We start from the raw sequence: 55,646 nt of genomic DNA, 5'->3' as shown, positions 1-55,646 counted from the left end.
TCCGGTGCGTCCATCGGCGCCACCACGGTCGTGGCGCCGGCATCGACCGCGCGTTCGTACCAGGAGTCGACGTCGTCACACCACAGGACGAGTTCGGTGGACGGGGTCGGCGCCGCGGCCACTCCGAGTCCGACCAGCGCGTTGGCGACCTCGGCCGACGTCAGGCCGATCCGGATGCCGGCGGCTTCGACCTCGACGTGCTGCACCGGCCCGTCGGCGGGAGCACGGAACGCTTCTTGCAGCCCGAGTCCGGTGTAGAAGGCGAGGCACGCCTCCACGTCAGCACAGAAGAGATTCACCTGGAGCTGGGCCAGTTCCGCCATCCGCCGCACCTCGTCCGTCGCGTTTCGATCTTGGTCAGGCTACCTTCTGCTGGATCCTGATCAGGTTCCCGGCGGGGTCCCGGACGGCGAAGTCGCGCACGCCGTACGGCTGGTCGATCGGCTCCTGGACGATCTCGGCACCGCTGGCCTCCAGCCGTTCGAACGTTCCGGCAAGATCGGCGCTGGCCAGGTTGACGCCGAAGTAGCTGCCCTTGGCCATCAGGTCGAGCAGGGTACGGCGCTCGTCGTCGGTCACCCCGGGCAGGGCGGGCGGCTGCAGCACGATCGCGGTGTCCGGCTGATCGGCCGGGCCGACGGTGATCCAGCGCATCCCGTCGTAGCCGACGTCGTCGCGTACCTCGAAACCGAGGGCCTCACGGTAGAAGGCGAGCGAGGCGTCCGCGTCGAGATGCGGCAGGAAGCTCGAATGAATGGTGATCGTCATGCGACCACGCTAGGACGCCGTGTCCGCCGGTGCTTCTCGATTCCTGATCGGCCTGGTGACCTGTTTCGCCACACAGGCCGGCATCCCGGCGGTGGACTCCGCCGCCTCGCGCCGGTACGTGCTCGGCGACACCCCGACCAGCTCGGTGAACCTGGTGCTGAACGTACCCAGGGAGGAACATCCGACCTCGAAACACACGTCGGTCACGCTGAGATCCCCGCGCCGCAGCAGGGCCATCGCCCGCTCGATCCGGCGGGTCATCAGATACGAGTACGGAGACTCGCCGTAGGCCAGCCGGAACTGCCGGCTGAGGTGTCCGGACGACAGGTTCACGCCGCGCGCGAGGGCGTCGACGTCGAGCGGCTGCGCGTACTCGCGGTCGATCCGGTCGCGCACCCGCCGCAGCAGCGCGAGGTCCCGCAGCCGGTCTGCCTCGGCATCCTTCTTGCCCACGCCTGCGATCGTGCCACGTCGCGCCCCGCCAGCCAACCGAACGGCGCGGCTAACCGGTGCGGTCGATCCCGAGGGTCGCGATCAGGTCCTCGTGGAACTCGAACCAGACCCGGTGGCAGGAGTCCCGATCGGTGCCGGCCAGCCAGGCCGGATCGTCGGCCACCCGGAACAGCGACGTCGCGAACCGCCGGTGATAGCCACCGAATCGGTCCAGCGCGGGCACCAGCTCCCGCTCGAATCCGGCCAGCGCCTCGGCCGCCGGCCCGAGCCCGGCCACGGTGGTTTCAAGATCGACTTCGGGGTCGGCCATCCCCAGCGTCGCCAACTGCCAGGCCGTGCACAACTCCCCCACACTTCGGTTGTACGGAAGGAAGTCGCGGTGCACCCGGTCGACCAGCGGCCGCGCACCCGCCTGGTCCAGTTCCGCCGCGAGCCGGCGTTCGCACTCCGTCTTACCGGCCTCGGTCAGGGACCAGCCGCCGTCGCCGCCGAACGCGCTGTGGCTGACCCAGCCGTGGCCGGCCAGTTCGGCGAGCTCTCGTTCCGTCTCCGCCACCGGCCGGGCGTACCGGGCCGCCACCCGTTCCGCCGGCGCGAAGCCGAGCAGCCGGACCGCGTGCAGCGTCAGCACATCGGCGGTCGTCATCGCGCCTGCCCTTCCATGATCATGATCGTTCCGGCCGTCCCGTCCACCCGGACCCGTTGCCCGTCCCGCAAACTCGTCATCGCGCCGCCCGCCCCGACCACCGCCGGGATCCTCAGTTCGCGGGCGACGATCGCCGCATGGGCGAGCCGGCTGCCGACCTCGGTGATCACCGCCGCGGCTCGGCTGAGCAGTGGCGTCCAGGCCGGCGACGTGGTCCGGCAGACCAGAATCTCGCCGGCGCCGAACCGGTGGAAATCGTCCAGGGAACCGATCACCCGGACCGTCCCGACGACCTCGCCCGGACTCGCGGCAACCCCGGTGATGATCATGCCGCGAGCACCTGATCGAGCCGCTTCCGGGCGGACTCGGTGAACTCGGGATTGCCGCCGCTGGCCAGCCCGTTCGCCACCACGTTGACCAGTTCCAGCACCTCGGCCACCCAGACCCTGTCGTCGAACCTGGGTGGGAGTTCCTTCGCGTACGCCCGCAGGAAGGTGTCCGCCATGGCCGGCGGATAGCCGGGCCAGATCTGCCAGCGCGGTTTGACCAGGTCCGCCAGTGGATCCCAGGCCTCGGCGATGTCGAAGTCGATCACCGCCACGACGCTGCCGTCCGGACCGGCCAGAACGTTGTCCAGGTAGAGATCGCGGTGGGTCAACCGCGGCTCCACGTACGGCGACACCTCCTCGGCCAGGGACAGCACCCGGTCGAACAGAGGGCGATGATCATGTCCTGGCAACCCGCCCGCGGCCTCGACCCGGCCGACGATCTGCGGCACCCGGTACGCCACGTACTCGGCCCAGGTGGGAAAGCTCGGCCGGCCGGCGAAGCGGGACGCGAACCCGTCGGCCACGACCGTGTGCAGCGAGGCCACGGTCTCGCCGAAGGTGCCGAAGAAGCGCTCGACCGCCTCGTCCGTGATCATGACCTCGGTCGGGTGCCGGCCCTCGACGTAGCGCTGCACCCGGACCGGCCGGCCATCCAGCGCCGCGCACGCCGGATCGACGTGGAGCAACTCCGGCACCGGCACGCCGGCGGCGGCCGCGGCCCGGTGGGCCCGCGCGGCGGCCACCAGTTTCTCCGGCCCGAGGTGCGGTCGAGCGACCTTGATCAACAAGCGGCCGTCGTCGGTCTCGAAGGTCCAGTTCTCGTTGCCGTACCCACGTTCGGTCTGGATCGGCTCGGCCAGCACTCGTACCGAGAGGGTGTCCTGAAGGTGGTCCCGGAGTCGCTCGCTGGTCAGCACCCGGCCAGCTTAGGTCCTGCCTGCTGGTCGAATTGTTCCGTCAGGCCCCGCCAGAGGTCGGGAGACTGATATAATCATTACCTGCAAAGCCTCTCGGACCGGACGCGTCGGGAGGCTTTTTTCATGCCCTCACCACGTGTCCAGGGAACGCTGTTCCATTCTCACCTGACCCATCCGCGCGGCGACCTCCTGCTCCCGCTGAACGAGCTCCGCGATGCCCATCCCGATCTCTATCGCCAGCATGCCGAGAAGTACGACGGCCGGCCGCACGGCATGATCGAACCGGTACCGCCGCTCGGTTGCACCTGGGCCGACGTCGTGTTCCTCTCCCCCGTCGATCCGGCGCCGCTGTTCGAGGCCCTGGCCCGGTCCGGCCGGCCGGTCGGCGGTCACCGCCCGGCCACCCTCGACGCGTCCCGGCTCGACCCGGACCGGTGTGTGATCAGGCTGATGCGTCACGGCAGCGATGGGCACTACCCGGATCCGCCGGACGAGCACGACTACCTGCCGTTCACCACCGCCGGTCTCCGGGCGGTCGGCCGGGTCACCCAGGTCGCGCTGGAACGGCTGGAACGGCTCGGCCCGAACGATCCGTGGCTGCCCTGGGTCGACGTACCGCACATTCTGCATCGGGGACCGATCCCGATCGCCTGGTTCACCCCGCCGGCACCATGATCATGGGGAGTCCATGATCACAGGACGCCGGGATCGTCCTCGCCCTCGCCGGGGCTGCGCCGTTCGATCAACACGGTGTCGCGCCAACGGCCGTGCTGCTGGGCGATCTTGATCCGGGTCCCGACGACCCGGAAGCCGACCGCCTGGTGCAGAGCGAGACTGGCCTGGTTCTCCGGGAAGATCGACGACTGGATCGTCCACACGCCCGCCGCGTCGGCCAGCTCGATCAGCCGGTTCAGGAGTCGCCGGCCGACGCCGCGGCCCCGGCCGTCCGGGTGTACGTACACGGAGTGCTCGATCACTCCCGCATAGCAGGCTCGGCTGGACACCGCGGTCGCCGCGATCCAGCCGAGCACACTGCCGTCCGGGTCGACCGCGACCTGGCTGAACCCCGGCAGCCTGGACGTGGTGAACTCGGTCCAGGTCGGCGCCGTTGTCTCGAAGGTGGCGTTGCCCTCGTCGATGCCGAGCTGGTAGATCGCCAGCACCGGCCCGGCGTCCTCCGGCGTCATCGCCCGAACGCTGAAACTCATGATCATGAGTGTAGGAGTGCGGCGTCGCCGAGCACCGGGGCGACACCGCCGAACTCCGCGGTGAGCCCGAACCGGTCGCCGCGGACGACGGTGTGCCGCCACTCGACCGCGCGGCCGCGCACCCGGCCCAGCCGGTGGATCGAGAAGACCGCGGTGCCGGGCGGGCAGCGCAACAGGGTGCGTTCGGCCGCCGTGGGGACGACGGCATGCAACTCCTCCCGGCCGCGGTCCGGCCGGACCCCGACTCGGGCGGCGAGCTCGCCGTACAGGCTGGTCTCGGAGAAGTCGGCGACCAGCAGCGGCCCCGCGAAGTCGGCCGGCAGCCAGGCCCGGTCCAGCGCGAGCGGTTCGCCGTCGGCCATTCGGACCCGTTCCAGGTAGACCAGCGGCGTCGACGCCTCGAGCCCGAGCCGTTCGGCCACGACGCCGTCCGCTCGGCGGTCGAGGCAGCGCACGACGCTGCGCTGCGTCAGCCCGGCCGCCCGGACCGCGGCGAACAGGCTGTAGAGCGTGCCCAGCGGCTGGTTGATCTCGGTCGGCGGCGTGACTCGCGGCTGCCGGCCGCGTTCGGCGACCACCCGGCCGTCGCCGCGCAGCTGTCGCAGCGCCTGCCGGACCGTGTGCCGACTGACGCCGTACTCCTCCGCCAGCGCGTGCTCGCCGGGGAAGCCGGCACCGAACTCCTCGGCCTCGATCCGCGTGGTGAGGTCGTCCTGCAGCTGTCGCCACAGGGGTGTCCCGGCCGTCCGATCCAGACGATTCGACGCCACTTCGCCCTCCCCTCGCTCGGCGGTTACCCTACTGGTGTGAAATGTACGCACATTTCCCCGAACAGTCGGCCGGGATGACGAACGGATTCCTGACCCGAGCACGGGCCGTGCTTCCCGGACTTGCGGTGGTCGGCGCCGGTTCGGCCCTGGCGACGCTGTTGGGCCGGCTGGTCCCGCTGGTCGGGGCGCCGGTCTTCGGTCTCGTGATCGGAGCGCTCGCCGCCGCTGCCGTACCGCGGTTCAGGTCGGCCACGCTGACTCCCGGGTACGGCCTCGCCGGGCGCTTCCTGCTCCAGGCGGCGATCGTCGTCCTCGGCACCGGGCTGTCGCTGCGGCAGGTGATCACGGTCGGGCGGGAGTCGTTGCCGGTGATGATCGGGACCTTGATCATCGCGCTGCTGGGCGGCGTCCTCCTCGGCCGGCTGTTCCGGCTGGACTCCGAGACCACCCTGCTGATCACCGTCGGTACGGCGATCTGTGGCGCGTCCGCGATCGCGGCCACCTCGGCCGTGATCAAACCGCGGGAACGGGCGATCGGGTACGCCATCGGGACCATCTTCACCTTCAACGTCGCGGCCGTGATGATCTTCCCGCCGCTCGGTCACCTGCTCCACCTCGATCCGGCCGCCTTCGGCCTGTGGAGCGGGACTGCGGTCAACGACACGTCGTCCGTGGTCGCCACCGCCTACGCCTTCGACCCGGCGGCCGGCCCGCAGGCCCTGGTGGTCAAGCTGGCCCGAAGCCTGATGATCATCCCGGTGGTGCTGGTGGTCGCCGTGATCAACTCGCGCGGCCGGTCGGCTGCTGAGGGGCCGCTCGCCCGCCCGAAGCCGTGGCGGCTGGTGCCGCCGTTCCTGATCGGCTTCCTGATCGCGGCCGGACTGCAGACGCTCGGGCTGATCCCGGCGTCCTGGCAGCCGACGCTGGCCGGGCTCGGGCTGTTCCTGATCACGGCCGCGCTGACCGGAATCGGCCTGTCCCTGCGGCTCGCCGACCTGCGCCGCTCGGGCCCGAAGCCACTGCTGCTCGGCGCGCTGCTCTGGATCGCGGTCGCCGCCACCAGCCTCGGACTGCAGGCGATCACCGGCCTGCTCTGACTCCTGCGCCCAGGCCCGCGACACCTGGCCTGCGATCATGGGCCCGATGATCGGCTGGCACGACACCCGGTATCCGACGGATTTCCGGACCCATCAACGGCAGGCCCTGGCCGCGCTGGCGGAGGCGCACGCCGCCGGCTCGCGGCGCTCCTGGGTGGTCCTGCCGCCCGGTGCCGGAAAGACCGCAGTCGGGCTCGAGGCGGCCCGCCGGCTGGCCCGGCCGATCATCGCGTTCGGACCGAACACGGCGATCCAGGGTCAGTGGCTGCGCGAATGGGGCCGGTTCACGCCCGCGATCGTGGCCGGTTCGACGGACCGCGACCTGAGCAGCCCGGTCACCGCGCTGACGTACCAATCCCTGGCGGTCTTCGATCCCGACGCCGAAGTGGACGAGGACGGCCGCGGCCGACGGTTGCTGGACCGGCTGCATCCGAACGGCCTGGCCCTGATCGAAGCGCTGCGGGATGTCGGCCCGATCACGCTGATCTTGGACGAATGCCACCATCTGGTCGAGGTGTGGGGCCGACTGCTGGCCGAGGTTCTTGATCAACTTCCGGAGGCGACGGTGATCGGTCTGACCGGCACGCCACCGGCCTCGCTGGGCCCGGAGCAGGTGGAGCTGGTCCGGGAACTGTTCGGCACGCCGCTGTTCCAGACCTCGATCCCGGCCGTCGTCCGGGCCGGCCACCTGGCGCCGTACACCGAACTGGCCTGGTTCACCCCACCGGCCGCCGGCGAACGGGACTGGCTGGCCGGGCAGGCCGAACGGTTCGCCGAACTACAGACGGATCTGCTCCATGATCACGGCGGCGAACTCGGCCTGCTGCAGTGGCTCGACCAGCGGTTCGTCACCCGCCGGCTGGACCAGGAACCAGCCCTCGACTGGGCCCGGCTGGAACGCGCCGAGCCCGAGCTCACGACCGCAGCCCTGCGCTTCCACCATGCCGGGCTGCTCGCCCTGCCGACCGGCGCCGTGGTGCGGGAGGAGCACCGCCAGCCGCCCGGTGCCCGCGACTGGGTGCTGCTGCTCGACGACTACGTCGACGGCCGGCTCGAGCGGTCCGGCGACCCGGCCGACGAACGCCTGCTGGCGGCGATCCGGGCCGCACTACCGAGTGTCGGGTACGTGCTCACGGCATCCGGGATCCGGCGCGGCCGATCGCCGGTCGACCGGGTGATCGCCCGCAGCGAGGCCAAGAACGACGCGGCGGTGGAGATCCTGGCCGCCGAGGCCGCCAATCTCGGCGACGGGCTGCGAGCCCTGGTCGTCACCGATCACGAACGTGCCACGGCCACTCTGCCGGCCCGGCTGCACGGCGTGATCTCGGCCCAGGCCGGCTCGGCGCGGCTACTGCTGGCGCGGCTGATCACCGACCCCCGCACCGCTGAGCTGCACCCGATCATGATCACCGGGTCGACGGTCGCCGCCGCGGCGGACACCGCCACCAAGATCATCGAGTACGTCAGCGAGGCCCGGCCGGACCTGACCCTGACCCCCGAACTCGACGAGGACGAGCCGATCACGCTGATCACCGGGAACTGGCGATCCCGGGACTGGGTGGCGTTGCTGACCCGGATGCTCGAGACGGGCCGGACCCGGTTGCTGGTGGGCACCCGCGGCCTCCTCGGCGAGGGTTGGGACGCACGGACGCTGAACACCCTGATCGACCTGACCACGGCGACGACGCCGACCGCGGTGGTGCAGACCCGCGGCCGCGCCCTCCGGCTCGACCCGGACTGGCGGGAGAAGGTGGCCAATCTGTGGACCGTGGTCTGTGTCAGCCATGATCATCCGGGCGGACTGGGCGACTGGGAACGGTTCGTCCGCAAGCACGACGGGTACCTCGGCATCACCGAGACCGGCGACATCACGCTCGGCGTCAGCCACGTCGATCCGCTGTTGTCGCCGTACCACCCGCCCGAGGCCGACCGGCTGAACATGATCAACGCCAGGATGCTGGCCCGGTCCGAGCACCGAGCGACGATCCGGGAGCTGTGGCGGGTCGGCGACGAGGGCGCCGACGAGTTGGTGCACGCGGTCTGGCTGACCGGGCGGCCACGGCCGCGGACCGACCTCGTCCCGGCCCACTCCACCAGCGAGACGCCGCAGGAAGATGTCCAGCCGCCGGTCCGGGTGCCCGGGCCGCGTGGGCCGACCGGCCCGAGACCACCGGACGGTTCCCGGGTTCCCGCCGTCGTCTTCCCCGTCCTCGGAGCTGCCGCCGTGATCGCGTTTCTGGTGGTCGGGGCCAATCTCGCGATCGGGCTGCTGATCGGGATCTCCCTGGCAGGGGTCGGGTTCCTGCTCTCGTGGTTCGCCCGCCGCGACGCCGCCGTGGCCGCCGGCCGACGGCTCGCGGAGCTGGCCGCCGGTCCGGATCCGGTCGACTTGGGGCGTGCCGTGGCCGACGCGCTGTGCGAGGCCGGGCTGGTTCCGAGCGGTGCCGCCTCGGTGCGCAGCACGGTGGATCCGGACGGCACGTACCGGATCCTGTTGGACGACGTGGACGAACGAGGGTCCGCGATCTTCGCCACCGCGCTCGACGAGGTGCTGTCGCCGATCGCCGAGCCGCGCTATCTGATCCCGCGCCGGGTTGTGGCCGAGGTGGGCACCGACCGCTCCTCCCTGCACGCGGCCGGTCGGGCCTGGCTGGACGACGCGTTGATCACTGACCAGGTCGTCTACCACGCAGTGCCGTCCGTCCTGGGCGCGAAGGTTGCGCTGGCGGAGACCTTCGGCCGAGCCTGGAACCGATGGATCAGCCTGGGCGACCCGGTCCGCGCCGCCACCCCCGAAGGCGAAGGGATCATGATCACGCACCGTGGCCGTAGCCCGTTCGACGTCACCACTCGGCTCCGGGTCAGCTGGCGCTGACCAGCCGGCGGTGACAAAAATCAGTTGTACCGGCCCGGTGGTCGGTGTTCTACTGCCGTGAACGATCACCGAGGAGGGCCGAGCCATGCCGGCAGCTGTCATGACCAACAGCTCTGTCAGCACGCACTCAAAGGACTTGAGGCTTGGCTCGCACACTCAATCTGGGGATCGTGGCGCATGTCGACGCCGGTAAGACCAGTCTGACCGAACGGCTGCTCTATGCGGCCGGGGTGATCGATGAACTGGGCCGGGTCGACGACGGCAGCACCCAGACCGACACCCTCGCGCTGGAACGACGGCGCGGCATCACGATCAAGACGGCGGTCGCGTCCTTCCCGGTACGCGACGTGACGGTGAACCTGATCGACACCCCCGGCCACCCGGACTTCATCGCCGAGGTCGAGCGCGCCCTCGCGGTGCTCGACGGCGCGGTCCTCGTGGTCTCCGCCGTGGAAGGGGTTCAGGCGCAGACCCGCGTCCTGTTCCGCGCGCTGCGGCGGCTGGACATCCCGACCGTGATCTTCGTGAACAAGATCGACCGGCGCGGCGCCCGGACCGACGACCTGCTGATCGACCTGACCGAGCGGCTGGAGACCGTCGTCCTGCCGATCACCGCGGCCCGATCACCGGGCAGCCGTCGGGCCTCCGTGCGACGCCTCCGGGACGACGCGCCGGAGGTGCTCGAACGGCGGACCGAACTGCTCGCCGACCACGACGACGCCCTGCTCGCGGCCTACCTCGGCCAGGGTTCCGTTCCGTCTGCAGGGTCCGTGCATCGGGCGCTGCGGCGACAGATCCGGGCCGGCCGGGTCAGCCCGGTCTACTTCGGGTCGGCCGTCACCGGCGACGGCGTGGCCGAACTCACGGACGGCCTGCTCCGATTCCTGCCCTCCGGCCGGCTGCGCACGCCGACCACTTCGGCGCGCGTGTTCAAGATCGACCGCGGCGCCAACGGTGAGAAGAGCGCGTACGTCCGGGTCTTCGGCGGTGCCCTGCGGGTCCGTGATCGACTCCCGCTCGCCTCCGGCGGACGAGGCCGGATCACTGGCCTGGAACTGTTCGAGCGCGGCGCGCCCGCCGAGACCAGCGTGCTCGGCGCCGGCCAGATCGGCCGGGTCCGCGGCCTGGCCAAGATCAGGATCGGCGACGTGATCGGTGCCGCCGACCCGTTGGCCGAGGCGGCCCAGTTCGCGCCGCCGACGCTGGAGACGATCATCGCTCCGCTCGACCCGACGCAGCGCGGTGCCCTGTTCAGCGCGCTGTCGCAGCTGGCCGAGCAGGACCCGTTGATCAATCTGCGCTCCGACGACAGCCGCCAGGAGCTGGCTCTCTCGCTCTACGGCGAGGTGCAGAAGGAAGTGATCGGGGCGACGTTGGCCGACGAGTACGGCATCGACGTCGAGTTCGCCGAGACCTCGGTCATCTGCGTCGAGCGTCCGATCGGCATCGGCACGGCGGTCGAGTTCAACGGCGTGCCGCCGAATCCCTTCCTGGCCACGGTCGGGCTGCGGGTCGAACCGCTGATCGGCGAGGGCAACACGTTCCGGTTGGAGGCCGAGCTCGGTTCGATGCCGCCCGCGTTCTTCAAGGCGGTCGAGGAGACCGTCCAGGTGGCGTTGCGGCAGGGGCTCTACGGCTGGCAGGTGCAGGGCTGCGCGGTGATCATGACCCACACCGGCTATTCGCCGCGGCAGAGCCATGCGCACCAGAAGTTCAACAAGGCCATGTCGAGCACCGCCGGCGACTTCCGCTACCTCACCCCGCTGGTGCTGATGGCAGCGCTGCGCCGGGCCGGCAGCCAGGTTCTCGAGCCGTTGCACCGGATGCGGCTTGAGGTTCCGGCCGATCTGGTCGAGGTTGTGTTGCCGGCCGTCGTCCGCCTGGAGGCCGTACCGCTGGGTTCGCGGCCGCACCGGCGGTCGGTGATCATCGAGGGCGAACTGCCGGCGGCCCGGGTGCACGAACTGCAGCAGCGGCTGCCGGGGTGGACCCGCGGCGAGGGCGTCCTGGAGACGGAGTTCCAGGGTTACCGGCCGGTGCGTGGCGTCGGCCCGCGACGGCATCGGACCGACGGGAATCCGGTCGACCGCAGGGAATACCTGAGCGGTCTGGAGAACACCGGCCGCGACGTCATGGCCGCGATCCGGTGATCCACTGATCTAGTGTCGTGCCCCCTTTGTTCCTTGCCAGTTGGCGACGCCCAGGCACGCACCTCGCGGCGTTCTCCTCAGGCGATATATGACCCGATATGTCTTCCTCGTCGGCCTTGCGATGCACGCACCTGGACGCCGCCACCTGTCAAGGAACAAAGGACGCACGACACTAGGCTGGCGCGGTGGCGACGGACGGTTGGCGGGTCGACTGTTGGTTCGATCCGTCGTGCCCGCTGACCTGGTTGACGGCCCGCTGGCTGCTCCGGCTGGCCGAACGCGAGTTGATCACGGTCGACTGGCAGCTGATGAGCCTTTCGGTGCTCAACGAGGACCGGGACGATGACCCCGAGGGCGATCCGGAGGGCTATCTCTGGGTGCCGGTACGGATCTGTGCGGCGGTGCTGGACGGGCACGGGCCGGCGGCGCTGCTGCGCTTCTACCGGGCGTTGTGGGAGCGCGAGCCCGGCACCGAGAACGACTGGCTGAACGACTTCACCGAGGCCCTCGGCACCGCCGGTCTGCCGGCCGACCTGGTCCGGGCGGGCGAGTCCGACGCCTTCGACGCGGCAATCAGGGCTTCGCACGCTCGCGGTGTCGCGTTGGTCGGTCCGGGACTGGGCACGCCGGTGGTCCGGGTCCATAACGGGAGCGGCGTGGACCGGGCGTTCTTCGGCCCGGTGATCACCGCCGAGGTCGGCGACGACGACGCCCTCCGGCTCTGGCGGGCCGTCACCGAGCTCGCCGCGGTCGCCCCGTTCACCGAACTGAAGACACCGGGATTAGCCTGATCGATCATGATCAACGAACCCGTGCAGCGCGACGGCTGGATCCACCCGTCGTCCGACTTTCCGGCCGAACCGCGGTGGGGTTTCGCCGACGGCCTGCAGCTCGGCATCGCGCCGCTGGGCGGCCCGCGCGGTCTGCTCCGGATCTACGCGCCCTATCTCGATCATCCGCGGGATCGGTTGATCAACTTCATCGCGATCGAGCCGATTCCGGAAGGTGCCGACCGTCGCGGCTACTCCGAGCTCGAGCCGAGCAGCCTGGATCCTGAACGGGGCAAGCGGTTCTGGAGCGCGCCCTCCGTCGACGCCGCCGGGATCGGCCTCGGTGATCATCCCGTGCCGGGAGAGGTGAGCACGGTCGACGGGGTCGAACAGCTCAGTGTCGTGATCGTCTCGGAGCGGTTCGACAACGGCGCCGACGTCGCGGTACGGGTCACCTTCCGCGCCGACCGGCCGCACGAGTTCGGCATCGCGGCCCATCGTCGGCCCGGCTCGGTGCCGCTGCAGGCCTGCGTGCTGACCGCGACGATGGGCAACTTCCCCAGGCTCCGGCTGCTCGACCTGGCCGACCGTACGTTCGCTCCGGCCGAGTTGTGGCCGGGCTTCGACGGGACCGGGTTCGCGCCGCACGCGAAGTTCGGGCTGCCCGAGCTGAACCGGGCCGAGGGCGGCGCCGCCGTCGTCTCGGCCCGGCCGGACGAAGTCGATCATGGTGCCGCGAACTACCGGGACGGGACCGCCGAGCACTGGAAGTACTACGGCCGGCGCGCCGTCCAGACCTGGCGCGCGGCCGACCCGGACCCGGACCTCGTCGTCTGCGTGAACGGCCGCTTCACCTACTGGGCCAGCGAATCCCCGATCCCCGGCGGAGTCTCGTACGAGAACTTCGAGCTGATCGAGCCGTTCCGCGACGGGCGCGAGTTCATCTTCTCGGTCGAGCCGCTCGACTGATCCGGTCAGTCCCGCGGCAGGAAGACCGGCAGTCGGTCCGTGCGTACGTCCGTGTCCGGCCAACGCCGGCGCAGCACCCGGCCGAGGCCGCGGCACCAGGCGGCCAGGGCCGGGTAGGCGCCACGCGACTCCGCCAGGTCCGCCGCCGACTCGATCGAGTTCCGGCGCTCCAGCCGGCTCCGGTCGCCGGCCGGCCGGGCGTCGATCCGGGGCAGGTTGCCGAGCCGGCCGAACGCGTGCTGCAGTCCCGCCGCGGCAAGATCACCGCCGAACCGGTCGTCGTCCGCGATCTCCGGGATCACGCCGCCCAGCGCCGACCGGTAGGCGTGCTCGAAGCCGTACTCGACCGCGTCGGGCACCGTGACCCAGCGCGGGCCGGGCAGGTAGAAGTCGGTCAGATCGGTCAGGCAGTGCCGATAGCCGGCGAACTCGTAGTCGATGATCACCGCGCTGCCGGGCGTCCCGACCAGGACGTTGTTGGTCGCGGAATCCCCGTTGGACAAGGCCGACAGCGGGCCGGGCTGATCAAGCCGGGCGTAGCAGGCGGCGGCCTCGGCAACGGCGTCGTCGTCCGGCGGCCAGCCCAGTTCGGTCGCGTGGCGGCGCAACTGCCGCCAGCCCTCGGCCATGAAGCGGCGCCGCTCGCGGACCGGATCCACCAGGAGCCGACCGGCGAACCGGGTCAGGTGATCGGTCTCCCTGCCGACGGTCCTGGCGTGCCGGTCGGCCAACAGTCCGGCCGCTTCGATCAGTCCGGCTCGGACTGCGTCCGTGAAGCCGTGCTGGCAGATCAGCCGGTCCAGCGCGACGTGGTCCGGGAAGTCCTCCATGATCACGATGCCGTGGCCGGAGGCGATCAGCCGCGGAGCCCGTACACCGTGATCGGCGAGGAACTCGAGGGTGATCGCCTCGGTGACCGCCTGGTCCGGATGGGCCCGCGCGGCCGGATCGTCGGCCGTCCCGTCCCGTACCCATTTCATGATCACCGAGGACACCGGCCCGCCCCGCACGGTCAGCCGGGCGACACTCCACGGCTCGATCCGCTGCACCGCGGCGACCTCGACCGGCGAACCCCAGGCGGTCGCGAGCAGGCCGCGGGCGGCCGAAACGGTGGACATCCGGGTCAGTCTAGGATCGGTCGCCGTGGAGTTCCCCATCGAGGAAGAACCGCTGGCGGGCGGCAACGTGGCCGACAGCGTGGTCCGGGTCGGCGCGACGGTACGCAAGCCGGCCGTCCCGTCCACCCCTGCGGTGCAGGCGCTGCTGCGCCACCTGCGCGGCCGCGGGCTGGACACGGTGCCGGAGCTGTACGGGCTCGATGAGCGGGGCCGCCAGGTCCTGGAGTACGTACCCGGGCGGCTCGCTCATGATCATCCGCCGCTCGACCTGGACGGCCTGCGCCGGGTCGGCCGGATGATCAAGGACCTGCACGACGCGGCCGAGTCCTTCGAGGCACCGGCGGACGCGGCCTGGGACGTGGCGATCCCGCCGGACCGCGAGGAACTGATCTGCCATCACGATCTTGCTCCATGGAACCTGGTCCAGGACGGCGATCGCTGGGTCTTCATCGACTGGGACGGCGCCGGGCCGGGCTCGCGCCTGTGGGATCTGGGCTATGCGGCGCACGGGTTCGTCGTGATCGCCGCGGGCAACGACCCGGTCGTCGACGGCGAACGGCTGGCCGCCCTGGTCGACGGCTACGGGCTGGGCGCCGCGGACCGGGAACGACTGCCGCGCGCCATGATCGATCACACCCGTGGGATGGAGCGGCTGTTGATCGACGGCCACCGCACGGGCACTCAGCCGTGGGCCAGGCTCTATGCGGAGGGGCACGCCGATCACTGGGGACCGGCCGCCGACTACCTCGAACAAAATCATGATCACTGGCTGTCGGTCCTGTCCTAGGATCCGTAGCTATGGAGCCACGGCCGTTCGTCCCGGATGATTTCGACCCGCCGACCTCGCTGACGGCGGAACGGTTCCGGCTCGAGCCGCTCGGCGAGCAGCACAACGCGTCCGACCATGCTGCGTGGACGTCGAGCATCGCGCACATCCGTTCCACGCCCGGCTATCCGGACGGTTCCTGGCCGCCGCCGGACGGGATGTCGTTGGAGGCCAACGCCCGCGACCTGCGCCGGCACGCGGCCGATTTCGCGGCCCGCAAGGGCTTCACCTTCACCGTCCTCGATCCCGGCAGCGGCGACGTGATCGGCTGCGTCTACCTCTACCCGAGCGATCGCGAGGAGTACGACGTCTCGGTCCAGTCCTGGGTCCGGGCCGGCTCGGCCGACCTCGACGTACCGCTGGCCGACGCGGTGGCCGCCTGGATCGAGACCGACTGGCCCTGGCAGAAGCCGGACCGCTACGGGCGCTGATCCGTTGCTACCCTGGAGGTTCCGCCGCGGATCCCGCGGCCCGTCGATGGCCCCGATGCGCCGCGAAGCATCGATGATCATGAACGATTCCCCTGTCCGGAAGGGTCTTCCGGCTCACCCATGACGGCGCGGCGGATCCGCGTCCGCACCCGTACCGATCTTCGCTCGCAGCGCCGTCGCCGCTCGCACCGCTGCTGGGACCACCTGATCGCCGCGCCGCTGTGGCCCAAGCACGGCGTCAACCTCGGCACCCTGCTGCGCACCTGCGACGCCGTCGGCGCCTGCCTCGCCGTACCCCGGCTGCCCTGGGTTCCCGAAGCGCTGGACAAGGGCAACACTCTGCGCCGGCCCAGCTGCATCCACTGGACGCCGCGGGACCCATCGGCCTGGCTGGACCGGCAACGTGACGAAGGCAGCCGGATCATCGGCGTCGAACTGACCGAGGAGTCGATCCGCCTCGGCGACCTCCCCTCCGCCCGGCAGCGCACCGTGATGCTGCTCGGCCACGAGACCGACGGCCTGCCACCCGCCGCCCTGGACCGCCTGGACGAGGCGGTCGAGATCCCCATGATCGGCACCGGCCTCAGCCTCAACGTCGCCGTAGCCGGCTCCCTCGTCCTCTACCGCCTAGCCGGCCTCCTCTAACCCAACCCTCCCCCTCCCCAACCCCCGCCGACCGGGCACAAAAGCAGGCGTTCTGGCGGCGTGTCGCTGCACTTGTGCCCGGTCGATCGTGAGGGGTGAGGGCGTCCCAGTGAGCGCGCGTACGGGCTTCGCACTCATCACCCGGCGGGCTCCGCGAGCGCTCGACCCATCCGGCGGGCTCCGCGGCGCCCGGGCATCCGGCAGGCCCACGGCGCCTGATCACCGGCATGCCCACCCGCGTCCGATCACGCGCGGGCCCGCGAAGCCCGGCCACCCGGCAGGCCCACTGCACCCGACCACACCGCAGGCCCACCCGCGTCCGATCATCCGGCAGGCTCCACCACTGCCCTCCCCCAACATCGACAGGGCAGTTCAGCAGCGACACGCCGCCAAAACGCCTGCTTTTGTGCCCAGTCGGCGGGGTTGGGGAGGGAGGGAAGGAGGGGGTCAGGGGAGGAGTGGAAGTTCGGTGAGGCGGAGGCGGGCGGAGCCGTACGGGACGAGGTGCAGGGGTACGGACTCCTGGTCGTCGGTGTCGCAGACCAGGGGCGGGGCGGCGGCGCTGTTGTGCTTCATGCCCCAGTTGCGGATCAGCCGGCCGCGGGTGCGCAGCCGGACCGGGGCGTCCGCCGCCTGGAACGGCTGGCGGGGTACGTCGGCGAGTTCGACCTGGAAGCCGGCGTCCGCGTCGATCCCGTACTGCCATTGCGCGGCCGGCAGGATCTCCCAGTCGCTGAAGAGCTTCCGGGTCCGCAGCGGGCGCCAGTCCTCGGCGATCGGCAGCGCATAGACGAGCGGACCGCGACGTACGGAGACGGACGGCTCCTGGTGGCGCACCAGCCGGACCTCCATCGGCAGGGTCAGCTCCAGTCGGTCGCCGTCCTGCCATTCCCGTTCCAGCACGGCGAATCCGTGCTCGCGCCGGTCCAGTGCGACCGGCTCCCCGTTGATCGACAACGCCGGTGCCGCGCACCAGCCGGGGATCCGCAGCCGCAGCGCGAACCGGGTCGGCCGGTCCAGCCGCAGAGCGATGCCGACGGTCTCCCGGAACGGGTACTCCCCCGTCACCTCGAGCCCGAGCCGCGCGTCGTCGGCGACCACGGTCTCGACCCGGCACGGTGCGTAGCCGACGGCCACCAGACCACCAGTTTGATCACCGAGCCACAGGTGCGAGACCAGCTTCGGCCAGCCCTGGTGCAGGTTCGCCGTGCAGCAACCGAAGTGCGGTTCCAGCCCGAACAGGTTGGCGTCCGGGCCGTTGCTCCACGGGCGGTCGGCGACGGTGCAGGAGATCTGGTTCGCCTGCTGGTCGTACTGGTGCGACGTCCAGTCGGCCGAGATCGTGGCCGGCAGCGCGTTGAACGCGGCCAGCTCCAGCAGGTCGCCGAACTCCCCCTCGCCGAAGATCGACAGCAGCTGCTCCATGCTGAACAGGTACTCGACCACCGCGCACAGCTCGAGGCCCTGGCTCGGGTGGGTGCCGCTCAGCCACTCGTCGCCGGAGAACAGGCCGTGCGCCTGCCCGTGGTACGTGCTCAGCGCCGCCAGCCCAGCCCGCACCGCGGCCAGCTCGGACCCGTCGCCGGTGATCAGGCTGCGGATCGCCGGAGCGCGCAGGCCCATCGCCACGTTGACGCCGTGCGACCGCGGATCCCAGACGGTCACCTTGCGCCGGAACGGGAAGTCGGACAGCGTCGCCGTCCAGTCCAGCGTCTGCTCCATGATCAATTCGGCCAGCCGTGGCCACCGCTCGTCGGGCGCCTGCCGGTGCAGCCACAGGATGCTCAGGACCAGGTCGGCTCCTCGGGCCCGGGCCCAGGACTGCAGCGGTCGGCCGGGCAGTTCGCGTTCCAGATGCTCGGAGTAGCGCTGCAGGAACGGCACCACGCGCGGATCGCCGGTCGCCTCGGCGTGCTGGGTGAGCACCTTCAGCATGATCATGAACTGCCACCAGTCGTGGCTCTGGTCCCGGCCGCTGCTGGTCTCCCTGCCGTACGGGCCGAAGCTGCCGTCCGGCCGCTGGCTGGCCAGCGTCGCCTCGACCCAGCGGTTGGCCTTGCCGATCAGCCGTTCGTCGTCCAGCAGGTACGCCAGCGGAAGGAGCCCGTCGAGGTAGTACGGACCGCGCTCCCAGCCGTCGCCGTCACCGCCGAGCCAGGCGTTGTCCGGGCCGACGTCGGCCCAGTGCTCGTCCAGGTGACCGGTCAGCCCGTCCGCCTGCAGTCGGAGTTGATCAAGGAGCCAGCCACTCGGCTTGATCGCACCGAGCGGAAGCGGCGCGAAGGAGCGATCCATCGGGCCTTGCCCTTCGACAGGCTCAGGGAGCGTTGTGGTCATGCGGCACGCTCCGCGAAGATGATCACGAAGTTCGGCAGGTCGACGTAGGCCTCGATGCCCTCGGTGCCGGATTCGGCGGCGACCTTCGGGTCGAGACCCGGCTCGATCACCTTGCGCAGCAGGCATCCGGACTCCATGATCGCGTTCAGGTACGCGGACAGCGGCCGATGGAAGTCGGAGGCGTACGGCCCGGGCAGTTCGTACTCGCTCAGGTAGCGGTCCACCCGGTAGGAGCCGCCGTTCTCCCGCCAGGTGGTCCACAGGTTCTCGAACGCGGGATGGACCAAGTTGATCACCAGCCGTCCGCCCGGGCGCAGGGACCGGACACAGGTCTCCAGCGCCGGCCGCCAGTCCGGGATCGCCATCAGCACCATGCTGCAGACCACGACGTCGAAGGCCTGCTCCGGTTCGTACTCCAGCAGCCCGGTCTGGTGGATGGTCAGGCCGAGCGGCGCGGTCCGCTCCCGTTCCCGGATCCGGTCCACCAGGGCCTGGGCCGGCTCCACTGCGGTCACCTTCGCTCCTGCCCCGGCCAGGATCCGGCTCAGGTAGCCGTCGCCGGCCCCGGCGTCGAGCACCGAGACGCCGGACAGGTCGCCCAGTTCGGCCAGCAGGTGCGGGTTGATCAGATTGCGCTTGGCGAAGTCGCCGTCGTTCTCGTGATTACGGATCAGTTCGTCCGGCAGGACCGCCCAGCGGGCGATCGCGGCAACATTGTCGGGAGTCTCGATCACAAGACACCAGTCTGTCAGCCCAGTCGTTGGGTCTCCAGCCGCCCCGGCCGACCCTCCGGTGGGTGAACTCCAGCCAGCCCGCGATGATCACGACCAAGATCACGAAGGCGACGGTGGTGATCATGACGGTTCCAGGCGGACCGCGAGCCCGCGCAGGAAGAACTGCACCAGCGGACCGATCGCCAGGGCGTACGCGACCGTACCCACCCCGACCGTCCCGCCGAGCACGAAGCCGATGATCAACACGACGACCTCGATCCCGGTCCGGATCAGTCGCAGGCTACGGCCGGTCCGTGCGGCCAGGCCGGTCATCAGCCCGTCCCGCGGGCCCGGGCCGAACTGGCTGCCGATGTAGGTCGCCCCGGCCACGCCGTTGAGCACGATTCCGCCGACCAGCAGCGCGATCCGGATCGGCCAGTCGGTCTGCGCCGGGATCAGCCACAGCCCCAGGTCGACCGCGAGTCCGACCACGATCACGTTGGACAGGGTGCCGAGCCCGGGCCGCTGGCGCAGCGGCAGCCAGAGCAGCAGCACCAGGGCGCCGACGAGGATGGTGACGGTGCCGAAACTGACCGGGATCCAGCGGGACAGACCCTGGGCCAGCACGTCCCACGGCGGCAGGCCGAGATCGCCGCGCAGCATCATCGCCAGCGAGATGCCGTAGAGCACCAGGCCGACGTAGAGCTGCGGCAGTCGCCGGCCGAGCTTGCCGGCCCGGAGTTGCTGCAACGGACCGAGGGCGGTGACGGGAGACGTAGCAGACACGCCTCGAAGTCTGATCGTGATTGGTCGGCGAGCACAGGGCCAATCGACAACAAGTGGCACGATTGTGGGACCTTGACCAGGCCGCTTAGGCTCGCTCTATGGCAACCCGATGGATCTCGGCCTCCCGAGTGGCCCGACTGCTCGGCGACACCGGGTGGGCGTCACCGGCCTACCAGGACCTCGCCGAACGGCTCCGACTGTTGATCGTCGACGGCCGGATCGGCCACGGTTCCCGACTGCCCAGCGAACGCGACCTGGCCACCGAACTCGGCCTGAGCCGGTCCACCGTCGCCGCCGGGTACGCCGAACTGCGCGACCGGGGCTATGCCGAGGCCCGCCGCGGCTCCGGCAACTACGCCATCGCCGGGACCGCCCATTCCGCCGGACTCCTCGGCACCGAGGGCCCCACCGACGGCCTGATCGAGTTCAACCGGGCGGCACCGCAGGCCACCCCGGGCCTGCTGCTCGCGTATGAGCGGACCACCGAGCAACTGCCCGGCCTGCTCGGCAGCACCGGGTACGAGCCGCAGGGTGTGACTGCTCTTCGGGAGGCGATCGCGGACCGGTTCGCCCAGCGCGGACTGCCGACCGATCCGGACCAGATCCTGGTCACGTCGGGCGCGCTGTCGGCCCTGGCCGTGCTGGCCCGCTGCCTGCTCTCGCGCGGCGACCGGGTGCTGGTCGACGCTCCCACGTACCCGAACGCGATGGACGCCTTCCGCCAGCACGGCGCCAGGCTGGTGGCCCAGCCGCTCGGCGCGGACGGCTGGGACCCGGAGGCGACCGAGCTGCTGGTCCGGCAGACCTCGCCCCGGCTGGCGTACCTGGTGCCCGAGTTCCACAACCCGACCGCCCGGCTGATGCCCGAGCCGGCCCGGGCCGCGCTCCGGGAGGTGTTCCGGACCCAGCGGGTGACCATGATCATCGACGAGACGATGGTCGAACTGGCGCTCGACGACCCGGCCGCGATGCCGCCGCCGATGGCCGCCGGCGCCGCGGACGCGATCACCGTCGGCTCGGCCAGCAAGGCGTTCTGGGGTGGGCTGCGCGTCGGCTGGATCCGGGCACCGCGCTCGCTGATCAGGCCGCTGGTGCAGAGCCGGGTCGCGCTCGACCTCGGCACCGCACCGCTGGAGCAGCTCGTCACCGCGGGCCTGCTGCGCGATCCGGCGACCTTGCTGGAGCTGCAGCGGGACCGGCTCGCCGAGCAGCGCGACTGGTTGATCTCCGAACTCGCCGAACGGCTGCCCGGCTGGACCTGCGAGCGGCCGGCCGGCGGACTGTCGCTGTGGATCACCCTGCCGCGGGAGGTCTCGTCCCGACTGGCCGGCAACGCCGACCGCTACGGCCTGCAACTCACCCCGGGCGGCCAGTTCTTCCCGGACGGCGGCGGCGAGCGGATGCTCCGGCTGCCGTACACGTTGCCGATCGACACGCTGACCGTCGCCGTCGACCGGCTCACCGAGCTGTGGGCGGACGTCGCCTCGGGTCCGGTCAGCCCCGGCCGGTTGTCGCTGACCGCGTGACGATCACTGCTCGGCCGCCGCCTTCGCGGCGGCCTTCTTCTCCTTCTTGTAGCTGCGCACCTTGAGCAGGGACTCCGGGTCCACGACGTCGGCGACCGAGCGATAGCCGTCCAGGGAGTAGTCGCCGGCCGCCTTCTTCCAGCCCTTCGGCTGCACCCCGGCCTGCTTCGCCAGCAGGGCGACGAAGATCTGCGCCTTCTGCTTGCCGAACCCGGGCAGCCCCTGGACCCGCTTCAGCAGGTCGGCGCCGTCCTTGGCCTCGGTCCAGATCTTCGACGCGTCGCCGTCGTACTCGTCGACGACGATCCGGGCCAGCTCGCGCAGCCGGGCCGACATGGCGCCGTGGAACCGGTGCACCGCCGGCGGCACCGCACAGAGGGCGGCGAACTTCTCCGGATCGGCCTCGGCGATCGCGACCGGGTCGATCGAACCGAACCGGTCCAGCACCTTCCACGGCCCGCGGAACGCGTGCTCCATCGGGTGTTGTTGATCAAGCATCATCCCGGCCAGCAGCGCGAACGGGGACTGATCGAGGACGGCGTCGGCTTCGGCGAGCCCGGTGATCTGGTACGACATGCGCCCATCCTCTCGCATCCCACCGACAGGCCCCCGATGTGAGTTGCATCACAAACGTCGTGCATTCCTTGCGTCGCCCGTGATTGGCTCGCAGAGCGCGCGCAAAACCCCTTGATCGACACCGCCCGGCCCGGGTTATTCTGGGCCCGCCTGAACAAGGCCCGGGCGGAGCGATCCGCCTAGTTCCGTAACGAACGAAGGGTCTTGCCATGCTCAGGCTCCCCCACTCCGTGCTCCGGCTGCAGCGCCATGTCCGTCTCCTGTGGCATGCGGCGCCCGCCCATACGCTGGTCTGCTTCGCGCTGTCGGCGCTCCAGGCATTGGCGGCCGTCGCCGCGATGATCAGCACCGGTCGCCTGATCGGTGCGCTCGCCGATGCCGTGTCCGGGGGCGGCTCACCGGCGGCGGTCTGGACCTGGCTGACCGCGACGGCGGCCGCACTGGTCGCGGGTCCGCTGCTGGCCGCGATCTCGGGCGGGGTCGAGGAGGTCACCGGGGCCCGCTACCTGAGCGCGTACCAGGATCTGCTGCTGGACACCGCCACCCGCCCGTACTCGCTGGCCGGAGTGCGGTCGCCCGCCGGTGCCGAGGCCTTGGACCAGGCCGCGGGAGCACTGCAGCACTGGTTGTTCCTGCGCGGCGTCGGCGGGCTCTGGGGCGTGGTCGCGGCGCGGCTCTCCGGCATCGGTGCCCTGGTGATCGTGGCCGGCTGGCGTTGGTGGGTCGCCCTGATCCTGCTGGTCGGCTGGCTGATCTTGTCCCGCACCACCGCGCGGTGGCGGGCCGTGCTGCTGGACGACGCCGGTGCGATCCCGTTGCGGCACCGGGCGTCCTACCTGCAGCGCGTGGTCGTCGAAAGATCATCGGCGAAGGAGGTACGGCTGTTCGGGCTGGCCGACTGGTTCGTCGACGCGTTCGTGGCCTTGCGGGACCAGATCATGATCGGCGTCGCGGCGAACCGGCGCCGGACCGTGCGCGGCACGCTCGGCTCGCTGATCCTGCTGCTGTTGCTGCATGCCGGTGCGTTCGTCCTGTTGATCATGGACGTCGGCGCCGGCGCGGTCGGGGTGGCGTCGTTGGCCACCCTGGTCCAGGCGCTGCTGGCGATGAGTGTGTTCGGCCGCCAGGACGACGACGAGTCCTCGCTGGAGCGTACGTCCACCGAACTGTCCCGGCTGATCGACTTCCGCACGTCGCTGGGGCTGCCCTTCCCGCAGCCGGCCCCGGACGAGCCGGATCAGGTCGGCGCCGGCCGACCCGGCCCGGCCCGGATCGAGTTCCGTGCCGTCGGGTTCGCCTACCCGGGAACGGATTCCCTGGTGCTCGAGAACCTGGAGTTGATCATCGAGCCCGGCGAGTGCGTCGCGATCGTCGGCCCGAACGGCGCCGGCAAGTCCACCCTGCTCGGGCTGCTCTGCGGCCTGTGGGCACCCGACACGGGCTCGATCCGGATCGACGACCTCGACCCGGCGACCGAGCCACGGGCCCGGTCCAGGATCGCGCCGATCTTCCAGCAGTTCCTCCGGCTGCCCCTCAGCGCGGCCGACAACCTGACCGCCGGGAATCGCTGGCAGCCCGGCACCAGCTGGGCCAGGGCCGCCGAGCGCGCGGGAGCGGACGCGGTCCTCACCGAACTCCCCCGCGGGCCCGAGACGGTCCTGTCGGCCGAGTTCGCCGGCGGTACGAATCTGTCCGGCGGGCAGTGGCAGCGGATCGCCCTGGCCCGGGCGCTCACCGCGATCGAGTCCGGAGCCGGGCTGCTCGCGCTGGACGAGCCGACCGCGGCTCTCGACGTCCGGGCCGAGGCGGCGCTGTTCGAGTCCGTACTCGATCATCGGGGCCGGAGCACCACTGTGTTGATCACTCACCGGTTGTCCTCGGTACGCCATGCCGACCGGATCGTCGTCCTCGGCACCCCACCCGGCGCAACGGGAGCCCGGGTGATCGAATCCGGCAGCCACGAGGACCTGATCCGGTCCGGCGGCAGCTATGCGCGGATGTTCGAGCTGCAGGCGGCACGGTTCCGGGGTGAACTGTGATGAGGTCCCTCGTCCGCGCCCTCCGGCTCCTCGTCTCGACCTCGATCCGGGTCGCACCGGTCGCGTCCCTCGGCTGTCTCGCCGAGCCCGTCGGCGTGCTGGTCGCCCTGCTGCAGCCGTGGTCGCTCGCCCTGTTCGTCGCCGGCGCGGCAGCCGGCGACCAGCAGCGGATGATCATCGCCGCGGCCGTCTTCGTCGCCCAGATCGCGACCTCGCGGGTGCTGTTCATGATCGGGATGAGTTCCCGGATGAACCAGATGGAACGGGTCGGGGCCACCTTCGCGGCCGAGATCTCCCGGATCACCGCGACCATTCCGACTGTCGATCACCTGGACGATCCCCGCTATCTTGATCAACTTCAGCTGCTGCGGGAGCGGGCGGGCGCCATCGGCCTGGCGGTCAACACCATGCTCAACCAACTGAGCTCCGTGGTCGGGGTGATCGGCGTCCTGGCTCTGGCCACCACGGCGGACCCGCGGATGCTGCTGGTGGCGCTGGCCGGGATTCCCACCGTGCTGGCCGGTCCGATCGTCGCCCGGTGGCGGGGCCGGGCCGAGGACGCGAGCGCCGAGCCGGGCCGGCTGGCTCGGGCCATGCTCCGGCTGGGCCTCGATCCGGAACACCTCGGCGAGGTCCGGGTGTTCCGGCTGGCCGATGGACTGCGGACCCGGCTCCGCGTGGCGAGCCGGGCCTGGCGGCGGCCGATGGTGGCGCTGGCGCGGCGCGAGTCCGGGCTCACGGCGGCCGTCCAGGTGATCTTCTTCGGTGTCGCGGCCGGGGTGCTCGGGGTCCTGGTCCAGGAGGCGCTGGCCGGCCGGGGCTCCCTCGGCGACCTCACTCTGGCCCTGCTCCTGGTCACCCGGCTGCAGAACGTCAGCGGCGACCTGCGGTCGGTGATCAGCCAGGTCGCCGACATGAGCCGTACCGCGGGCCGCTATCTCTGGCTGCTCGACGCGGCCGACGAGATCGCTGCCGAGCATCCCGGCTCGGCGGAGCCACCGGCCCGTCCCGGGCGCCTCGTCCTGAGCGGTGTCGGCTATCGCTATCCGGGCTCGGACCGGGTGGCCTTGACCGGCGTCGATCTCGATCTTGCTCCCGGCACGGTGCTCGCGGTGGTCGGCGAGAACGGCGCCGGCAAGTCCACCCTGGTCGAGTTGATCACCGGCCTCCGTACCCCGTCGTCGGGAACGATCATGGTCGGCGGGGTCGCCGTGGCCGAGCTCGATCTGGCGACCTGGCGGAGCCGGATCGGCGGCGCGTTCCAAGATCATGTCCGGTTCGAGCTGATTCTGTCGGAGGCGGTCGGGATCGGTGATCTGCCGCGTCGCGATGATCACGAGGCGGTACGGGCAGCGTTGGTCGCCGGCGCCGCCGAGGAGGTGGTGGACGGCTTGCCCCAGGGTCCCGCCACCCACCTCGGCGCGGCCTGGCCGGGCGGTGTCGACCTCTCCGGCGGCCAGTGGCAGCGGATCGCGATCGCCCGCGGGCTGATGCGTCCCGACCCGCTGGTCCGGGTCCTGGACGAGCCGACCGCGGCCCTGGACGCGATCACCGAGCACCAGCTGTTCGACCGCTACGCCGCCGCGGCCCGGGCCGGCCGGAGCACCGGAACGATCACCATCCTGGTCACCCACCGGTTCTCCACTGTCGCGTCGGCGGACGTGATCGCCGTTCTCGATCACGGCCGGCTGATCGAGTACGGCAGCCACGCCGACCTGATCGCGTCGGGTGGGCACTACGCCCACCTCTACGAGCTGCAGGCGCGCGGCTACCGGGCCTGATCACCGGACGGCGGTAGCCTCCGGCCATGGAACCCATCTCACCGAGCCGGTGGCGCCGTCCGGTCCTGGTCGCTGTCGCCGGTGCGCTGATGGTGATCACGGGCTGCGGACCGGCGGGGCCACCGTCACCGAGTCCCTCTCCCGCCGTACGGGTGGCGACCTTCCTGGTCGCGGACCGGGAGACCTTCCGGGTCGACCTGGCGACGCCCGAGCTCGTCGCCCACGCCGAGAAGCTGCTCGCCGGCGAGAACGTCGAGGCGATCCCGATCGGCCGGGTCGTCCGCGGCGATCCGGGACCGAACGCTCCGTGGACCTGGCACCTCGATCCGGCCACCTTCTCCTTCGCGCACGCCACCACCGAGGTCTGCGACGGCCTGCCCTCCTTCGTCGAGGACGAGACGATCACCAGCGACGACTACTGCCCGTGGTCGGCCAAGATCACCTCCATCGACTGACGATCACCCGTGCCGTCAGGGCCAGAAGGATCGCCGAGTCGGATCCAGGCGCAGGCGAAGGGCGTCGGGTGCACCCGGCGCCGGGGCACCCGTACCGACCGTGACGACGACGTTCGCGTCGCGCACCGGCAGCCCCGGATAGCCGTTCTCGGCATGCAAGGTCTCGAAGTGAGCCAGCGGACGGAACCCGGGGTCCGGCGCCGGCAGCGGCCCCACCTCACTGATGGCCACCTCCACCGGCTGTCGTTCCGCGCCATGATCTTCGGCGCGTTCGTACACGGTGATCGGTTTGAGCAGCAGGACGTCGTCGGAGTCGATCATGGTCGCGTTCGCCGCGCGGGCGTGCCGGGCCCACACCGGACCTTCGTAAAACCCTTGCAGGGCAGCGATCCGGGACTCCAGGTCGCGATAGCCACGGAACCAGACGAACCGGTCCTCGTCGCCCTCCTCCCGGAACAGCCCGAGCAGGCAGACGCCCAGTACCTCCTGCGATTCCACGAACTCGCGCTCGAACAGTTCGATCAACTCGTCCCGGCGGCCCGGCCGCAGCAGGTAGCGGCGCAGTTCGACGACCCCGCACTCCGACGGGTCCATCAGGCCGAGGCCGCCGTCCGGGTGCTGGTCATGATCCAGTTGAGATGCCAGCTGGCGCCCTCGTCGAAGGAGAAGAACTGCCGCCAGCGCGCCGAGTCCTGGGTGATGTCGGACCAGACGTAGCGGACCAGCAACTCCACGCCGTTGACCACGTCGCGGCACTCGAACGTACCGACTCCGTCGACGAACCGGCCGACCACCGGTTCGTCCAGGACTCCGGGACGTCCGGTCGACGCCCACCAGATCCGCCACAGCCCGGTCTCCGGCTCGAACAGCCGCAGGGTGAAGCCCTCGATGCTGCCACCGCCGGGCAGTTCCGGCACCCGCAGGGTGTCGCAGTTGCCGAGGCCGTTCAAGATCAACCGGACCTCGTCGGTCCCCTCGAACTCGATCCACTCGTCGCAGTCCGGGTCGAGGGCGTCGGTGACCCGGCGGTGGTGGACGTGCCAGGTGCCCGCGAAGAAGTCGAAGTCGTGCCGGCCGTCGGCGATCGGCTCGGCCTCGATGGTGTCAGTGCTCATGGCGGCACTCTGGCAGCCATTCACTGCCATCTACTGTCAGTGTTTTCGTCGATACTGGATTGATGCGTGCCAGCCGCCTCGTCAGTGCCCTGATGCTGCTGCAGTCGCGCCGGACGATGACCGCCCGCGAGCTGGCCGACGAACTCGAGGTCTCGGTGCGCACCGTCTATCGCGACATGGAGTCGCTGCAGCATTCCGGCGTGCCGATCTATGCCGACACCGGCCGCTCGGGCGGCTACCGGCTGGTCGAGGGCTACCGGACCCGGCTCACCGGGCTCACCCACGACGAGGCGCAGGCCCTGTTCCTGACCGGACTGCCGCAGGCCGCCGATCAGCTCGGGCTCGGCACCGTCCTGGCCAGCGCGGAACGGAAGCTGCAGGCCGCACTGCCCGCAGAACTGCGGCACCGGGCCGAGGAGGTACGGGAGCGATTCCACCTCGACGCCCCCGGCTGGTACGCCGACCGCGACGAACCGCCCTGCCTGGCCGAGGTCGCGGCGGCCGTCTGGCAGCAGCGCCGGATCACGGTGATCTACCGCCGCTGGAAGGAGCCCAGCGTGGTCCGGCGCACCCTGGAACCGCTGGGCATGGTGCTCAAGGCCGGCCGCTGGTACGTGGTCGCCCGCTCCGCCGACGGCGGGCCGCCGCGGACCTATCGGGTCAACCAGGTGCTCGGCGTCGAAGGCACCGGCGACCCGTTCGACCGGCCCGCCGACTTCGAGCTCGCCGGCTACTGGCGCGGGCAGCTGGAAGGCTTCCAGGAACGGCTGATCCAGGGCACCGCGACAGTCCGGCTGTCCCCCGCCGGGCTGGACCGCAGCCGCGACGTCTGGGGCGATGCGGTGTCCACCTCGGTGACCGCGACCGCGAGCGAGCCGGACCGGGACGGCTGGATCACCGCCAGCCTGCCGATCGAGTCACTGACCCATGCCGAGACCGAGATGCTCAAGCTCGGCGCCCAGGTTGAGGTGCTGGAGCCACCCGAACTCCGCGAGCGGCTCCGGCGCACCGCCGCCGACCTCGCCGCCGTGTACCGCTGAGCCGAACCAGCCGTGGACAACCGGTCCTCATCGTGGCGCAGGTCACTTACCGTGGAACGATGGCACGTTCTGCGGCGCGTCGGAAGAAGAAGAAATGGGTGCGGTGGTGGGGACTGCTGCCGATCACCGTGATGATCATCTGGTTGGGCGTGGCCCGCCCCGAGATCGGGCCGTTCGCCGTCGGGACCGGGCTGGTCCTGGTCTGGGCGCTGTTCTCGGCGCCGGTAACCTGCGGGGCGGCGAACCGGATCCGAGCCGGCGACGACGCCGAGTTCTGTCGCAACAACTCGGCCGGCATGCTGCTCGGCTGCTGGATCCGCGAGCACAAGTGGCAGCACTTCACGAAGGCCTGGTGGAGCAGCAGCTGGCGGGTCAAGACCCGCGGCCTGTGGGCCGGCCCCTCGGCCAAGCTCGCCACGGTCTCGGCCGTGGTCGGGATCCTGACCGGGCTGTTCGGGTCCGGCGCCGACCTGATCAAGGACATTCTGCCCCGCATCGCATGATCGCCGGCCGCGCCCTCGAGTGGACGCGTTGACCTTGAATTGCGGCGTGTCAGCCGGTCAACGCGTCCACTCGGCGGAGCCGGGTCAGATGTTGATCATGTGGCCGGCGATGCCGTGCGCGGCTTCCTTGATCGACTCGGAGAGGGTCGGGTGCGCGTGGATGTTGCGCGCCACCTCCTCGGCGGTCAGGTCCCAGAGCTGGGCCAGGGTCAGCTCCGGCAGCAACTCGGTGACCTCCGGGCCGACCAGGTGGGCGCCGAGCAGCTCGCCGTACTTGGCGTCGGCGACGATCTTGACGAAGCCGGTCGCGTCGCCGAGGCCCCAGGCCTTGCCGTTGGCCGAGAACGGGAACTTCGCCACCTTGACGTCGTACCCCTTCTCCTTGGCCTGTGCCTCGGTATAGCCGAACGAGCCGATCTGCGGCTGGCTGTAGGTCGCCCGCGGGATGAAGTCGTAGTTGATCTCCTGGGTCGGTGCGCCGGCGATGGTCTCGGCGGCCACGATCCCCTGCGCCTCGGCGGTGTGCGCCAGCATCAGCTTGGCGGTGACGTCGCCGATCGCGTAGATGTTCGGCACGTTGGTCCGCATGAAGCCGTCGATGTCGATGGCGCCGCGCTCGGTCAGCTTCACGCCGGCGGCCTCGAGCCCGTACCCCTCGGTGCGCGGGGCGAAGCCGATCGCCTGCAGCACCTTGTCGGCCTCGAGCACCTGTCCCTCTCCCCCGGCGGCCGGCGAGACGGTGACCTTGACCTTGTCGCCGGAGTCGTCGATCGCGTCCACCTTGGTGGAGGTCAGCAGGGTCACCCCGAGCTTCTTGTACGCCTTCGCCAGCTCGGCCGAGACGTCCTTGTCCTCCAGCGGCACGACCCGGTCCAGGTACTCGACGATGGTGACCTTGACCCCGTAGTTGCTGAGCACGTACGCGAACTCGACGCCGATCGCGCCGGCGCCGGCGATGATGATCGACTCCGGCAGCGTGTCGGTGAGGATCTGCTCCTCGTACGTGACGACCCGCTCGCTCAGCTGGGTGCCCGGCAGCAGCTTGGTCGTGGCGCCGGCGGCGATGATCATGTTGTCGAAGGTGACCGTCTGCGGCTCCCCCGAGTCACCCTGGACGGACAGCGTGTGATCGTCGACGAAGGTGCCCCAGCCGTCGATCTCGGTGATCTTGTTCTTCTTCATCAGGAAGTGGACGCCCTTGCTCATCCGGTCCGCGACGGCCCGGCTGCGCTTGAAGGCGGCCCCGAAGTCCATGCTGACCTCGCCGCTGATGCCGTACGTCGCCGCTTCCTTGGTCAGGATGTGCGCCAGCTCGGCGTTCCGCAGCAGCGCCTTGCTCGGGATACAGCCGACGTTGAGACACACGCCGCCCCAGTACTTCTTCTCGACGATGGCAGTGTTGAGCCCCAACTGCGCCGCGCGGATCGCGGCCACGTATCCACCGGGCCCGGCGCCCAGGACAACGACATCAAAGTGTGCGGTCATGAGGGCAACTCTAGAAGGACGGCCGTCGGCTCGGCGCCGGGGTCAGGCGGGGCCCGACACGCGACACGACGGTCCGACACGCCGTAACTCGACTTAACTCACATATGAGATATGGTGCACGACGTGACTGATACCTCTCTGGACCGAATCGGCACCCTGATCCGTGACGCGCGCAAGCACCGCGGGCTGACCCAGACCCAGCTGGCCACCGTGCTGGGCACCAGTCAGAGCGCGATCCACCGGATCGAAGCCGGCAACCAGAACCTGAGTCTGGACATGGTGAGCCGGATTGCGGATGCTCTCGATTCCCCCCTCATTTCCGTCGGCGCCGGCCCGATGCACCTGCGGGTGACCGGCGGCGCCACGCTCAGCGGCAGCATCGACGTGCGATCGTCCAAGAACGCCGCGGTCGCCCTGCTCTGCGCCAGCCTGCTGAACCAGGGCAAGACGACGATCCGCGGGATCGCCAAGATCGAGGAGGTCAACCGGATCCTCGAGGTCCTGACCAGCATCGGCGTCGAGGCCACCTGGTCGCCGGACCGGCAGGACCTGACCCTGGTCCGGCCGGCCCGGCTCGACCTCGCGTCGATGGACGTCGAGGCCGCTCGCCGTACCCGGAGCATCCTGATGTTCCTCGGCCCGCTGCTGCACCTGATGAACGAGTTCGAGCTGCCATACGCCGGCGGTTGTGATCTTGGTGCCCGGACGATCGAGCCGCACCTGCAGGTCTTCCGGCAGTTCGGCCTTTCGGTGGTGCCGACCGACGGTTACTACCACTGCAAGGTCGATCCGACCGTCGTCCCGACCCGGGCGATCGTGCTCACCCAGCGCAGCGACACCGGCACCGAGAACGCTCTGCTGGCCGCGGCGCTGTTCCCCGGCGAGACGGTCCTGCGCAATGCCAGCCCGAACTACATGGTGCAGGACCTGTGCGTGTTCCTGACCCACCTCGGCGTCGAGATCGACGGCATCGGCACCACCACGCTGCGGATCCGCGGCGTCGAGACGATCAACCGCGACGTCGAGTACGCCCCGTCGGAGGACCCGATCGAGGCGATGAGCCTGCTCACCGCGGCCGTCGTCACCGAGTCCGAGTTGACCATCCGGCGGGCCCCGATCGAGTTCCTCGAGATCGAGTTGTCGATCTTGACCGAGATGGGCCTCAAGTACGACCTGTCGCACGAGTACGTCGCCGAGAACGGGCACACCCGGCTGGTCGATCTGACTGTCCACCCGTCCGAGCTGAAGGCGCCGATCGACAGCATCCAGCCGATGCCGTTCCCGGGCCTCAACATCGACAACCTGCCGTTCTTCGCGGTGATCGCGGCGACCGCGCAGGGGTCGACGATCATCCACGACTGGGTGTACGACAACCGCGCGATCTACCTGACCGACCTGAACAAGCTCGGTGCCCAGGTGAAGCTGCTCGATCCGCATCGGGTCGAGGTGACCGGCCCGACCAAGTGGCGCGGCGCCGAGGTGATCTGCCCGCCCGCCCTCCGGCCGGCCATGTGCGTGCTGCTGACCATGCTCGCGGCGCGCGGCGAGTCCCTGCTGCGCAACGTGTACGTGATCAACCGCGGCTACGAGGATCTGGCCAACCGGCTCAACGCGGTCGGCGCGAACATCCAGATCTACTACGACACGCACTGATCCCTGCGTTCCCTGAGCCCGCTTCGGCGGGCTCAGGGAATGATCTCGTCCTCGCGATGGGCGGCGTAGAACTCCGCCTGCCGGCGCATGATCTCGCGCATCGAGGTGCCGCGGTCGACGCCGTACACGGTGCCCGGGAAGTCGAGTCCCTCCTGGACGGCCGAGAGTTCGTCGTGCCGGTCGGGTGAGAAGAGCTCGGCCGGGTCGCCGGCCGCGATCCAGCCGATCGGCACCGTGGTGCCGGGCGCCAGCCGCGAATTGACGTGCAGCACGCTGTTGATCCGCAGCTCGGATCCCTGCCCGGCCAGCGATCCCGGGAACAACGACGCCCCGGTCGCCACGAACACCTCGTCCTCGATCACGGCCCCGTTGACGTGCGCGTGCGGACCGATCAGGACCGCGTCACCCAACCGCACAGCATGATCACGACGGCCGCGGACCAGGGCGTTCTCCATGATCACCACGTCGTCGCCGACCGTGATCTCGCCGTCCTCGGCGGTCAGCACGGCGCCGTGCAGCACCCGGGCCCGCTCCCCCAAGATCACCGCACCGCAGACCACGGCGGTCGGCGCGACGTAGGCCGACTCCGGTACGACGGGACGGTGCCCTCGATGTTCGATCATCACCGCTCTCGCCTCCCTTCTCAGTAGCGTGGCGGGAACAGGTCGTGGTGCGGGTCGTACGGCCAGAAGGGATCCAGCTCCGCTGTCTGCGGCTGTTCCTTCGGCCGTGGGAACTGCAGGAACCAGGTCGCCACGCTGACAATCAGGGCAGCGAGCACCAGGGGCCAGAAACCGTCGACGTGCAGCGGCACGCTCGACCAGCCGCTGAGCCAGGTCAGGGCCCACAGCTTGACCGCGTTGCCGGCGACCCGCAGCAGCAGGGTGATGAACGGGACCCGTAGCCACAGCGTGATCAACTGCGACAGCCGGCCCAGCACCAGCACGGCCAGCGCCTGCTGGAACAACGGCCCGGGAGCCAGGTCGAAACCGGGAACGATCAGGATGGCCAGCGCGATGCCCACGGCCGGCAGCAGCGGCCGGACGAGCCACAGCACGAACGGTCGCAGGGCCGGCCGCCATGGCAGCGAGCGGCGTACCGCTTCCATGATCAGAGCCACCAGAACCGTGGCCCAGAAGCCGTCGACCTGCACCGGCAATCCCACCGCCCGCGAGGCCGACGTTCCCAGCCAGAACGCGAGCGGCGCCACCAGGAAGGCGATCGCCAGGTCGAGCACACCGCGAAGGGCCGAGAGCAGCCAGAGGACCCGGATCGGGCGGAAGAACTCCCACTCGGACTCCGCGTCGAAGGCGGCGTCGTCCTCGTCGCGAAGCAACCGCGCGGCGTGCCGTTCCAGCGGTCGCAGGACGCGGCCGGCCAGCCAGGTGGTGGACGCGATCATGATCGCGAACACGACCCCGGTGATCACGAAGGCGAGGCCACGCAGTAACGGATCGTCGCCGGTGCGGTATCCGGGCACCAGGTCGTCCGCAAGCCAGACGGCGAAGGCAGAGACGGGGACCAGGATCAGCACCGCCGCCGCACGTCCCGCCATGATCAACACCTTAACCTCGCCGGTGACGGTGATCACGTCCTGCTGCGGCATCGTCCGCCTGCCGATCAGGCTTCCAGCGGGTTCAGGCGGGCTCCCGTCCTCCGCGGCCGCGCGGTCAGCGGATCCGGGTCGCCTCGAAGTGCTGTGACGGTGCCGCGATCTCGTCCTGGGCGGCGACCAGCTGCAGCTCGGAGCGGCCCGACTCGACGGTCTTGCTCAGCACACCGTGCACGATCGCGGCGGTCCGGCTCAGCGCGGTCGGCAGGTCGGTGGTCAGGACGTGGGCCAGGAAGGTCGCCGCGGTCAGGTCACCGCTGCCGGTGAACGTCTGGTGCAGCAGCGGCAGCGTGACCGACCAGGCCTCGCCCTCGGTGACGGCGATCATCTGCAGCCGGTCCTCGGCCACCAGGTCGTGTACGACGCTGGTCACCAGCACCGTGTCCGGGCCCATCGCCCGTACCTGGTCGGCGGCGGTGATCACGTCGTCCAGGGTCTTGGCGGGCCGGCCGGTCAGGTACTCCAGCTCGAAGTGGTTCGGGGTCAGGATCTGTGCGGCCGGTACCACCCGGTCCCGCATGAACTCCGGAATTCCTTCCCTGACGTACATTCCGCGGTCCACGTCGCCCATCACCGGGTCGCAGCAGTAGATCGCGGACGGGTTGCGTTCCTTGACCAACGCGACGGCGTCCAAGATCACCGCGCCGACGTCCGCGCCGCCCTGATAGCCGGACAGCACGGCGTCGCAGCGGGCCAGCACGCCGCGCTCGTCGAGGCCCTTGATCACGTCGGCGATGTCGGAGGCGGCGAGCAGCGGGCCGCGCCAGCTCTCGTACCCGGTGTGGTTGGAGAAGTGCACGGTGAGCACCGGCCAGACCTCGACGCCGAGCCGCATCAGCGGGAAGGTCGCCGCACTGTTGCCGACGTGTCCGTACGCGACGGAGGACTGAATGGAGAGAATCGCGGTCACGTCACGATTCTGGCACCCATCGCGATCCGGTTAGATATCCAGGTGAACACCGCATCCCCCGTCGTCGCCGTGATCGACCGCCTGGTCGCCGACCGCCCCGCGCCCGGACCGGCCACCGTCTCGGTCACCCTGCTCAATGATCATGGCGACCCGGTGGCCGAGGTGAATCCCGACGCCCAGCACTACGCGGCCTCGACGATGAAGCTGCCGCTGGTCCTGGCCGCCTACCGGCTCGCCGCGGCCGGCCGGGTCGACCTGGACGCCGAGATTCCGGTGCACAACGAGTTCACCTCACAGGTCGGCGGGACGTTCGGCGTGGTCCAGGAGGACGACTCCGATCCGGAGCCGTGGCAGCAGCTGGGCGGTACGGCAACCTTGCGCTGGCTGTGCCGGCGCGCTGTCGTACGGTCCTCGAACCTCGCCACCAACCTGGTACTGGACCAGGTCGGGCTGGCCGCCGTCGGCGAGGCGATCGCCGCCTGCGGCGCGACCGGGATCAGCGTCTCCCGCGGCATCAACGACTACGCGGCCCGGGACAAGCTGGGCGACGGCAACCTGATCACGACCCGCGGGCTGGCCGCGATCCTGTCCGCCCTGCACCGCGGGACGGCCGCGGATCGCGCCTCCTGCGACGCCGTCCTCGAGGTGCTGGCGGCGAACGAGATGGCGATGGATCTGCGGGCCGGTCTGCCGGCCGGGACCTGGGTCGCCCACAAGAACGGCTGGGTCACCGACATCACCCACGACGCCGGCCTGGTCCGGCCACCGGACGCCCGCCCGTTCGTGCTCGCCGTCGCCACCACCGCGCCGTGGACCAGTGAGGTCGCACACGGCTTCATCGCCTCCCTCACGGCGGCCGTGTGGGAGCACCGCTCCACCCTCTGACTCCGGCGTAAGCCATTTGGCCGGAGCACGGCCGGGCGGTAAGTTGCTCTGGCCGTGACACCGATCGAGGAGGTGAGACCCATGAACGCTGCAACGATGTGGGTACTCCCCGTTCGCGTCACGGTCGCGCGAGCCGGATAGGTGTCGCCGGGAGTGCCTTGACCAGGCTCTTCCGAAAGGCACCACCATGAACACTCACCAGACCTTCGACGTGATCATCTCCGGCTGCGGGCCGACCGGCGCGATGCTCGCCGCCGAACTGCGACTGCACGACATCCGGGTTCTCCTGCTGGAGCAGGAGACCGAGCCCGCCTCCTTCGTCCGGATCGTCGGCCTGCACATCCGCAGCCTCGAGCTGATGGCGATGCGCGGCCTGCTCGATCGCCTGCTCGAAAATGGCCGGCGACGTCCGACCGGCGCCTACTTCGCCGGCATCGACAGCCCACCACCGACCGACCTGGACACCGCGCACCCCTTCCTGCTCGGCATCCCGCAACCGGTCGTCGTCCGGCTGCTCGAGGAGCACGCGATCGCCCTCGGTGCCGAGGTCAGGCACGGATCGGCGGTGGTCGGGTTCGAGCAGGACGACGAGGCCGTGACCGTCGAACTGGCCGATGGAGAACTGCTGCGGACGCGATATCTGGTCGGCTGCGACGGCGCGCGCAGCACGGTCCGCCGCCGGCTCGGCGTCGGATTCCCCGGCGAACCTTCCCGGACCGAGACGCTGATGGGCGAGCTGCAGGTCGAGGCGGCGCCGGAACTGATCGCGGCCAAGGTGGCCGAGTTCGGTGAGACCCACCGACCGTTCTGGCTCCGTCCCTTCGGTGGCGGGATCCACAGCGTGGTCGTACCCGCGGGTCCCGTCGAGGATCGAGCGGTGCCGCCCACCCTGGAGGACTTCAGACGCCAGTTGCGGGCCGTCGCCGGCACCGACTTCGGCGTCCATTCCCCGCGCTGGCTGTCCCGCTTCGGCGACGCCACCCGGCTGGCCGAGAACTATCGGGTCGGGCGGGTGCTGCTGGCCGGCGACGCGGCGCACATCCATCCGCCGACCGGCGGGCAGGGCCTCAACCTGGGAATCCAGGACGCCGTCAACCTCGGCTGGAAACTGGCCGGGCAGATCCGCGGCTGGGCGCCCGAGGGCCTGCTCGACACGTACCAGCCCGAACGCCGGCCGGTCGCCGCGGACGTCCTGGACAACACCCGGGCCCAGCGCGAGCTGCAGTCCCCCGGCCCGGGACCGCTGGCCGTCCGCCGGCTGATCACCGAGCTGATCGGCCTCGATGCAGTGAACCGCTACCTGGTCGAGAAGATCACCGCGATCGGCATCCGGTACGACTTCGGCGGCGACTCCGACCTGCTCGGTCGCCGGCTGCCCGACCTCGACCTCCGCGAGGGCCGGCTCTATCAGCACCTGCACCGGGGTCGCGGCCTGCTGCTGGACCGCACCGGTCGGCTGACCGCCGGCGGCTGGTCGGACCGGGTCGACCGGCTGGCGGATCCCGCCGCGGACCTGTCCGTGCCGGCTGTCCTGCTCCGCCCCGACGGGCATGTCGCCTGGGTCGGCGACGATCAGCAGGAGCTCGAGGTCCAGCTGTCCCGTTGGTTCGGCGAGCCCGGCTCAACGACGTGATCAACTAAGGCCGTCCATTTCGGACGGAAACTATTCCGGTTCTTGACGCCACTAAATACGCTGAGCGGATTCCCGATCCCAAGGTGGTGACCATGCGGAACCGGCCGAAGGCCTGGCTCGCAGTGGCGTGCGCGACGCTGGGCCTGACCCTTTCCCTCCCGACGGCGGCGGTCGCCGAGACCGCCGCTCCGCCGATTCGCACCGGCGACCTGCTGGTGCCGAACCACAGCTTCGAGGCCGACCTCGACGGCTGGACCCCGACCGACGGGCGCGGCGGGACCGCCCCATGCCAGGACGGGCTCGAGCTCGACCGCGACGGCGCCACGGACGGCACCAAGGCGCTGGCCCTGGGCGGCCGCGGCTGCGCCGGCATCGGCGCCCGCAGCGAGGCGGTCGCGGTGACGGCCGGTTCGGTGCTGCAGGCCCGGGCGCACGCGACCGACACCGACACGGCGACGATCGGCCTGGTCTGGCTGGACGCCACCGGCGCGGTCCTGGACGCCGAGTACGCGACCCACCCGCGCGGCACCGCGATCGTCACGGTCGACGGCACCGCACCGGCCGGCGCGGCCTCGGTCGCCGTCGAGCTGGGTGTACGGGTGTCCGGGACCTACGACGAGGTGTTGATCACCGCTCCGGTCACCAGCGTCGGGCCGCAGATCACCAAGCCCGCAACGTATCTGGCGATGGGCGCCGGCGAGGACGAGACCGGGCGCAAGGTGACCTACTCGGTCGCGACCGGCTCCACCGGCAGCCCGGCCAAACTGGTGATCAGCGACATCCTGAAGACCGAAGTGATCAAGACCGTCGACCTGCCCGGCGCCACCGGATCCTGGACGGTCAAGCAGAACCCGGTGAGCAAGATCGTCTACATCGGCACCTACGGTTCCGCCGCGCTCTGGTCCTGGACGCCCGGCGCCGCCCAGGCGGTCCGGATCGGCACCCCACCCATTGATCATTTCGGCTTCGTCTACGGCCTCAGCTTCGGCACCGACGGCACCGTGTACGGCGGCGGCTGGGGCGAGCCCACCGACGGCTACGCGGGCGCCGCGATCTGGAAGTACGACGAGCAGGGCGGCTTCGCCGTCGTCGGGCCGAACCCGCTGACGGCCGACGCCAACTACACCCGCTGGACCGCGTACGACAACGTCAGCGACGCCGTCTTCACCGGCACCGGGACCAAGCCGCACCTGTACGGCTGCCCGGTCGACGCCGGCGCGACGGGCGACTGCACCGACCTGACCGCCCTGCTCAGCCCCGAGCAGCTCGCCCTCCCCTGGCTCTACGGCGGGTCCGCCGGCGACGGCTACGTCACCGTCTGGGGCGGCGACAGCAACAGCCGCGGCAACGACTACCTGACCGTGATCAAGGTCGGCCGGGACGCGGCCGGCGCGGTCACCGGCGAGGTGGTCACGGAGATCAAGGGCGTGATCTACAACGGCGCCACCCGGCCGGTCGACGGCAAGATCTACTTCAACAAGGCCGGCGAGACGAACCTGCCGCTGCACTCCTACGACCTGGCCACCGGCGTGGAGACCGTGCTCGACGCACCGGTCAACATCTTCTCCCGCGCCTGGGAGCTGATCGATCTCGGCGACCCGGCCTGGCCGGGACTGTCGATCGTCGGCTGGAACTCGGGCGGCATCATGACCGCCTACAACCTGCAGACCGGCAACTTCCAGCGCGGCCAGGTGCCGAACAATCCGCCGATGCCGATCGCGTCCAACTCGATCGCCCTCGGCAGCGACGGGCGGCTCTGGACCGCCGGCTACCTGACCGGCGGCATCGGCGCGTACACCCCGCTGCGGGACGACCGGCAGCGCACCTACCTGGTCGGCGGCCAGGCCGAACAGATGATCAACTACCGCGGCCGGATCTATCAGGGGATCTACCCGTACGGCCGGATCGACTCGTTCACCCCGGCCGAGATCGAGGCCGGTAAGGCGCCGCGGCAGGAGTGCACGATCGGTGATCATCAGAACCGGCCGTACGGACTGACCGGGCACGGCGATCGGGTCTACTTCGGCAGCCAGGCCGACTACGGTCATGATCAAGGCGGCTTCGGCTATCTTGATCTTGCCACCGGCACCTGCACGAGCCTGACCGGCGCGATCGGCCACCAGTCGATCAGCGCCCTGGCGGCCAGCGGCAGCAAGGTGTTCGCCGGCGGCTCGATCTTCTACGGTTACGACGGCGAGCCGATCGACGACCAGGCGAAGTTGTTGATCTTCGATGAGACCACCGGCCAGGCGAAGACGATGCCGTGGCCGATCGCCGGCACGCGGTCGGTCGACGCCGCCCTCACCGACGAGACCGGCGTGGTCTGGTTCTACGCGAACGGCTGGCTGGCCGCGCTCGACCCCGGCACCGAGAAGTTGATCTTCTCCGAGGAGATCTTCCCGGACTGGAAGCCGGGTGACCGGATCCCCGGTAACTACGCCCGGCTGGTCCGGCACCCGAACGGGACCATCTACGGCAACGCCGGCGGCCGGCTGTTCGGCTTCGACCCGAAGCAGACGCTCGAGGCCGGCAGCGCCGACGGCAGCCTCGAGGTGCTCCGGCCGAGTGGAGCGGGGACCCACCTGGTGGTCGACGAGTACGGCGACCTCTACTCGGTCACCGGGCCGCGGCTGCTCCGCACCACCGTCCCCCGCTGAACCCGACGCCGGGGTCAGGTCGCCAGTCCGCGCCGGTACGCGTGGACGACGGCCTGGCCCCGGCCCGGAGCGCCTCGGGTCGTTCAGCTGAGGGCGTCCCCGAGACGGACGACTCCGGAGCGTGCGACGACGGCACCGACGGCGAGGCAGCGACCGCGCTCTCGGTTGATGGTGCGCAGTACGTCGAGATCGCGTTCGACGCCACCACCCTGGGGTCGCGTCGTCATCACGCAACGCGCGATCCGCATCTGGATGTCCAGCACGGCGTCGCCGAGGGCCACCGTCGATCCGACAAGAGCATCCTCACCGTCGCCGTCGAGGAAGACGTTGGCACGGAACCGGCGCCGATCCCACGGGCCGATCGTCGCGGTGGAAACCAGCGAGACGCGGGCGGCCGCCGAGTCGTGGAACGGGCCCGGCGCACCGTCGAACGACGCCCACGGCGACGTTGCCTCGTGCTCGAAGTCGACCGGGTTCTCGTATCGGCGCCGGTCTGGTGCACCGGCCGCCTGCAACCGCACGGCGCGCCCGAGCCAGTCCGAGAGAACCGCGTCGTCGCGGGTCACCGAACCGTCCGGAAGCGTGATGTCCACCCCGCCGTCCTCGGCCGCGGCGGCGGAGGCGAACAACAACTCAGGCGCTCGCCGAGCGGTCAACCCCAGACCGGACCGGGCGTCGAACAGAGCGAATCTCCGATCTCCGTCGAGACCGGCCGACGTGATCCGGACCTCGTCGACCCGTTCTCCCTGCAACGACTTGACCGGATAGCGCCACAGCTCGAGAACCTTCATCCGTCCCGCTGCCATCGCCGCTCCTCCGGTCATCCGCACTGCTGCCATGGTCAGGCAGGCGCGGCCACGAAACATCGGTCATCCGCCCTATTTCTACTACCCATTCGACTGCAAAGATGGGCGTCCCAGGGTTCCGGAGAACGGGGCGGCGATGGACCGCGAACGAACGGTGTTGATCACCGGCGGCACCGGCGGGCTCGGGGCCGAGACGGCGCGGGCCCTGCTGGCCGGTCCGGACCTGCGGGTGATCATCACCGGCCGGTCGCCGGCCGGGGTCGGCGAGACCGCGACCCGGCTCGGTGACCGGGCGGACGGCCGCGTGCTCGACCTCGGCTCACTGGCCGACGTGCGAAGCTTCGTCGCCGACCTGCCGCCACTGGACGCGATCATCGCCAACGCAGGCCTGGTCGGCTTCACCGGACTGCGGCTGACCGAGGACGGGTTCGAGGAGACGTTCGGGGTGAACCACCTCGGCCACTTCCTGCTGATCCGCGAGGCCCTGCCCCGGATGCCGGCCGGGAGCCGGGTCGTCTTCGTCACCAGCGCCACCCACGACCCGGCCCAGCGGACCGGCTTCCCGCCGCCCGCGTACGACACCGCCGAACGGCTGGCGCATCCGGACAGCGAGCAGGACCCGGACCCGCTACGAGCCGGCCGCCGCCGCTACACCACCTCGAAGCTGTGCAATCTGCTCGCCTGCTACGAATTCGCGCGGCGCACCCGGGCCGCCGCGGTGACCTTCAACGCCTTCGATCCCGGGCAGATGCCCGGCACCGGGCTGGCCCGCGACTTCCGCGGGATCCGTGCCTTCGTCTGGCACCGGGTGATGCCCGCCCTCACCCTGATCCCCGGAATCAACCGGAACACTCCGCGCCGCTCCGCCGCGGCCCTGGCCCGGCTGATCACCGACCCAGGGCTCGCTGCCGTCACCGGCCGCTATTTCACCGGCCGGCGGGAGACCACGTCGTCCGCCGACTCCTACGACGAGGCGAAGGCGGCCGACCTCTGGCAGACCAGCGTCGCCCTCACCGCCGGTCACTGAGTGGGACCTGAGATTTGCGGTCTGGCCCACGGACTGTGGGTGGGGCCAATTACAGTTGTGGCATGTCGGCGGACCAGGCTTCCCGTACGGCGCGGAGACACCGCGCCCACTGGAAGCGCGGCGGTGCGTTCGACGAATACGAGCCCGGGCACAACACCCACGTCCTGATCGAGCCGACCGAGGACCGCTGGGAGTGGCGGCGGAAGATCCGGCAGGACCCGCGCAAGCTGGTCGTCTACCGGATCGGGGTCGCGGTCGCCGGGTTGTTCTTCATCATCCTGGGCGCGGTCACCGGCCCGATTCCCGGTCCCGGCGGCATCCCGCTGGTCCTGCTCGGCCTGGCCGTCTGGTCCTCGGAGTTCCGCTGGGCGCACCGCCTGATGCGGCTGTTCCGGCTGATCCTGCGCCGGCTCGGCCGCTGGCCGCTGCGGCAGAAGGTCCTGCTCACCGTGCTCGCGATCTGCGTCGGGCTGACCGCCGCGTACCTCGGGTTCGTGGTCTTCGGCGTCCCGCCCTGGATGCCGGACGTGATCGCCGACCTGCTGCGCCGGCTGCCGGGCGTCTGACCGCGTGCGCGCAGCCGACTTCGCGTACTTCGACGCGCCGTTCCTCGCCTTCGCCCATCGCGGCGGTGCGACCTACCCGCCGAACCTGGGCCGGGAGAACACGCTGCACGCGTTCGCCGAGGCGGCCAAGCTCGGCTACCGCTACTTCGAGACCGACGTGCACGCCACCGCGGACGGCGTCCTGGTCGCGTTCCACGACGACCGGCTGGACCGGGTCACCGACCGGACCGGGCTGGTCGCCGACCTGCCGTACGCCGAACTGAAGCAGGCCCGGATCGGCGGCGTCGACCCGATCCCCCTGTTCGACGAGCTGCTCGAGGCCCATCCCGAGGTCAGGTTCAACGTCGACGCGAAGTCCGACGCCGCCGTCCCGCTGCTGGCCGAGGCGATCCGGCGGCACGGCGCGATCGACCGGGTCTGCGTCTCCTCGTTCGGCGTCCGCCGGCTGCACCGGATCCGGCGGCTGCTCGGCCCCGAGGTGCCGACCGCCGCGAGCCAGGCCGGGATCGCCTGGAACCGGTACGCGCCGCGGCTCACCGCCATGATCAACTCCGCCGGCGCCGCCCTGCAGCTGCCGGTCCGGCACACCGTCGCCGGACGGACCGTGACCGTGCTGACCGAGTCGTTGATCAAGGCCGTGCACCGGGCCGGCAAGCAGGTGCACGTCTGGACCATCGACGACGCCGACGAGATGGAACGGCTGATCGATCTCGGTGTCGACGGCCTTTTCACCGACCGGATCGATATCTTGTCCGATGTGCTGAACCGACGCGGGCTCTGGACCTGAGCCGCCGCCACCCATGAACTCCACCACCGCGACGCCCCGATCCGCCAAGCCCCGCCAGGTCCTGGCCTGGGCGCTCTGGGACTGGGGCTCGAGCGCGTACAACACGATCGTCGTCACCTTCGTCATCGCGCCCTACCTGACCGAGGACGTTGCGGCCGGGGCCCCGGCCGGTTCGCTGTCCGGCGCGACCTGGCTGAGCATCGCGCTCGCCACCGCCGGCCTGCTGATCGCCCTGCTGGCGCCGGTGATCGGGCAGCGGGCCGACGCCGGCGGCCGGCGCAAGCTCAACCTCGCGCTCTGGAGCGCGCTGACCATCCTGTCCTCGGCCGGGCTGTTCTTCGTCGCCGACGAGTACTCCTACCTGTGGCTCGGTCTGGTCCTGATGGCCGCCGGCAGCGTGTTCTCCGAGTTCGCCGCCGTCTCGTACAACGCGATGCTGCGGCAGATCTCCACCCCGGCGACGATCGGCCGGGTGTCCGGCATCGGCTGGGCCGCCGGGTACGTCGGCGGCATCGGCGTCCTGCTCGGCGCCTACCTGCTGTTCATCCAGCCCGACGTCGGGCTGTTCGGCGTGACGGCCGACGGCGGCATGAAGTACCGGGTGCTGGCGGTCGTCGCCGCGATCTGGTTCGCGGTCTGGTCGATCCCGGTGCTCGTCGCGGTGCCGGAGATCCCGCCCACCGACCGCGCCGCCCGGGTCGGCTTCTTCGCCTCGTACCGGGTGCTGATCCGGCAACTCCGCGAGCTCTACGCTCAGTCGCGGCACACCGTCTGGTTCCTGTTGGCCAGCGCGATCTTCCGGGACGGGCTGGCAGCCGTGTTCGCGTTCGGTGCCGTGCTCGCCCGCAGCGTGTACGGACTCTCCGCCGGCGACGTGATCATCTTCGGGGTCGCGGCCAACGTGGTCGCGGCCGCGGGCGCCTTCGCGGCCGGGATCATCGAGGACCGGGTCGGCCCGAAGCTGATCATCCTGGTCTCCCTCGGCGGCCTGATCGTCGCGGCGACCGTCCTGCTGTTCTCGCACGGTTCGACCCTGTTCTGGATCTTCGGCCTGATCCTGTGCCTCTGGGTCGGCCCCGCCCAGTCCAGTTCCCGGACCTTCCTGGCCCGGCTCGCCCCGCCGGGTCACGAGGGGCAGCTGTTCGGCCTGTACGCGACCACCGGCCGGGCCGTGTCCTTCCTCGCGCCGAGCCTGTTCGGGCTGTTCGCCGGAATCTTCGCCAGTGACCGGATGGGCATCATCGGGATAGCCTTGGTCTTGCTCGTGGGCGCCGTCGCCCTGCTCCCGGTCCGCAGTCCGGTCCGGGAATCCGCACCTTTGTGACGGTTTGTTCACCCGTTCGGAACATTTCCGGCTACTCGGGAGTTGTGTTCTCCAGGGGACCATCCAAGTCAGGATCGAGTCGGGAGGACACGATGGCAGATCGCTCGTTACGGGGTTCCGGCCTCGGAGCCAAGAGCTTCGAAGATGAGACCGGGGTTGAGTTCGCTCCTCGCCAGGAGATCGGGTACGACTGCCCGAACCAGCACCATTTCGCGCTGACCTTTGCCGAAGAGGCCGAGATTCCCGCGCTGTGGGAGTGCCCGCGGTGCGGTGCGGAGTCGTTGCGCTCCGACGGTGAGCGTCCGGAGGCGAAGGACGAGAAGCCGGCCCGGACGCACTGGGACATGCTGCGCGAGCGCCGGTCGATCGCCGAGCTGGAGGATCTGCTCAAGGAGCGGTTGGACCTGTTGCGGTCCGGCGCCCTCGGGCCGAACTACCTCTCCTCGCACTCGGCGAAGTCGGCCTAACTCGGGTTCCACGCCAGCTTGGCCGTCTCCCGGCACCCGCATCGCACTGGTCGGCGATGCGTCAGTGTCGGGAGGCGGTCATTTTTGTGCGCCCGGACGCTCCGCGCCGGTGGGGTATTCCCCACCACATTGAGGCCGGGCTGCCGGAGTGCCTTCGCTAAGGATCCTGCTTAGCGTCGATACACATGACCGCCGCGATCACGCGTACGCCACCCCCACCGGATCACGACACCGACGCCGAGCCGAAGGGCCGACCGTTCCCGGTGCGCGTCGCGGCCTGGAGCGCCGCCAACCCCTGGAAGGCCGTCCTCGCCTGGACCCTCTTCGTCGCCCTGTGCGTCGGGGCCGGTGCCCTGGCCGGGACGAAGCAGGTGGTGTTCTCCGACTACTGGATCGGCGAGGCCGGTGCGGCCGAGACCATCGCCCTGAAGAACGGCCTGGAGGCTCCCGCGGTCGAGCGGATCCTGATCACCCGGCCCGGCGGAGCCCTCGACCCTGCGGCGGTCGGAGCCGCGGCGGACGACCTCACCGCGAAGCTGAACGCGCTCGACGAGGTCGGCGACGTCGCAGCACCGGTCACCGCCGACAGCGGGAACGCGGTCATGGTCGCCGTGACGATGTCCATGCCGGCCCACGAGGCCGGGGACCACCTCGACCCGCTCCTCGAAACCACCGCGGCGGTGCAGGCGGCCCATCCCGGCCTCGACATCGCGCAGACCGGCTCCAAATCGCTCTCGTCCGAGCTCGATGATCAGCTCGGCTCCCAGCTCGCGCAGGTCGAGCGGTTCACGCTGCCGATCACGCTGATCATCCTGTTCGTCGTCTTCGGGTCGCTGCTGCTGGCGGGCGTGCCGCTGGCGCTGGCGATCACGTCGATCATCGCCGCGATGGGCGTGTACGCACTGAGCTCCCACTTCTTCCCCGACGCCGGCGGCGCGGTCACCAGCGTGCTGGCCATGATCGGCCTGGCCGTGGGCGTCGACTACTCGCTGTTCTACCTCAAGCGGGTCAGGGAGGAACGGGCCCGCAACGGCGGGACGGACCCGCTCGCGGCCTCGGTGGAGGCGGCCGCCGCCACCGCCGGGCGCACCATCCTGACCTCAGGGATCGCGGTGATCGTGTCGTTGGCGGGCCTGTACCTGGTCGACGACGTGATCTTCTCCTCGATCGCCACGGCCTGCATCATCGTCGTCGCCCTGGCCATGGTCAGCTCGCTGACCGTACTCCCCGCCCTGCTGGTCAAGATCGGCCGGCGCATCGACGGCGGCCTGCTCGCCCGCCGTCGGACGAAGGCGGCCGGGGGCGGCGCCTGGTCGACGGTGCTGCGGCCGGCCCTCCGTCATCCCGTCGCGACGGCCGCGATCGGCTTCGTCGTCATCGCCGGTCTCGCCGTCCCGGGCCTGGCCATGACGACGAGCGTGGAAGGCCGGGAGTCGTTCCCGAAGTCGCTGCAGACGATCAGCACGTACGACGCGCTCGTCGCCGAGTTCCCCGACGCGGGGCTCGCCCATTCGGTGATCGCGGAGGTCGGACCCGCGGACGGCCCCGCCCTCACGGAGGCCGTGGCGAGGTTGGCCGAGCGGACCCGCGGGAATGCACTGTTCGTCGAGACCGCGGAGCCGCGGATCAGCACGTCGCCCGACGGCACGGCGGTCCGGCTCGACCTGCCGATCCCCTATGCCACCAGCGATCCCCGCGCCGAGGAGTCGTTGGAACTCCTGCGCGGTCAGCTCGTCCCCGACACCATCGGCCGGATCGACAGCGCCGCGTACGCCGTCTCCGGCGAGCCCGCCTACTCCGCGGACTACTCGGCCCACCAGGCCGAACGGCTGTTCCTCGTCGTCGGGTTCGTGCTGCTCGCGACGCTCGTGATCATGCTCATCACGTTCCGGTCGCTGGTGTTCGCCCTCATCAGTATGGGGCTCAACCTGCTGGCGAGCCTGGCCGCCTGGGGTGCGCTGGTGCTGGTGTTCCAGCACACCTGGGCGGAAGGCCTGCTCAACTTCGACTCCCCCGGATTCATCGGCTCCCGTACGCCGCTGCTGGTCTTTGCGATCCTCTTCGGGCTCTCGCTCGACTACCACCTGTTCGTGATGAGCCGCGTCCGGGAGGCATCGCGGCGCGGCCTCGAGCCGACCGCGGCGATCCGCCAGGGCATCCTGTCCTCGGCGAGCGTGGTGACGAGTGCGGCGTTGATCATGATGTCGGTGTTCGTGGCGTTCGTCTTCATCGACCGGATCGAGATGAAGCAACTCGGTTTCGCGCTGGCGCTGGGCGTGCTGCTGGACGCCCTGGTCGTACGGGTCATGCTGCTGCCGGCGCTGATGTCGCTCGTCGCGCGTGCGGGACGGTGGCCCGCGAGCTGGCGCCCGCGGGCCGGGACAGCGTGAGGGTCAGGCGTCGCGGAACGGGAAGTGGCGGGCCGGGTCGAACGTCGGCCGCGGCTGGTAGGTGTTGACGCCCGGTTCGCCGCGGAGCAGGAAGGCGCTCGGGTACGGCTGCTCGTCCGCGGTGATCTTGGTCGAGGTCGGGATGTAGCGGATGGTCAGCCCGCAGCGCCGGTTCGGTGACGTGTTGGCGTTGCTGCCGTGCACGATCTTCGGGTGGTGCACCTCGACGTCGCCCGGCGCGAGCACCATGTCCACCGCCTGGCTCTCGTCCACATCGACCGCGATCTCGGCGCCGAGCACGTTCTCGACGTCCTTCCGTTCCCGCAGCGCCGCCGTGTCCAGCGTGTGGCTGCCCGGGATCAGCCGGACACAGCCGTTCTCCGGCGTCGAATGGTCGACCGCCAGCCACAGCGTGACCACCTCCATCGGCTCCAGCGGCCAGAACGCGCTGTCCTGGTGCCAGAGCACCTGCTGCCCGGTGAACGGCGGCTTGCTGATGTAGTGCGACGCGAACAGCGCGACATCGTCGCCGACGAACTGCGACGCGATGTCAACCAACCGGTCGTCGGAGATCAGCCGGACCCAGAACGGGTCGTCGCGCAGGTAGATGTGGCCGAGATTCTCCGGCCGGACGTCCGGGTGCTGCTGCTCCAGCCAGGCCACGTGATCACTCGCCTCCGCGATCAGGTCGGCGTCGATCACGTTGCGGAAGATCACGTACCCGTCGCGGTCGAAGTCCTCGAGCGAGCTGGAACGGGTGTCGGGGATGCTGGTCATCGTTGCTGTCTCCTCGGCGGCGAGTTGATGTTTCCCCTCAGGATGCGTCGCCTTTGCCGCGTACGACAGCTACCCTGATCGCCAATACTTGCAATCTCTTGATCACGCCGCCGACGAAAGTTGATCACGTGTCACCGATGACGACGCCCGGCCCGGCCCTCGATGCGGATCGCCTGCTGCTCCGGCGGGCCAGGTCGGCCGGGGACGCCGCCTACGACCCGGACCAGAAGTTGATCACCGGGCTCGGCTCGGTGACCTCGGTGCACACCGCGCTGGCCGGCCGGACCGTGCACCCGTACCGGGAGAGCGCGACCTTCGCGCTGACGCTGCTGGAGACCGGCGATGCGGTACGGGCGGCCGCGGTCATCGATGCCGTGCTGGCCGGCCAGGACCGGGATCCGCAGTCCGAGACGTACGGGGTCTGGCCGTACTACCTGGAGGAGCCGCTGCCGGCGATGCGGCGGCCGGACCCCAACTGGGCCGACTTCCTCGGTCAGGAACTGGCGTTGATCATGCTCCGGCACCGGGCCGCGCTGTCGTCCGGCCAGTCGGAACGCGTGGGTGCCACGCTCCGGGCCGCGGTCGAGGCGATCATCCGCCGCAACGTCGCGATGAGCTACACGAACATCGCCGCCAAGGGCACCTTTGTCGCGCTGGCCGCCGGCCAGCTGCTGGCCGATCCGGAGTTGGCCGACTACGGGCGAGGACGGCTGGAGCGGCTCGCGGCGATCATCGAGGACTCGGGGAGCTTCGCCGAGTACAACAGCCCGACCTACTGGTTGGTGACCCGGACTGCACTGTCGGCGATCGGCCAGTTGATCACCGACAGCGCCGTCGCCGAGCGCGCGACCGGGCTGGTCCACCTCCTCTGGCGCCACCTCGCTGCCCGCTGGCACCGGCCGACCGGCCAGCTGACCGGGCCGATGTCGCGGACGTACACCGAGGAACTGGCCGAGAGCCCGGTGCTGCTGGCCACGATCGCGAAGGCGGTCGCGGGCCGGCCGCCCTTCGACCGGCTCCCGACGGACACGGCGACGACCGAGGTCGGCGACGTCGCGACCGCAATCCTGCAGTCGGACGCACCGGCCGAGGTGATCGAACGGTTCGCCGGGCCGGCGGCACCGGACCTGCACCGGGAGCGGTTCGAACGCGGCCGGCCGGACCGGATCGGCACCAGCTGGCTGGGCCGGTCCGCCACCCTCGGCTCGGTCAACTTCGCCGATGCGTGGTTCCAGCGGCGCAACCTGCTCGGCTTCTGGACCGGCGACCCGGACGGTCCGCCCTGGCAGCGGCCGACGTCCTTCCTCCGGCTCCGGGTGATCAAGGACGACGCGGACTTCGTCTCCGGGGTGTTCAGCGCGACGCAGGACGGCCAGCACGTGCTGTGGCACGTCGGACTGGCCAGCCCCGGCGGCGACCGACACGTGTACCGGGACGACCTGCCGGCCGGGCTCCCCTTCCCGGCCACCTCGATCCGGGTCCGCCTCGAGGTTCGGCTCGGGCCCGTCGCCGAGATCCGGATCGACGGCTCCCCCGCCGCCCCCGGTGATCGGTTCACGCTCGGTCAGCGGGTCACCGTCACCGACGACGGGACCATGATCGACTTCCGGCCGGGCGCCGGCCGCTGGGGCGAGGACGTACCCGGCGGGGAGATCGTCAGCCTGGCCGACGACCGGATCGGCCTCGACGTGATCATGGTCGACGCAGGGCGACCGCACCCGGTCGTGCTGACCGAGGTCGGCACCGCCTTCCTGGGCGGCACCGTGTCGCTGATCGAGGACGGCGCCGAGCCGTCCGCCCTCGCGTCGGCGGAGCCGAGGCTCGACGGGGACCTGGTGCACTGGCACTGGCCCGCGGCGCAACTCGCCCTCACCGCCCGGTCGGCGGTCGGTGCCCGGGCCGACCATGCCGCCGCGCACGACACCGGCCACGATCGCCTGCCTTCCTGAGGTGGTGATCTCGAGAAGCCGGCCCGGCCTGGAACGCTTCGAGGCCCATGCCCTCGGGCGTCCGTACCATGCGGCTCTGGTCGACCTGCGCGGCCGCTCCGACCCGCACGGCCACCAGGACTACTGCGAGGTGATGGTGGTGCTGGACGGTGACGGCAGCCAGGACCTCGGCCCCGGCGTCGCCGACCGGGTGCAGTCGCTGCGTGCCGGCGACGTGATCTTCTTGCGGACGTTCGATCCGCAGACCGGGCGGGACCAGCACGCGATCTCGGGCCCGGTCCGCTTCTACAACATCGCCTTCCCGGCCGGCCGGTGGCGGTCCTTCGCCGAGCTCGCCGGAGTCGGGCCGGACTGGTACACCGCCGAACGCCCGCCGCACCGGCGCCTGCCGGAGTCCGGCCTCGCTGCCGCCGAGTCCGTCTGTGCAGCCGCCCTGGAACGGTTCCGGGCCGGGCCGCGACCCTTGGACCTGATCCGCTTCTGGACCGACCTCATCCCGCTGCTCGGCCTCGATCCTGCGCCCGGCACCGGACCGCCGTCCGGCACGCCCGACTGGCTCGCCGACGCCTGCGCCGCGATGCGGCGGGAGACGAACCTCCGCGGCGGGGTGCCCCGGCTGCTCGAACTCGCCCGGGTGAGTCCGGCGCACCTGGCCCGGTCGATGCGCCGCTACTACGACACCACCGCCACCGCCTACGTGAGCGACCTGCGCCTCGAGCAGGCGGCGACCCTGCTCACCACCACCATGCGCCCGGTCGCCGAGATCGCCGACGCCTGCGGCTTCGCCAGCCCCGCCTACTTCACCCGCCGGTTCCAGGCCGCACACGGAATGGCGCCGCGCGACTTCCGCAGGGCGGCCCAGCACGCCTTCGTCCCGAGACGGGGCGGGTAGGCCTCAGGCGAGGACCGGGCGCAGGACGGCATGAGTCGCCGGGCAGACCCAGACCGCGGTGCCCTCGACCGTCACCGGGTCCGCCGGGTGCCGGTGCCCGGGACATTTTGGCGCGGCCGCGCCCCATTGCAGCCCGGACTCCACCACGTAGTCCTGGAGCTCGGAAGCGATCCACGCGATGGTCTCCGGCCACGGGTCGGACAACGGAAAGTGCACCGAGGCCTGCTCCCAGCGGCCGCCGTCCGGGGCGCGTCCCTGGATGTCGATCCGACCAAGATCATCTCCGGGCCCGGCGTCCACCACGCGCCAGCGCCGCCGCGGATCCAGTTGATCAAGGATCTGCTGCGCCGCCGTCTCGAGTTCCGCCCATCGCGCTTCCTCGCCCACTCGGCGATCCTCCTCACGCTCCTGTGATGTGAACTCTCGCCGGTTACACCCGGCCGATTTTCACCGAAGACCTGCGGTGCGCCGCAATCTATCCTTCCGGAATGGGTGCGACCACGGTTCTCACGACGGCGCGGCTGGAGCTGGTGCCGCTCGACCCCGACCGCGACGCGGAGAGTCTGCACGCGATGCTCGGGGATCCCGCGATGGATCCGTACGGCTGGGCGGAGCCGACCGGCGACGTCGCGGAGACCCGGGAGCGGCTCCGAGCCGACCTGGCCGGGAACGGCGGCTGGACCTGGGCGGTACGGCTCCGGCCGGATGACGCGGCGCTCGGCGCGATCGGCATCTTCTCGGACCAGGGCCGGTCGATCCGCGGCCTGAGCTGGCACCTGCGCCGATCGCACTGGGGCCGGGGCATCATGGGCGAGGCGGCGCCGGTGGTGGTCGAACACCTACTGGCGCAGCCCGGGATCACCGGGGTCGAGGCCTGGATCGACACCCGGAACCTGCGCTCGATCGGCGTCGCCCGTCGGGCCGGACTGCAGGAGGCCAGCCGGATGGCGCGGGTCTATCCCGACCACGTCGCCCAGCAGGTCGTCATGGTGCGGGCCGCAGAACCGCGGGACAGCGACGTGGTCGCCGTGTTCCCCGACCTGCCGGTACGAGACGTGGAAGCCGGCGCCGAGCAGCTGGCGCACGTGCTCGGCCTGCACGTGGCGTTCCGCTACCCGGATCCGCCCACGATGGCGCGGCTGACCGTGACGCCGTGGGCCGGCAGCCAGGGCCTCAACCTCGTCCGGGCCGAGGGCACGATCCCGCCGGTGAGCCTGACGATCGACCTGGGCATCGCGCCGGATCTCGTGTACGAACGGGCGCTCGCCGCCGGGCTCGGCGTGGACGGCCCACCGGTGGATCAACCGTGGTACCGCCGAACCTTCGCGATGGTGCTGCCGGACGGCCAGCAGCTCCGGGTGCAGGGACCGCTGCGGCCCGAGCGCGGCTGAGTTCCTGGTCAGGCCCGACGGAGCAGCTCGCGCAGCCAGGCCGACTCCGCGTCGATCTCGGCCAGGAAGCCGCGCTCCAGGAACGAGTCGTACGGATGGATCCCGGTACGACCCCACCGGAGGGTGCGGTCCCGGTCGCAGGCCTGCACGGCGAAGATCAACTCGGCCAGCTCCGGGACGGTCATCCCGGCATGCTCGGCGACGATCGCCATCCGCCGCAGGTGGTCCGGCGGCTCCGGGAAACCGCAGGCCTGCCAGCCCTTCGGCTCCGGGCGGAGCGGCACCGCGAACCAGGCCAGTTGGGCGAAGTCCCAGGAGGGTGGTGCGGGTTCCAGGAAGTCCCAGTCGATCAGGCCGACCAGCCGGTCGCCCTGCCAGAGCGTGTTCCACGGCGCCAGGTCGCCGTGCCGCAACACCCGCGGCCCGGCTCCGGGTACACCGCCGGATCGCCACACCGCGTCGGGAGCCGGCTCGAAACCGGCCAGCGCGCGGCCCAGGTCGGCGGTCAGTTCGGCCAGCTGGCGCAGGCCGTCGTCGGAACGCAGGATCGCGGGCCACGGCCGGCTGGCCGGTTCGCCGGGCAGGAAGCTGAGTACCTCCCGACCTTGATCATCGAAGCCGAGCGCACGCGGCGCCCGGTCGAAGCCGACGGCGTGCAGATGATCAAGGACCGCGTGCACGGTCGGGCTCCACGGCCCGGCACTGCGGCGTACGGTGTCGCCGACCCGGACGACCGTGTTGACCATGCCGCCGGTCAGCGGCTGCTCCTCGGCCAACGCTCAGCGGGGCGGTTCGAGAGTGCCCCGGACGGTGCGCGGCTCGGGCTGCGGTTCGGTCCCCGTGCCGTCGACCACCGTACCGTCGACGACGGTGCCGTCGACCACGGTGCCCGAGTCGGTGTTGATCACGGTCGGGACGCCGGCCCGGTCCAGCCGGCGGGCGATCGCGGCGCCGAGCAGGCGACGGGCCAGCGGCCGGGTGAACGGGAGCAGGAAGAACAGGCCGATCACGTCGGTGGCGAACCCGGGCAGCATGACGAAGGTGCCGCCGACCAGCACCAGGGCGGCGTCGGCGAGCTCCCCCGACGGCATCCGGCCCTGCTGGAACGCCTCGTTCAGCGACCGCCAGGCCCGGTTCCCCTCGCGCCGCATCAACCAGCCGCCCAGGACGGCCTCGGCGACCAAGATCAACAAGGTCGGGACCAGGCCGATCAGCTGACCGACCTGGATCAGCAGCCAGACCTCGAGGATCGGCACCGCCACCAGCAGGACCAGCAGCAGCGGCATCAGCCAGGGGTGTCGGCGGCGCATGATCAACTTCCCTGGTCGACGGAACGGGGCCGGCGGCGGGCGGCGCCCGACAGCTGCCCGGCCCGGTACGCGATCCCCCACAGGGTGACCCGGATCAGCGCCTCGATGACGATCGCCTGGCTCATCTTGGAGTCGCCGTGCTCCCGGTCGACGAAGGTGATCGGGACCTCGACGACCCGCAGCCCGGCCTTGACCGTCCGCCAGGCCAGGTCGATCTGGAAGCAGTAGCCGGCCGACGCGACGTCGTCCAGGCCGATCTTGCGCAGCGTGTCGGCGCGCCAGGCGTTGTAGCCGCCGGTGACGTCCTTGATCGGCAGGCCGAGGCAGATCCGGGACCACAGGCTGCCGACCCGGGAGATCAGCTGCCGCAGCGGCGACCAGTTCACCGTCCTGCCGCCGACCACCCAGCGCGAGCCCTTGACCATGTCCGCGGTACGCAGCGCCTGCAGCATCGCCGGCAGCCGCTCGGCCGGGTGCGAGCCGTCGGCGTCATGCTGGACCAGCACCCCATAGCCGCGGTCCAGGCCCCAACCGAACCCGGCCAGGTACGCGGCGCCGAGGCCCTCCTTGCCGCGTCGATGCAGGACGTGGATGTGATCGTCCGAGGAGGCCAGATGATCGGCGACGTCTCCCGTACCGTCCGGCGAGTTGTCGTCGGCGATCAGGATGTCGGCCTCCGGTACGGCCTCGCGGAGCCGACCGGTGGTCTTCTCGATGTTCGCCGCCTCGTTGTAGGTCGGGACGATCACCAAGATCCGGCCCAGTTCAGTGGCTGGCCGTTCGGTCACACCGGGTCCTCTCGTAGCCTCAGGTATGCGCGGGTTCCCGCGCCGGAGACTGCCCAGTCTTCCGCAGACGTCCAAAGCGGGCCACTCCGACACCGCCGACGACCGCAGCGAGCAGCCCGATCAGGGCCATCGCGCGGTCCAGCCAGGGCGCGATCAGCACGGCCGGCGTGATCGCGGACCGGACCGGCATCTCGACCACGAACGAGGCCGCGGTGAACTCCTGGGTCCGGTGCACCACGTTGCCCTCGCGGTCGATGAAGCCGGACACGCTGTTGGTGGTGGCGACGGCGAACTCGCGCCGCGTCTCCATCGCCCGGGCCCGGGTGATCGCGAACTGCTGCTCGATCTGGCCGGTGCCGCCGTAGGTGGCGTTGTTGCTCTGCACCATCGACACCTGCGCGCCGTTGGTGATCGTGTCGTAGATCGTCTGGTCGTACGCCAGCTCGAAGCAGACCGCGTCGCCGACGGTGATCTCCCGGTCGCCGATCGGCACGGTCATGACGCCCGGCCGGGTGCCGGGGATGGCCTGCGGCCCGACCTCCTTGAGGATCGGCACCAGCGGCAGCAGCTGGGCCCGGAACGGGATCCACTCGCCGAACGGGACCAGGTTGCGCTTGTCGTACCGGCCGAGGATGCCCTGCTGCGGATCCCACCAGAGCCCGGTGGTCTGCCGCTCATCCGGGCCCGGGCCCTGCATCACCGCACCGACCAGGATCGGCTTGCCGGCCACCTTCGCGGCCGAGTCGACGACCAGCCGGGTGTTGATGTCCAGCATCGGGTCGATGTCGGTGGAGTTCTCCGGCCACAGGATGAAGTCGGGCTCCGGCACCTTGCCGAGCCGCCAGCGGGCGGTGAGTTCGACGGTCTGGTTGAGGTGGTTGCTGGTGACCGTACGGGCCTCGCCCATCGCGTCCATGCCGCGGCCCGGCACGTTGCCCTGCACCACGCCGACCGTGACCGGCTTGCCGGTCCCCTCGGCCGGCTCGAACTGCAACCCGCGGAACGTCGCGCCGGTGGCGCCGACGATGAAGAAGCCGATCAGGACACCGACGGCGGGTCGTCGCAGTCCGAGCAGGAACGGCCGCCACTCCGCCCGCGGCCGGTTCCCCCGCAGTACGCGCAGCACCAGCCAGCCGAACACCGTCGCGGCCAGGGCGACCAGCAGGCTCAGGCCCGGTACGCCGATCAGCGGCAGGAATCCGGCCAGCGGTGTGTCGACGGCCGTGTAGGCCAGCCGGACCCAGCCGAAGCCGCCGAACGGGACCCGGGAGTACGCGAACTCGAGCGCGGCCCAGGCGAACGCCGACCACAGCGGCCACAGCCGCAGCTTCGAGATCAGCACCAGTGCGACGCCGAGCAGGCCGAAGAAGAGCGCCTCGAACAAGATCAACAACGCGGCGATCCAGGTGCCGAGCACCTCGATCCAGCCGATGGACACCGTCAGCAGGGCCAACCCGAAGGCGTACCCGAGACCGAAGCCGCGCCGGGCCCGCT

The 55,646-nt window shown here is 70.6% G+C and carries 54 protein-coding genes (2 of these 54 only partly in view); 28 read left to right on the top strand and 26 right to left on the bottom strand.

What is annotated here, in order from left to right; translation table 11 throughout:
* The 6 genes in view from ACFQU4_RS17100 to ACFQU4_RS17075 are tightly spaced (at most 49 nt apart) and all read right to left on the bottom strand, a layout consistent with a single transcriptional unit that may run on beyond the window.
* Positions 1-323, bottom strand: the 5' portion of a protein-coding gene (locus tag ACFQU4_RS17100; RefSeq protein ID WP_377493981.1) for a VOC family protein. The gene continues 70 nt to the left of window position 1, outside the view; the window shows 323 of its 393 coding nt (coding positions 1-323); the start codon lies at positions 321-323; the stop codon falls past the left edge of the window.
* A gap of 34 nt (positions 324-357) precedes the next feature.
* A complete protein-coding gene (locus ACFQU4_RS17095; RefSeq protein ID WP_377493979.1) occupies positions 358-768 on the bottom strand; it encodes a VOC family protein in 411 nt (136 codons plus the stop codon).
* Between the two features lie 9 nt (positions 769-777).
* Positions 778-1,221: a helix-turn-helix transcriptional regulator gene (locus ACFQU4_RS17090; RefSeq protein WP_377493977.1), complete on the bottom strand. Its 444-nt coding sequence runs from the start codon at positions 1,219-1,221 to the stop codon at positions 778-780.
* A 49-nt stretch (positions 1,222-1,270) separates the two neighbouring features.
* Complete coding sequence (locus tag ACFQU4_RS17085) at positions 1,271-1,867, bottom strand: transcriptional regulator (protein WP_377493975.1); 597 nt, start codon at positions 1,865-1,867, stop codon at positions 1,271-1,273.
* Positions 1,864-2,196, bottom strand: a complete 333-nt coding sequence (locus tag ACFQU4_RS17080) for a PEP-utilizing enzyme (protein ID WP_377493973.1) — start codon at positions 2,194-2,196, stop codon at positions 1,864-1,866. Before ACFQU4_RS17080 ends, ACFQU4_RS17085 begins: the two co-directional genes overlap by 4 nt.
* Positions 2,193-3,113, bottom strand: coding sequence for a phosphotransferase family protein (locus tag ACFQU4_RS17075; protein WP_377493971.1), 921 nt, complete (start codon positions 3,111-3,113; stop codon positions 2,193-2,195). The genes ACFQU4_RS17080 and ACFQU4_RS17075 overlap by 4 nt, the downstream gene beginning before the upstream one ends.
* Positions 3,114-3,236: 123 nt before the next feature.
* Here ACFQU4_RS17075 and ACFQU4_RS17070 point away from each other — a divergent pair, with 123 nt between their 5' ends.
* A complete protein-coding gene (locus tag ACFQU4_RS17070; RefSeq protein WP_377493969.1) occupies positions 3,237-3,788 on the top strand; it encodes a hypothetical protein in 552 nt (183 codons plus the stop codon).
* Between the two features lie 17 nt (positions 3,789-3,805).
* Here the strand turns inward: ACFQU4_RS17070 and ACFQU4_RS17065 are convergent, their stop codons facing one another.
* Both ACFQU4_RS17065 and ACFQU4_RS17060 read right to left on the bottom strand, forming a co-directional pair.
* Positions 3,806-4,321: a GNAT family N-acetyltransferase gene (locus ACFQU4_RS17065; RefSeq protein ID WP_377493967.1), complete on the bottom strand. Its 516-nt coding sequence runs from the start codon at positions 4,319-4,321 to the stop codon at positions 3,806-3,808.
* Between the two features lie 2 nt (positions 4,322-4,323).
* Positions 4,324-5,091, bottom strand: a complete 768-nt coding sequence (locus tag ACFQU4_RS17060) for a GntR family transcriptional regulator (RefSeq protein ID WP_377493965.1) — start codon at positions 5,089-5,091, stop codon at positions 4,324-4,326.
* A 74-nt stretch (positions 5,092-5,165) separates the two neighbouring features.
* On the opposite strand from ACFQU4_RS17060, the gene ACFQU4_RS17055 reads away from it, so the two are divergent.
* From ACFQU4_RS17055 to ACFQU4_RS17035, 5 genes are all read left to right on the top strand, one after another.
* Complete coding sequence (locus ACFQU4_RS17055) at positions 5,166-6,188, top strand: YeiH family protein (RefSeq protein ID WP_377493963.1); 1,023 nt, start codon at positions 5,166-5,168, stop codon at positions 6,186-6,188.
* Between the two features lie 46 nt (positions 6,189-6,234).
* Positions 6,235-9,063: a DEAD/DEAH box helicase family protein gene (locus ACFQU4_RS17050; RefSeq protein ID WP_377493961.1), complete on the top strand. Its 2,829-nt coding sequence runs from the start codon at positions 6,235-6,237 to the stop codon at positions 9,061-9,063.
* Positions 9,064-9,206: 143 nt separating this feature from the next.
* A complete protein-coding gene (locus ACFQU4_RS17045; protein WP_377493959.1) occupies positions 9,207-11,213 on the top strand; it encodes a GTP-binding protein in 2,007 nt (668 codons plus the stop codon).
* A 185-nt stretch (positions 11,214-11,398) separates the two neighbouring features.
* Positions 11,399-12,004 (top strand): disulfide bond formation protein DsbA, encoded by a 606-nt coding sequence (locus tag ACFQU4_RS17040; protein WP_377493957.1) that lies wholly within the window; start codon positions 11,399-11,401, stop codon positions 12,002-12,004.
* A 6-nt stretch (positions 12,005-12,010) separates the two neighbouring features.
* Complete coding sequence (locus ACFQU4_RS17035) at positions 12,011-12,952, top strand: hypothetical protein (protein WP_377493955.1); 942 nt, start codon at positions 12,011-12,013, stop codon at positions 12,950-12,952.
* Between the two features lie 5 nt (positions 12,953-12,957).
* On the opposite strand, the gene ACFQU4_RS17030 is transcribed toward ACFQU4_RS17035, so the two are convergent.
* Positions 12,958-14,070: a hypothetical protein gene (locus ACFQU4_RS17030; protein WP_377493953.1), complete on the bottom strand. Its 1,113-nt coding sequence runs from the start codon at positions 14,068-14,070 to the stop codon at positions 12,958-12,960.
* 25 nt (positions 14,071-14,095) lie between these two features.
* Between ACFQU4_RS17030 and ACFQU4_RS17025 the strand changes: the two genes are divergently transcribed.
* The 3 genes from ACFQU4_RS17025 to ACFQU4_RS17015 all read left to right on the top strand — a co-directional run bounded on the left by ACFQU4_RS17025 (position 14,096) and on the right by ACFQU4_RS17015 (position 15,972).
* Entirely contained in the window at positions 14,096-14,857 is a 762-nt protein-coding gene (locus tag ACFQU4_RS17025) for a phosphotransferase (RefSeq protein ID WP_377493951.1), read from the top strand.
* Positions 14,858-14,868: 11 nt separating this feature from the next.
* Positions 14,869-15,327 carry a GNAT family N-acetyltransferase gene (locus tag ACFQU4_RS17020; RefSeq protein WP_377493949.1) on the top strand — a complete coding sequence of 153 codons (459 nt, stop codon included), beginning with the start codon at positions 14,869-14,871 and terminating at the stop codon, positions 15,325-15,327.
* A gap of 120 nt (positions 15,328-15,447) precedes the next feature.
* The gene (locus tag ACFQU4_RS17015; RefSeq protein ID WP_377493947.1) at positions 15,448-15,972 is read left to right on the top strand and encodes a TrmH family RNA methyltransferase; all 525 of its coding nucleotides are present in this window, start codon (positions 15,448-15,450) and stop codon (positions 15,970-15,972) included.
* A 447-nt stretch (positions 15,973-16,419) separates the two neighbouring features.
* Here the strand turns inward: ACFQU4_RS17015 and ACFQU4_RS17010 are convergent, their stop codons facing one another.
* The 3 genes from ACFQU4_RS17010 to ACFQU4_RS17000 all read right to left on the bottom strand — a co-directional run bounded on the left by ACFQU4_RS17010 (position 16,420) and on the right by ACFQU4_RS17000 (position 19,808).
* Complete coding sequence (locus tag ACFQU4_RS17010; protein ID WP_377493945.1) at positions 16,420-18,267, bottom strand: beta-L-arabinofuranosidase domain-containing protein; 1,848 nt, start codon at positions 18,265-18,267, stop codon at positions 16,420-16,422.
* 38 nt (positions 18,268-18,305) lie between these two features.
* Positions 18,306-19,043 carry a class I SAM-dependent methyltransferase gene (locus tag ACFQU4_RS17005; protein WP_377493943.1) on the bottom strand — a complete coding sequence of 246 codons (738 nt, stop codon included), beginning with the start codon at positions 19,041-19,043 and terminating at the stop codon, positions 18,306-18,308.
* Positions 19,044-19,163: 120 nt separating this feature from the next.
* Positions 19,164-19,808 carry a YitT family protein gene (locus tag ACFQU4_RS17000; RefSeq protein ID WP_377493941.1) on the bottom strand — a complete coding sequence of 215 codons (645 nt, stop codon included), beginning with the start codon at positions 19,806-19,808 and terminating at the stop codon, positions 19,164-19,166.
* Between the two features lie 98 nt (positions 19,809-19,906).
* On the opposite strand from ACFQU4_RS17000, the gene ACFQU4_RS16995 reads away from it, so the two are divergent.
* Positions 19,907-21,334, top strand: coding sequence for a PLP-dependent aminotransferase family protein (locus tag ACFQU4_RS16995; protein WP_377493939.1), 1,428 nt, complete (start codon positions 19,907-19,909; stop codon positions 21,332-21,334).
* A gap of 3 nt (positions 21,335-21,337) precedes the next feature.
* On the opposite strand, the gene ACFQU4_RS16990 is transcribed toward ACFQU4_RS16995, so the two are convergent.
* Complete coding sequence (locus tag ACFQU4_RS16990) at positions 21,338-21,910, bottom strand: HhH-GPD-type base excision DNA repair protein (RefSeq protein WP_377493937.1); 573 nt, start codon at positions 21,908-21,910, stop codon at positions 21,338-21,340.
* 209 nt (positions 21,911-22,119) lie between these two features.
* Between ACFQU4_RS16990 and ACFQU4_RS16985 the strand changes: the two genes are divergently transcribed.
* Genes ACFQU4_RS16985 through ACFQU4_RS16975 form a run of 3 tightly spaced genes read left to right on the top strand, consistent with a single transcriptional unit; the run spans position 22,120 to position 26,185 of the window.
* Entirely contained in the window at positions 22,120-23,949 is a 1,830-nt protein-coding gene (locus tag ACFQU4_RS16985) for an ATP-binding cassette domain-containing protein (RefSeq protein WP_377493935.1), read from the top strand.
* Positions 23,949-25,730 (top strand): ABC transporter ATP-binding protein, encoded by a 1,782-nt coding sequence (locus ACFQU4_RS16980; protein ID WP_377493933.1) that lies wholly within the window; start codon positions 23,949-23,951, stop codon positions 25,728-25,730. The genes ACFQU4_RS16985 and ACFQU4_RS16980 overlap by 1 nt, the downstream gene beginning before the upstream one ends.
* Before the next feature lie 26 nt (positions 25,731-25,756).
* Positions 25,757-26,185 (top strand): hypothetical protein, encoded by a 429-nt coding sequence (locus ACFQU4_RS16975; RefSeq protein ID WP_377493931.1) that lies wholly within the window; start codon positions 25,757-25,759, stop codon positions 26,183-26,185.
* A 15-nt stretch (positions 26,186-26,200) separates the two neighbouring features.
* Here ACFQU4_RS16975 and ACFQU4_RS16970 read toward each other — a convergent pair whose 3' ends face one another.
* Positions 26,201-26,779 (bottom strand): NIPSNAP family protein, encoded by a 579-nt coding sequence (locus ACFQU4_RS16970; RefSeq protein WP_377493929.1) that lies wholly within the window; start codon positions 26,777-26,779, stop codon positions 26,201-26,203.
* Positions 26,779-27,300, bottom strand: coding sequence for a hypothetical protein (locus ACFQU4_RS16965; RefSeq protein WP_377493927.1), 522 nt, complete (start codon positions 27,298-27,300; stop codon positions 26,779-26,781). Before ACFQU4_RS16965 ends, ACFQU4_RS16970 begins: the two co-directional genes overlap by 1 nt.
* A gap of 62 nt (positions 27,301-27,362) precedes the next feature.
* Here ACFQU4_RS16965 and ACFQU4_RS16960 point away from each other — a divergent pair, with 62 nt between their 5' ends.
* Both ACFQU4_RS16960 and ACFQU4_RS16955 read left to right on the top strand, forming a co-directional pair.
* On the top strand, positions 27,363-28,340 hold the full coding sequence (locus ACFQU4_RS16960) for a helix-turn-helix transcriptional regulator (RefSeq protein ID WP_377493925.1): 978 nt from the start codon (positions 27,363-27,365) through the stop codon (positions 28,338-28,340).
* Positions 28,341-28,399: 59 nt separating this feature from the next.
* A complete protein-coding gene (locus ACFQU4_RS16955; RefSeq protein WP_377493923.1) occupies positions 28,400-28,843 on the top strand; it encodes a hypothetical protein in 444 nt (147 codons plus the stop codon).
* Between the two features lie 84 nt (positions 28,844-28,927).
* Here the strand turns inward: ACFQU4_RS16955 and lpdA are convergent, their stop codons facing one another.
* On the bottom strand, positions 28,928-30,328 hold the full coding sequence (lpdA, locus tag ACFQU4_RS16950; protein ID WP_377493921.1) for a dihydrolipoyl dehydrogenase: 1,401 nt from the start codon (positions 30,326-30,328) through the stop codon (positions 28,928-28,930).
* 123 nt (positions 30,329-30,451) lie between these two features.
* Between lpdA and ACFQU4_RS16945 the strand changes: the two genes are divergently transcribed.
* Positions 30,452-31,981, top strand: a complete 1,530-nt coding sequence (locus tag ACFQU4_RS16945; RefSeq protein ID WP_377493919.1) for a helix-turn-helix domain-containing protein — start codon at positions 30,452-30,454, stop codon at positions 31,979-31,981.
* Positions 31,982-32,013: 32 nt separating this feature from the next.
* Here ACFQU4_RS16945 and ACFQU4_RS16940 read toward each other — a convergent pair whose 3' ends face one another.
* From ACFQU4_RS16940 to pdxY, 3 genes are all read right to left on the bottom strand, one after another.
* Positions 32,014-32,604: a gamma carbonic anhydrase family protein gene (locus ACFQU4_RS16940; protein ID WP_377493917.1), complete on the bottom strand. Its 591-nt coding sequence runs from the start codon at positions 32,602-32,604 to the stop codon at positions 32,014-32,016.
* Positions 32,605-32,624: 20 nt separating this feature from the next.
* On the bottom strand, positions 32,625-33,587 hold the full coding sequence (locus ACFQU4_RS16935) for a hypothetical protein (protein WP_377493915.1): 963 nt from the start codon (positions 33,585-33,587) through the stop codon (positions 32,625-32,627).
* A 64-nt stretch (positions 33,588-33,651) separates the two neighbouring features.
* Positions 33,652-34,503, bottom strand: coding sequence for a pyridoxal kinase PdxY (pdxY, locus tag ACFQU4_RS16930; RefSeq protein ID WP_377493913.1), 852 nt, complete (start codon positions 34,501-34,503; stop codon positions 33,652-33,654).
* A 42-nt stretch (positions 34,504-34,545) separates the two neighbouring features.
* On the opposite strand from pdxY, the gene ACFQU4_RS16925 reads away from it, so the two are divergent.
* The 3 genes from ACFQU4_RS16925 (at position 34,546) to ACFQU4_RS16915 (ending at position 39,678) form a co-directional block, all read left to right on the top strand.
* Positions 34,546-35,388 carry a serine hydrolase gene (locus ACFQU4_RS16925; RefSeq protein WP_377493911.1) on the top strand — a complete coding sequence of 281 codons (843 nt, stop codon included), beginning with the start codon at positions 34,546-34,548 and terminating at the stop codon, positions 35,386-35,388.
* Between the two features lie 187 nt (positions 35,389-35,575).
* On the top strand, positions 35,576-37,021 hold the full coding sequence (locus ACFQU4_RS16920) for an FAD-dependent monooxygenase (RefSeq protein WP_377493909.1): 1,446 nt from the start codon (positions 35,576-35,578) through the stop codon (positions 37,019-37,021).
* Between the two features lie 92 nt (positions 37,022-37,113).
* Positions 37,114-39,678, top strand: a complete 2,565-nt coding sequence (locus ACFQU4_RS16915) for a hypothetical protein (RefSeq protein ID WP_377493907.1) — start codon at positions 37,114-37,116, stop codon at positions 39,676-39,678.
* 83 nt (positions 39,679-39,761) lie between these two features.
* Here the strand turns inward: ACFQU4_RS16915 and ACFQU4_RS16910 are convergent, their stop codons facing one another.
* Positions 39,762-40,484: an MOSC domain-containing protein gene (locus ACFQU4_RS16910; RefSeq protein WP_377493905.1), complete on the bottom strand. Its 723-nt coding sequence runs from the start codon at positions 40,482-40,484 to the stop codon at positions 39,762-39,764.
* A 136-nt stretch (positions 40,485-40,620) separates the two neighbouring features.
* Here ACFQU4_RS16910 and ACFQU4_RS16905 point away from each other — a divergent pair, with 136 nt between their 5' ends.
* The 6 genes from ACFQU4_RS16905 (at position 40,621) to ACFQU4_RS16880 (ending at position 47,045) form a co-directional block, all read left to right on the top strand.
* The gene (locus ACFQU4_RS16905) at positions 40,621-41,511 is read left to right on the top strand and encodes an SDR family NAD(P)-dependent oxidoreductase (RefSeq protein WP_377493903.1); all 891 of its coding nucleotides are present in this window, start codon (positions 40,621-40,623) and stop codon (positions 41,509-41,511) included.
* A 62-nt stretch (positions 41,512-41,573) separates the two neighbouring features.
* On the top strand, positions 41,574-42,077 hold the full coding sequence (locus tag ACFQU4_RS16900) for a PGPGW domain-containing protein (protein WP_377493901.1): 504 nt from the start codon (positions 41,574-41,576) through the stop codon (positions 42,075-42,077).
* Positions 42,078-42,081: 4 nt separating this feature from the next.
* Positions 42,082-42,864, top strand: a complete 783-nt coding sequence (locus ACFQU4_RS16895) for a glycerophosphodiester phosphodiesterase family protein (RefSeq protein ID WP_377493899.1) — start codon at positions 42,082-42,084, stop codon at positions 42,862-42,864.
* Positions 42,865-42,877: 13 nt separating this feature from the next.
* Positions 42,878-44,188 carry an MFS transporter gene (locus ACFQU4_RS16890; protein WP_377493897.1) on the top strand — a complete coding sequence of 437 codons (1,311 nt, stop codon included), beginning with the start codon at positions 42,878-42,880 and terminating at the stop codon, positions 44,186-44,188.
* Between the two features lie 92 nt (positions 44,189-44,280).
* Positions 44,281-44,655 (top strand): RNA polymerase-binding protein RbpA, encoded by a 375-nt coding sequence (locus ACFQU4_RS16885; protein WP_179758106.1) that lies wholly within the window; start codon positions 44,281-44,283, stop codon positions 44,653-44,655.
* Positions 44,656-44,840: 185 nt separating this feature from the next.
* Complete coding sequence (locus tag ACFQU4_RS16880; protein ID WP_377493894.1) at positions 44,841-47,045, top strand: MMPL family transporter; 2,205 nt, start codon at positions 44,841-44,843, stop codon at positions 47,043-47,045.
* Between the two features lie 3 nt (positions 47,046-47,048).
* Here ACFQU4_RS16880 and ACFQU4_RS16875 read toward each other — a convergent pair whose 3' ends face one another.
* The gene (locus ACFQU4_RS16875) at positions 47,049-47,822 is read right to left on the bottom strand and encodes a phytanoyl-CoA dioxygenase family protein (protein ID WP_377493892.1); all 774 of its coding nucleotides are present in this window, start codon (positions 47,820-47,822) and stop codon (positions 47,049-47,051) included.
* Between the two features lie 137 nt (positions 47,823-47,959).
* Here ACFQU4_RS16875 and ACFQU4_RS16870 point away from each other — a divergent pair, with 137 nt between their 5' ends.
* Positions 47,960-49,771, top strand: coding sequence for a hypothetical protein (locus ACFQU4_RS16870; protein WP_377493890.1), 1,812 nt, complete (start codon positions 47,960-47,962; stop codon positions 49,769-49,771).
* A gap of 1 nt (position 49,772) precedes the next feature.
* The gene (locus ACFQU4_RS16865; RefSeq protein WP_377493888.1) at positions 49,773-50,663 is read left to right on the top strand and encodes a helix-turn-helix domain-containing protein; all 891 of its coding nucleotides are present in this window, start codon (positions 49,773-49,775) and stop codon (positions 50,661-50,663) included.
* Between the two features lie 3 nt (positions 50,664-50,666).
* Here the strand turns inward: ACFQU4_RS16865 and ACFQU4_RS16860 are convergent, their stop codons facing one another.
* Entirely contained in the window at positions 50,667-51,050 is a 384-nt protein-coding gene (locus ACFQU4_RS16860; RefSeq protein ID WP_377493886.1) for a hypothetical protein, read from the bottom strand.
* A 101-nt stretch (positions 51,051-51,151) separates the two neighbouring features.
* Between ACFQU4_RS16860 and ACFQU4_RS16855 the strand changes: the two genes are divergently transcribed.
* A complete protein-coding gene (locus ACFQU4_RS16855) occupies positions 51,152-52,054 on the top strand; it encodes a GNAT family N-acetyltransferase (protein WP_377493884.1) in 903 nt (300 codons plus the stop codon).
* Positions 52,055-52,062: 8 nt separating this feature from the next.
* Here the strand turns inward: ACFQU4_RS16855 and ACFQU4_RS16850 are convergent, their stop codons facing one another.
* The 4 genes in view from ACFQU4_RS16850 to lnt are tightly spaced (at most 19 nt apart) and all read right to left on the bottom strand, a layout consistent with a single transcriptional unit that may run on beyond the window.
* Positions 52,063-52,830: an aminoglycoside phosphotransferase family protein gene (locus tag ACFQU4_RS16850; protein WP_377493882.1), complete on the bottom strand. Its 768-nt coding sequence runs from the start codon at positions 52,828-52,830 to the stop codon at positions 52,063-52,065.
* Positions 52,831-52,833: 3 nt separating this feature from the next.
* The gene (locus ACFQU4_RS16845) at positions 52,834-53,364 is read right to left on the bottom strand and encodes an FxsA family protein (protein WP_377493880.1); all 531 of its coding nucleotides are present in this window, start codon (positions 53,362-53,364) and stop codon (positions 52,834-52,836) included.
* 2 nt (positions 53,365-53,366) lie between these two features.
* A complete protein-coding gene (locus ACFQU4_RS16840) occupies positions 53,367-54,152 on the bottom strand; it encodes a polyprenol monophosphomannose synthase (protein ID WP_377493878.1) in 786 nt (261 codons plus the stop codon).
* 19 nt (positions 54,153-54,171) lie between these two features.
* On the bottom strand, positions 54,172-55,646 hold the 3' portion of the coding sequence (gene lnt / locus ACFQU4_RS16835; protein WP_377493876.1) for an apolipoprotein N-acyltransferase. Its footprint extends 151 nt past the window's final position; only the last 1,475 of its 1,626 coding nucleotides appear in the window; its start codon lies beyond the right edge, outside the window — the gene reads right to left on this strand; its stop codon occupies positions 54,172-54,174.

This window comes from Microlunatus sp. GCM10028923 (genome assembly GCF_042666975.1).
Classification (GTDB): domain Bacteria; phylum Actinomycetota; class Actinomycetes; order Propionibacteriales; family Propionibacteriaceae; genus Microlunatus.
The sequence above is the reverse complement of the archived record's forward strand: the minus strand, read 5'-3'. Positions and strand labels throughout refer to the sequence as shown.

What these genes read in the sequence shown, in the direction of transcription:
- ACFQU4_RS16875 (WP_377493892.1), bottom strand. Translation starts at nt 47,822, where the DNA reads ATGACCAGCATCCCCGACACCCGTTCCAGCTCGCTCGAGGACTTCGAC.
- ACFQU4_RS16845 (WP_377493880.1), bottom strand. Translation starts at nt 53,364, where the DNA reads ATGCGCCGCCGACACCCCTGGCTGATGCCGCTGCTGCTGGTCCTGCTG.
- ACFQU4_RS16855 (WP_377493884.1), top strand. Translation starts at nt 51,152, where the DNA reads ATGGGTGCGACCACGGTTCTCACGACGGCGCGGCTGGAGCTGGTGCCG.
- ACFQU4_RS16985 (WP_377493935.1), top strand. Translation starts at nt 22,120, where the DNA reads ATGCTCAGGCTCCCCCACTCCGTGCTCCGGCTGCAGCGCCATGTCCGT.
- ACFQU4_RS17010 (WP_377493945.1), bottom strand. Translation starts at nt 18,267, where the DNA reads ATGGATCGCTCCTTCGCGCCGCTTCCGCTCGGTGCGATCAAGCCGAGT.
- ACFQU4_RS16960 (WP_377493925.1), top strand. Translation starts at nt 27,363, where the DNA reads ATGCGTGCCAGCCGCCTCGTCAGTGCCCTGATGCTGCTGCAGTCGCGC.
- ACFQU4_RS17070 (WP_377493969.1), top strand. Translation starts at nt 3,237, where the DNA reads ATGCCCTCACCACGTGTCCAGGGAACGCTGTTCCATTCTCACCTGACC.
- ACFQU4_RS16880 (WP_377493894.1), top strand. Translation starts at nt 44,841, where the DNA reads ATGACCGCCGCGATCACGCGTACGCCACCCCCACCGGATCACGACACC.
- ACFQU4_RS16965 (WP_377493927.1), bottom strand. Translation starts at nt 27,300, where the DNA reads ATGAGCACTGACACCATCGAGGCCGAGCCGATCGCCGACGGCCGGCAC.
- ACFQU4_RS17050 (WP_377493961.1), top strand. Translation starts at nt 6,235, where the DNA reads ATGATCGGCTGGCACGACACCCGGTATCCGACGGATTTCCGGACCCAT.
- ACFQU4_RS16970 (WP_377493929.1), bottom strand. Translation starts at nt 26,779, where the DNA reads ATGGACCCGTCGGAGTGCGGGGTCGTCGAACTGCGCCGCTACCTGCTG.
- ACFQU4_RS16990 (WP_377493937.1), bottom strand. Translation starts at nt 21,910, where the DNA reads ATGTCGTACCAGATCACCGGGCTCGCCGAAGCCGACGCCGTCCTCGAT.
- ACFQU4_RS17020 (WP_377493949.1), top strand. Translation starts at nt 14,869, where the DNA reads ATGGAGCCACGGCCGTTCGTCCCGGATGATTTCGACCCGCCGACCTCG.
- ACFQU4_RS16995 (WP_377493939.1), top strand. Translation starts at nt 19,907, where the DNA reads ATGGCAACCCGATGGATCTCGGCCTCCCGAGTGGCCCGACTGCTCGGC.
- ACFQU4_RS16920 (WP_377493909.1), top strand. Translation starts at nt 35,576, where the DNA reads ATGAACACTCACCAGACCTTCGACGTGATCATCTCCGGCTGCGGGCCG.
- lpdA (WP_377493921.1), bottom strand. Translation starts at nt 30,328, where the DNA reads ATGACCGCACACTTTGATGTCGTTGTCCTGGGCGCCGGGCCCGGTGGA.
- ACFQU4_RS16905 (WP_377493903.1), top strand. Translation starts at nt 40,621, where the DNA reads ATGGACCGCGAACGAACGGTGTTGATCACCGGCGGCACCGGCGGGCTC.
- ACFQU4_RS17035 (WP_377493955.1), top strand. Translation starts at nt 12,011, where the DNA reads ATGATCAACGAACCCGTGCAGCGCGACGGCTGGATCCACCCGTCGTCC.
- ACFQU4_RS16955 (WP_377493923.1), top strand. Translation starts at nt 28,400, where the DNA reads ATGGCACGTTCTGCGGCGCGTCGGAAGAAGAAGAAATGGGTGCGGTGG.
- ACFQU4_RS17085 (WP_377493975.1), bottom strand. Translation starts at nt 1,867, where the DNA reads ATGACGACCGCCGATGTGCTGACGCTGCACGCGGTCCGGCTGCTCGGC.
- ACFQU4_RS16980 (WP_377493933.1), top strand. Translation starts at nt 23,949, where the DNA reads ATGAGGTCCCTCGTCCGCGCCCTCCGGCTCCTCGTCTCGACCTCGATC.
- ACFQU4_RS17015 (WP_377493947.1), top strand. Translation starts at nt 15,448, where the DNA reads ATGACGGCGCGGCGGATCCGCGTCCGCACCCGTACCGATCTTCGCTCG.
- ACFQU4_RS16915 (WP_377493907.1), top strand. Translation starts at nt 37,114, where the DNA reads ATGCGGAACCGGCCGAAGGCCTGGCTCGCAGTGGCGTGCGCGACGCTG.
- ACFQU4_RS17095 (WP_377493979.1), bottom strand. Translation starts at nt 768, where the DNA reads ATGACGATCACCATTCATTCGAGCTTCCTGCCGCATCTCGACGCGGAC.
- ACFQU4_RS17080 (WP_377493973.1), bottom strand. Translation starts at nt 2,196, where the DNA reads ATGATCATCACCGGGGTTGCCGCGAGTCCGGGCGAGGTCGTCGGGACG.
- ACFQU4_RS17030 (WP_377493953.1), bottom strand. Translation starts at nt 14,070, where the DNA reads ATGTCCACCGTTTCGGCCGCCCGCGGCCTGCTCGCGACCGCCTGGGGT.
- ACFQU4_RS16885 (WP_179758106.1), top strand. Translation starts at nt 44,281, where the DNA reads ATGGCAGATCGCTCGTTACGGGGTTCCGGCCTCGGAGCCAAGAGCTTC.
- ACFQU4_RS17065 (WP_377493967.1), bottom strand. Translation starts at nt 4,321, where the DNA reads ATGAGTTTCAGCGTTCGGGCGATGACGCCGGAGGACGCCGGGCCGGTG.
- ACFQU4_RS16975 (WP_377493931.1), top strand. Translation starts at nt 25,757, where the DNA reads ATGGAACCCATCTCACCGAGCCGGTGGCGCCGTCCGGTCCTGGTCGCT.
- ACFQU4_RS16900 (WP_377493901.1), top strand. Translation starts at nt 41,574, where the DNA reads ATGTCGGCGGACCAGGCTTCCCGTACGGCGCGGAGACACCGCGCCCAC.
- ACFQU4_RS16910 (WP_377493905.1), bottom strand. Translation starts at nt 40,484, where the DNA reads ATGGCAGCGGGACGGATGAAGGTTCTCGAGCTGTGGCGCTATCCGGTC.
- ACFQU4_RS16935 (WP_377493915.1), bottom strand. Translation starts at nt 33,587, where the DNA reads ATGCCGCAGCAGGACGTGATCACCGTCACCGGCGAGGTTAAGGTGTTG.
- ACFQU4_RS16870 (WP_377493890.1), top strand. Translation starts at nt 47,960, where the DNA reads ATGACGACGCCCGGCCCGGCCCTCGATGCGGATCGCCTGCTGCTCCGG.
- ACFQU4_RS16890 (WP_377493897.1), top strand. Translation starts at nt 42,878, where the DNA reads ATGAACTCCACCACCGCGACGCCCCGATCCGCCAAGCCCCGCCAGGTC.
- ACFQU4_RS16940 (WP_377493917.1), bottom strand. Translation starts at nt 32,604, where the DNA reads ATGATCGAACATCGAGGGCACCGTCCCGTCGTACCGGAGTCGGCCTAC.
- ACFQU4_RS17055 (WP_377493963.1), top strand. Translation starts at nt 5,166, where the DNA reads ATGACGAACGGATTCCTGACCCGAGCACGGGCCGTGCTTCCCGGACTT.